The sequence below is a fragment of the Nonomuraea helvata genome, assembly GCF_039535785.1.
Taxonomy (GTDB): domain Bacteria; phylum Actinomycetota; class Actinomycetes; order Streptosporangiales; family Streptosporangiaceae; genus Nonomuraea; species Nonomuraea helvata.
Window position 1 is genome coordinate 1,984,050 of record NZ_BAAAXV010000001.1, and the last position, 57,671, is coordinate 2,041,720.

Sequence of the window (57,671 nt, forward strand, 5' to 3'; positions counted from 1 at the left end):
GGCTCGCCGTACTCGATCGTCAATCACGCCACCGGTATCTTCACCTGGCTGCCGAGTCCCGGCCAGCAGATCAAATGCGGCGCCATGATCTACCGCGTGGGCGACACCCCGGTGGTGTTGCTCTGCGGCCGGGTCCCCCCGTACCGCGACCTGGCGAACGGCGACAGCGGGCGCGACGTACGCGAGCTGAACAAGAACTTGGTGAGGCTCGGGTACGCCGACGGTAACGGGCTCAAGGCGTCGTCCGACTACTTCGGTTGGCGGACCGAGGCCGCACTGGAACGGTTGCAGGACGACCTGGGCGCCGATGAGACCGGCACGCTGGATCTGGGCGAGGCCGTGATCCTGCCTGGGCCGTTGCGCGTCGGGAAGGTGAACGCCAGGCTGGGCTCCAATGCCGGGATGGGCGCGCCCGTAGCGGAGGCGACCTCGAACGACCACCAGGTGACCGTGAACCTGAACCCCTCGCAACAATCCGAGGTCAAGGTCGGCAACGCAGCGCAAATCACCCTGCCCGGCAACCGCACCACCGTCGGCGTCGTGCGCCGCATCGGCACCGTCGCGAGCGCGGGTACGGGGCAAAGCGGAGGAGTCGGGGCGTCGAACGCGACGATCCCCGTCTACATCAGGCTCAAGCGCCCGAAGGACGCCCGGGGCCTGGACCACGCCCCGGTCCAGGTGCAGATCACCACCGCCGGGGTCAAGAACGCGCTGATCGTACCGGTCACCGCCCTCGTGGCGCGGGCGGGCGGCGAGTACGCGGTCGAGACGCGCGACGCCACCGGCGCGCGGCGGCTCGTGCCGATCAGCCTCGGGCTGTTTGACGACGCCAACGGGCTCGTGCAGGTGAAGGGCGACCTCACACCCGGTCAGCAAGTGGTGGTGCCCGCGACATGACAGCCAGACAGCAGATCCGCCCGGCAGTCGTGGGCGGCGGCAGCGCACCCGCCGTCCTCGAACTGGAGGGGGTGACCAAGACCTACGGAGAACAGCCGCCCGTGGCGGCGCTGCGAGGCGTGACCTTCACCGTCCGCCAGGGCGAACTCCTCGCGATCGTGGGACCGTCCGGGTCGGGGAAGACGACGCTCCTGCATGTGATGGGGACACTCGAACGGCCCAGTGGCGGTGTCGTGCGGATCAACGGAGTCGACGTCGCGGGCCTGGACGACCGGCGGCTCGCACGAGTGCGCGCCCGTGAGATCGGGTTCGTGTTCCAGCAGTTCTTCCTGGCCGAGCACTCGACGGCACTGGAGAACGTGGCGGACGGGCTGCTCTACGCTGGGGTGAACGTTCGTGAGCGGCGAAAGCTGGCAGCGGAGGCGCTGGCCCGGGTGGGACTCGCCGAACGGGCTGGATTCCGTCCAGGGAAGATGTCGGGCGGGCAGCGGCAGCGTGTGGCGATCGCCCGAGCGCTGGTAGGGCGTCCCGCGATCGTGCTGGCCGACGAGCCGACGGGAAACCTCGACAGCCACACGGGCGCGTCCATCATGAAACTGTTGCGCGAGCTCAATGCGGACGGGGCCACGATCATCATGATCACCCACGATGCCCAGCTGGCTGCCGGCTTGCCGCGCCGCGTGCAGGTTCTGGACGGTCAGATCGTCGCGGACAGCGACCTCATCGGGTGCGCGGCCGCCGGCCAGGGCAGCGGGACGCCGGTCAGCGGAGTATCGGCCGACGCGTTGCCCGACGGCAGGAGGTCGGGCGGCGACAACGAATCGAGAGTGGGAAGAGGGGATTCCTCATGAGCGGCCCGCGCGTTCGCAGCCGCCTCACACTGGGCGACCATACGCGGGTGGCGAGCATCGGACTGCGATCCCGCCCGCTGCGTGCCACACTCTCGGCGTTGGGCATCGCCATCGGCGTGGCCGCCATTGTCGCCGTTCTCGGACTCTCCTCCTCCTCCCAGGCGGGACTGCTGGCCGAGATCGACCGTCTGGGCACCAACCTGCTGACAGCCGAGACCGGCCGGACGCTCTCCGGCCAGGATGCCCGGCTACCCTTGGAAGCGCCGGCGAGAGTCTCCCGGATCGAATCCGTCGAGCAGGTGGCCCACACGGGTACGGTAGGGGGCGTCAAGGTATACCGCACCCCGCTGATCCCCTCGGTGAACACCAACGCACTGCAGGTCAAGGCGGCCAGCTTGAACCTGCCGCCCGTGGTCGCCACGGCCGTCGCCCAAGGCGCCTGGCTGAACTCCGCTACCGCCACCCAACCCGTCGCGGTGCTCGGCGCGCTCGCCGCACAGCGCCTGGGGATCGACCACGTCTACCCGGGACAGCGGATCTGGGCCGGCGGCCAATGGTTCTATGTCAGCGGCATCTTGAAGCCGGCCACGCTCGCGCCGGAAATCGACGCGAGCGTGCTCATCGGCTATACGGCAGCCCAGCGGTATCTGAACCACACCAGCATCGTCCACGGCAAACCGAGGGAAGGCCCTTCGACCACCATCTATGTGCGGGCAGAGACCAGCCAGGTGCGAGCCGTGCAGTCGGTTCTCGCCCGGACAGTGAACCCGGCGGCCCCGAACGAGGTCGACGTAAGCCAGCCATCGGTCGCACTCACCGTCCGGGCCGCAACCGCAGGGGCGTTCAACAACCTGTTCCTGGGGCTTGGGGCAGTCGCCCTGGTGGTCGGCGCGGTGGGCGTGGCCAACATTATGATCATTTCTGTGCTGGAGCGCCGATCCGAAATCGGACTGCGCCGGGCGCTCGGAGCCACGCGAGGGCAGATACGCAGCCAGTTCCTGGCCGAATCGATCATGCTTGCGGCCATCGGTGGCACGTTCGGCGTGGCCGCCGGCCTACTGGCGACGGTGATCTACGCCAGCAGCAGGCAATGGGCGGTGGTGGTCCCGATGGAGGCCTGGGCAGGAGGAATCGGAGCGGCGATTCTCATTGGAGCCGTCGCGGGCCTCCTGCCCGCCGTCCGCGCCGCTCGCCTGTCACCAACCGAGGCCCTGAGAACGGTGTGACTGCTCCTTTGGCGCGGGCCTGCATGACGTGACCGGCCGGCCGCCAACCAGCATTGTGTCGGCGTCACGGGTGCTAGCGTCGCGGTCTGGCCCGACCTTGGTGAGCACGATTTGCGAGCAGATGCAGTTGCACCTCTGCACCGGTTGCTCACCATCCTCCAGGTGGAGTGGCCGATGATGCCCCCGCTCGGCGGGGCCCGTCCTGGCGATCAGGCAGATGTGCTCGCGCGCCTGCTCACTGATCGCCGGTGGCCGGCCGGCTGGCACGCCTACCCCCGACGGCCGTGCCGTCGACGGCACCTGGTCGCAGGTGCGGTTCGACATCGTGCTCGCCCCCGCCGGCGCCTGATCCGCGAGGCGGCGCGGCGCCGTGCACGCGGTGAGTACCCTCGCCAACGGCGGCTCGGGGCCGGTCACGACACTGCGAGAGCGTACGGGGAGGCGGGTCGCGGGCTGCCGAAGCGGTAACCGTCGGGCTGGTGGCGGATCACGGTGACATCGCGATCGTCGTGCCGTTCCTCGCGCACCCTGACGATCTTCCACCCGCGGGGGATGCGGAGACCGGTACCGTTCAGCTTCGACCTCGCCGGAGCACGCTGGGGCCTGACCGGCGCCGAAGCGGTGTTGAAACTCCGCGCGCTGACCGCGTGATCGTTTGGGCCACTGAGCAAGAGTTACACCGATGGAGGATCACGCTCCCGCCTGCGGACAACGTCAAGCCCACTCGGTGACGCGGAAGACCGAGAGCATGTCGTTCCGACGAGGATCCGCCTGGTCGTTGTACGGGTAGAAGGAAGCCTCGACGCCGACCCAGCCACGCCACCTGGCCTCGTCATCGATGATCTGCAGCAACGGGTAGACATGGGAGTTGCCCTTGTAGCACTGGCTGCCCTTCGCCAGGCAGCTGCACCAGTGCCAGTGCGTGTCACGGCGGTCCTTGCTGGTCACCTGCTGAATGTAGTTCTGCAGGCTTTGGTCCTTGTCGTACGGCGCCGCGCACTTGCAGTTGCTCGTCGATGCGGTCTTGTAGGTCAGGCACCAGGTCGTGTCGGTGCATCGAATGTACTGGCCCATGTTCCAGGTCCTGTCGACGTACGCGATGCTCCCCTTGGTCGCGCGGTGATAGGTCATGGTCAGCGGCGCGTCATGCCCGAGCACGGCCTCCATCGGCCGCCGCATGGTCAATCCGGCGTTGCTGCCGTAGCCGTAACCGTGGGTGAATTTGCGGGCGTACTTGAACGTCAGGCGCGCGTACGTACCGTCAGGCGCGGTTTCGACCCACCATTCCTCGGTGCGCCACGCGGTCTGGTCCCAGGCGATGTTGACGTATTGACGTCCGGAAGCGTCGGCGTGCATCGTGAAGGATCCCGCCCTGACCTCTGTCGCGGGGGTGAGAAACCCGTTGGCGGTCTTGATGTCGCACGGCCTTACAGTGGTCGACGTGCCGGAGCACTTTCCCCCAGGAACGGTGCCCGTGCCGACGCGCGCGGCCGGTGCGGTCTGGCTCCAGGCCCAGGTGTCGCTACGGACCCGGCCGTTGGAGGTGAATGTGTAGGTGCCCAGGCGCACCCAGTTGCTTCCGGATGCTTCGTGAAGTGATCCGAACGAGACGACGTAGTTCGTCTTCTTTCCAGGAAGTGCGGCGGCGCTTGCCGGACTTGCTGGGCCGAACAGCGCCGCTACCAGTAACAGCACGGAGCCGATGTAGCGAATCATAAGCTTGGTTCCCTTGGTGACGATCATGAGGCGGGAACTGTATCGTCCGGCGGTATAACGAAGGTATGCCGATATCGACGGTGTGCATCGGACGGGTCCAGGGTGCGGGCGCGCCCCGCCAGCCTGAGGGAGCGGCGGCCGCGCCGCTCACGTGCTCCAGCACCGCGGCGTAGTCCTCCGGCTCGAGTTCAGGGGCTCACCCGGCGGCATATAGCTTGGCGATGCGCGCACCGAGGTCGGCGCCGTAGTTCTCGTGGTAGTCCTGGGCGGAGCAGTAGACCGCGCCGCCCTGGCGGGCCAGGGTGGGCGTCCAGACGGCGGCGTTTTCCACGCCGGGGTCGCTCATCGCCAGGCCGATGAGCGCGATGTCGTCCACGCTGACGTCGATGACGTAGTCGCTCACGCCCTTGCGCTCGTACAGGCGCCATTGCAGCGACGCGCTCGTCGCCCCGCTCAGCATGGCCGTGAGGTCGACCGTCGCCTTCACCCAGGTGTCCGCCGCGTCGGCGGCGACGTCCCGCTCCCAGACCACCTTGCCGTTGAGCAGGAGCTGCTTGATGTGGTATCCAGCCGGATGCTCCGGCCCGCGGGCGTCGCGGTGCCAGAAGCTCACCACCCGCTTGGCCGCCCCTGAGGTCAGGACGGTCTTCCGCGTCGCGCCACACGACATGCCCGCCTTGGTGGCCGCCTGCTTCTGGACGACGAAGCTCAGCCGCCCGTCGCCCGTGCGGGCCAGGTTGTCGGCCGCGGGGCGCGTCCATGCCTGGTCGCGGGAGACGAACGGGAGCTTGTACTGCAGGACCCCGGCGAGTTCGCCGCTACGGACGTGCTCGACGCCCTTCTTGGTGACCGCCTCGACGTAGGACACCGTCGGCTTCTGAGCGGCGTGGCTCAGCGGGTAGGCGTATGGCATCAGGTAGACCTCGGTGCCGGGCAGCCGCTTGGCGAGCTGCTGCACCTGGTACGACAGGCTCCACGGCCAGGAGGTGTCCCGGTACGGCTCGTCACGGAAGGGAAAGACCACGCCGTCCACCAGCGGGATCTGCTCGGCGATGAACGCGTCAGTGAACTGGACGTAGTAGACGGTCGGGACGAACTTGAGCGCGGGGCTGATCGCCTTGGCCACCGACCGCATCTGCCCGACGTAGGCGGGGGTGAACGTCATGAGGTCGTAGGCGTAGTCGTCCACCGTCCAGCCGACCAGGTTCGGGTGGCTCTTGGCGAGGGTGGCGATCTCGCGAGACCAGGCAACGTAGTCGTGCTTGAACGGCCGGGACACGCAGCAGCTTTCCTGGCTCGGCGAGTACACCAGCACCCAGACGTCGATCCCGGCGGCGGCCGCCGCGGGCAGGAACTCATCCCGCAGGTCGGTCCAGTGCACGTTGTCACCGGCCATCGGATAGACGTAGGTGTTCGCGTTGAGTGCTTTCAGCCCCGCGATGATCGCCTTGGTGTCCACGTGCCTGATCCCGTCGGCGCGCGGCTGCTCTTCACGCATGAGGTTGCCCGCCGTGCCCAGCGCGCCCGGAACCCTGGCGTGAGACACGCCGGGAATCATCGACAGCAGCACGGCGAAGACGGTCACGAGCGCGAGACGGATCACGAGAGTTCCTTCGGACATGATCAAGTACGGACCCGTCACCGTAGCGAGCTCCGGTATGTCGCCGGTATATCCCAGGTGAAGCCGATCAGGTGGGGGTAACCGTCGTTGTACAGGTCCTTGAGCCCGTCGGGCGGCAGCACCCGATAGGGTCTCAGCCGGCCGAGGTGTTGCTCGGCTCGTCGGGAAGGAACCGGCCATCTCGGACAGGGCCAGGCTGCCGATGTGTCCGGCCTCCGCGGGGGTGAGGCTCCAGTCCTTTTGACCTGCTCCCCGCCGGAACCCCGCCTCCCAGCACAGGGAAGCGGGGTTTATACATGTCAGAGGCTACTTGGCCAAGTGCCTACTGATCACCAGGCGCTGGATCTGGTTGGTGCCCTCGAAGATCTGCATGATCTTGGCCTCACGCATGTACCGCTCCACCCGGAACTCACGCGTATACCCATACCCCCCGAACACCTGCACCGCGTCCGTCGTCACCTTCATCGCCGCGTCCGTGGCGACCAGCTTCGCGATGCTGGCCTGCTTGCTGTACGGCAGCCCCGCGTCCCGACGGCGGGCCGCGTCGAGGTACGTGGCCCGGGCGCTGGCCACCCCCGCCGCCATGTCCGCCAGCAGGAACCCGAGCCCCTGGTGGTCGATGATGCGCTTGCCGAACGTCTGCCGCTCTTTCGCGTACGCCACCGCCTCGTCGAGCGCGGCCTGCGCGAGGCCGGTGGCGCAGGCGGCGATGCCGAGCCGGCCCGAGTCGAGGGCGCTGAAGGCGATCTGGAGGCCCTGCCCCTCCTCGCCGATCAGCCGGTCGTCCTCCAGGATCGCCCCGTCCCAGTGGGCGCTGGTGGTCGGCACGGCGTGCAGTCCCATCTTCTCCTCCGGCCGCCCGAACGTCAGCCCGTCGGCCGCCCCCGGCGCCAGGAAACAGGAGATGCCCCGGGAGCCCTCGCCCGTGCGGGCGAACAGCGCGTAGAAGTCGGCGATGCCGCCGTGGGTGATCCACGCCTTGCTGCCGGTGATCCGGTAGCCGGTCTCGACCCGCTCCGCCTTGCAGGCCAGCGCCCCGGCGTCGGACCCGGCCTGCGGCTCGGACAGGCTGTAGCCGCCGATCAGGCGGCCGGCCAGCATGTCGGGCAGCCACCGCTCGCGCTGCGACGGGGTGCCGTAGGCGGTGACGGGGAAGCAGGCGAGGGTGTGCACGCTGGTGGCGACCGCGACGGCCGCCCACCGCATGGCCAGCTCCTCGATCACCTGCAGGTACACCTCGTACGGCTGCCCGCCGCCGCCGAACTCCTCCGGGTACGGCAGCCCGAGCAGCCCCGCCGCGCCCAGCGTGGCGAACAGCCCCTCCGGGTAGGTCTCGGCGCGCTCGTGCTCGTCGACCCGGCGCGCGAGCTCCTTGTCGGCGATCTCGCGGGTCAGCTCGATGAGGTCCTTGGCGTCCTGATCGGGCAGCAGCCGTTCGACGGTCATGATCTCTCCTGGCTCATGGAGGACTCGTCCAGCCGTGCGAGCGCGGTCCTGACACGCTCACGGAACTCCGCTACCCGCGCGAGCTTGATGTCCTCGTACCCCCGGATCAGCTCGGGCAGGCCCGCGATCTCCGCGACGGCCTCGGCGGTCGAGGGGGTCAGGCGGGTCAGCGCGGTACGCATGAGGTCGCGGTACTCGGTGACCAGCTCGCGCTCGACGCGCCGCACCTGGGCGTGGCCGAAGACGTCGAACGCCGTGCCGCGCAGCACCTTGGCGGCCCGCAGCCCGCGGAACAGGACCCCGGCACTGCGGCGTACCTTGATCTTGCGCTTGAGGCCCATGGCCCGCAGCAGCGGCGGGTGCAGCAGCACCGACACGACCGCGTCCGCGCCGAACTCGCGCTCCCTGCGCTCCTTCTCGGCCGGGTCGAGGTGCAGGCGGGCGACCTCGTACTCGTCCTTGTAGGCCATGAGCTTGTGCAGGGCGCGGGCGTACGCGAGCCCGATCGCCGTGCCCGCCTCCTCGCCGGCCCGCTCGACCGCCTCGGCCGCCACCCGCCGCACGTCCTGCTCGTACGTACGGGCGTAGGCCGCGTTCTGGTAGCCGGTCAGGTCGGCGACCCGCGTGGCCACCGCCTCCTCCAGCCCTTCCGGTTCCTCCGCTTCCTCCACCCGGGGGTTCGCCACGGCGGCGCGGCCCCAGCGGAAGGCGGCGAGGTTCTTCTCGACGGCGGCCCCGTTGAGCGTGATGGCCCGCTCGATGGACGCGGCGGAGACCGGCAGGCAGCCGTGCTGGTAGGCGGCGCCGAGGAGGAGCAGGTTCGCCGGCATGTGGTCGCCGAACAGCGACTCCGCCAGCCCCTGGGCGTCCAGGCACTCGACGCGCTTGGCGGCGGAGGCGACGCGCGTGACCGCGTCGGCGTGCCCGGGCACGGCCACCCGGCCGGTCACCATGGCGGCGGTCGGCAGGATGGAGGTGTTCAGGATCGCGACGGTGCGTTCCGGCGCGGCGACGGCCAGGTTCATCTCGGCGGCCGCTCCCAGCAGGTCGAACCCGATGACCACGTCGGCGCTCCCCTGCGAGGCACGCACGGAGCCGTCCAGGGGACGCGCGGAGATCCGGACGTCGCTGACCACCGGCCCGCCCTTCTGCGCCAGCCCGGTCTGCTCCAGCCCGGCCGCGTGCAGCCCGTCGAGGTGGGCCGCCATCTGCAGGATCTGGGAGACGGTGACGACGCCGGTGCCGCCGATGCCGGGCATCCTGATCAGGGCCTCGCTCGGCCTGCCGGCCGGCTCGGGCGCCTCCGGGGGCGGCGGCGTCTCCCTGCGCGGCCTGGTGCCCGGCTCGACCAGGAGGAACGACGGGCAGTCGCCCTTGAGACAGCTCAGGTCGGTGTTGCACGAGGCCTGGTGGATGCGGGTCTTGCGGCCGTACTCGGTCTCGACCGGCTGCACCGACAGGCACGTCGACGCCTCGCCGCAGTCGCCGCAGCCCTCGCAGACGCGCTCGTTGATCACGACCTTCTGGGTCGGGGTGGGCAGCTTGCCGCGCTTGCGCAGCCGCCGCTCCTCCGCCGCGCACCGGTCGTCGTGGATCAGCACGGTCACGCCGTCGAGCTCGGCGAGCTCCCGTTCGACCTCGGGCAGGTCGTCGCGGTGCCGTACGGACGCGATGCCCGCCAGCCGCACGCCCCGGTACGTCTCCGGCTCCGGCGTGGTGACCACGACGCGGCGCACGCCCTCGAGCGCCAGCTCGTGCGTCAGCGCGGGCACGTCCAGCCTGCCCTCGGCGCGCTGACCGCCGGTCATGGCCACGGCGTCGTTGTAGAGCAGCTTGTACGTCATCCGCACCCCGGCCGCGACGGCGGCCCTGATCGCCAGGGAGCCGGAGTGGTGGAAGGTGCCGTCGCCGAGGTTCTGCACGAAGTGCCGGTCACCCGTGAACGGCGCCAGCCCGATCCACTGGGCCCCCTCGCCGCCCATCTGGGTGATGCCCACCTGGGTGCCGCGGCCGTGGCCGTCCAGCGCGATCATCGCGTGGCAGCCGATGCCGACGCCGACCAGCGTGCCCTCGGCGGTGCGGGTGGAGGTGTTGTGGGGGCAGCCGGAGCAGAAGTAGGGGGTGCGCGCGGCCACCAGCGGCAGCATGACGCGTCCCTTCTTACGGGGTCGCGGGGCGGGCTCCTTGCCCAGGCAGGTGGCGATGGCCTTGGCCACGTCCTCGGCGCCCAGGGTGCCGCGGGCGGTGAGCAGCTCCCGGCCCACGACGGCCGGCGCGCGGCCGCTCCCGTACAGGGCCTGCTTGAGCTGGCCCTCCAGGAACGGCACCTTGTCCTCGACCACCAGCACCTTGTCCAGGTCGGACGTCATGGCGGCGAGGTCGTCATACGCGAGCGGGAACGGCATCGCGAGCCTGATCAGCCGTACCCCGTGCTCGTCCATCGCCGCGGCGTCGAGGCCGAGGTCCGCCAGCGCGCGCAGCACCACCGCGTACGTCGTGCCGGAGGCCAGGATGCCGAGCCGGGTGTTGCCCTCCCCGGACATCACCCGGTTCAGGCCGTGCGTGCGGGCGTACTCGCGGGCCAGGTCGAGGCGGCGGGTGAGCATGTCGTGCTCGGCGTCCAGCGCGGCCGGGCCGAGCAGGATGGGTGCGGGGCCGCGCTCGCGCTTGTCGGGCACCGGGATGCCGGCGCGCAGCGGCCCGAGGTCGACGGTGGCGGACGCGTCGGCGATGTCCGCGACGATCTTCAGCCCCGCCCAGAGCCCGGTGGCGCGCGACAGGGCCACCGCGTGCAGCCCGAACTCGATGATCTCCGCCACCGAGCCGGGCGCGAGCAGCGGCATGGACAGGCTCTGGCACATGGGCTCGCACGAGCTGGGCAGCGTTGACGACTTGCAGCCGGGGTCGTCGCCGATCCAGGCCACCGCGCCGCCGAGGGGCGCCGTGCCGGCCACGTTCGCGTGCCTGAGGGCGTCGGCGGCCCGGTCGAGGCCGGGGTTCTTGCCGTACCAGAAGCCCGTCACGCCGTCGTGCCGCCGGCCCGGCACCTGGTCGAGCAGCTGGGTGCCGGCCACCGACGTGGCGGCCAGCTCCTCGTTCAGGCCGGCCTGGAACACCACGCCCGCCTGCTCAAGGAAGCGCGCCGCCCGCCCCATCTCCATGTCCACGCCCGCCAGCGGCGAGCCCTGGTAGCCGGAGACGAACACCCGCGTGTCCAGCCCGCGCTCCTCGTCCAGCCGGCGCTGCTCCAGCGTCAGGCGGACCAGGGCCTGGATGCCGGAGATCAGCACCCGACCGTCCGCCGCCGTGTACTTGTCGTCAAGCGACACGGGAGTCTCGCTCACGCTCACGCGAACCTCCTGGCTTCCTACCGCACATCGGGATTCCCCGTTGATTCCCAGCACAGCAACGCGGACATGACATGCGCAAGTATTAGATGAGAAAGTAGGTGGAAGACGCAAACTATGTGAGGGCTACGGGCTTGGTGGCTGACGTTCTTTGCGCCTGATGGAGGGGTTCTCGCATGGCTGACGTGGACGACATCGATCACCGGGTGCTGCGGCTGCTGCGTGAGGACGGGCGCAGGACGTTCTCAGAGATGGCGCAGCTGGTGGGACTGTCGGTGGCGGCGGTGAAGCGGCGGGTCGACCGGCTCAGGGAGATCGGGGTGATCACGGGGTTCAGCGTGCAGATCGACTACTCCAAGCTGGGGTGGGGCATCGAGGCGTTCACGGAGCTGCGGTACCCGGGCACGACGCCGGTGAGCGAGATCATCCGCACCGCCGCCGACGCGCCCGAGGTGCAGGCGGTGTTCACCATCGCGGGCGATCCGGACGCTCTGATCCATGTACGGGTACGCGATCTCGGGCATCTGCAGCAGGTCATCGACCGGTTGCGCCGGGCCGGTGACGTGACCGGGACCAAGACGCTGCTGGTGCTCGGCTCGTGGACCCGGGACGCGCTGGCCTCCCGCTGAGCTCAGGACACCTCGCCGGGCTGCTCCCGACGCCCCGCCGCGCGGCCGGGACGTCCGGCGACGACGCGGTCGGTGCCGTCGCGGCCGGTGCCGTCGCGGCCGGTGCTGGAGCGTCCGGTGCCGGGGCGGCGGCGGTTGGAGCCGGAGAATTGCCATACGAGCAGGCCGATGGCGACGAGCATGGGGACGCCCAGGCCCACCAGCCACACCGACACCCCGGTCAGCGGAAGGACGGCGCCGTCGTCGTCCCGCCTCTCCGCTTCTCCGGGCGACGGGCGCGGGCGGCGCTGACCGGAGCCCACCTCGGCGGCGGGCTGCTCGTCCGACCCTCGCCCCTCACCGGGACGGCGCCGGTGCGGCCCCGCGGTGGGACCGCCCTTGATGATGCCTCCGCCGTGAATGACGTGGAGCGCGCCTTCTGTCCCGCCCAGGGCGGGTGGCTGCCCGCTCCCGGGCCTCGTACCGCCGCCTCCCGCGGAGCTCCCGTACGGGTCCGGCTTGGACGGGACCGAAGGCGCGGAGCCACTGACGGGAGCGGGATCGGCGGCCCGAGTGGGCTCGGTGCCGCGGGCCGGATCGGTGTCGTGCGCGGGAGACGTGGCCGGGCCGGCGCTCGGCGGCTGGGCGGGCTCGGCACCGCCGGCCGCGCACGGGCGGCCGTTCCCACCGTTCGCGTTGGGAGCGCCCTGGTGAACGGTGGCGCATTTGCCGGAGCCCCCGGCGTCAGGGGCGGCGGGCGGACCTGCCTTGGCCCGCGCCCGCGCCCGCGCCGGGTTGATCATCCGCGTCGAGCGGCCGTCCGTCCCCGTGGCCGAGACCTCGACCTTGTTGGTGACGCGCGTGCCGTCCGGAAGTGCCGGGTCGAGCTCGACCGGGATCTCATACGTCACGCTCGACCCCGGCGGGATCGCCAGCCCCGCACCGCAGACGACGGTGGCGCCCCGGTTGACGAGGGCGCAGTCGTCGGACAGGAGGCCGGCGGTCGTGTTCGGATCGAGGTTGTTGACGATCGTCACGTTCTCGGCGTCGCCGCGTCCGGCGTTCTCGACGGTCACCATGTAGACGGACTGCGCGCCGATGACCATGGGATCCGGGGTGACGGTCCCGGTGACCCGCAACAGCGGCCCGACCGGAGCCGCAACAGTCCCGCCACCCAATGCGGCGAGCGCGACGACTCCCGCGATCCCCCGGATGACCATCTCGTCCCCTCCGCCGCACCCTGCCGCACCTGCCTGACCGGGGACGATCCTGCTCCCACCCGCCGAACCCATGGGGACGCCCCAACCGGAACCATGCGCCCCTATGGCGAAGCCTTTACCTCGGATGCGGCGTTTCCCGCTCGGGTCCGGCGGTGTTCCGCGCTCGACGAACACCGGCCGGCCCTGGATCCTTGGCGCGTAGTGTCGGGATCATGACAGGTGCTGCCCGCTACGACGACATCGCCGACTTCTACGCGGAAGGCTGGACCGACGTCCTCGACGATCCTGCCTCCGTCCGCCTGCTCGACCTGCTCGAGCCGGTCGCGGGCCTGCGAGTGCTGGACATCGCCTGCGGTCACGGCCGCATCAGCCGCGAGCTCGCCCGCCGCGGCGCCGCCGTCGTCGGCGCCGACATCTCGGAAGCGCTGATCGCCAGGGCGAGGACCGCCGAACACGACACCCCGCTGGGCATCCGCTACCTCCACGCCGACGTGTCCCAGCCCTTCGAGCCGGACCTTCCCCCGTTCGACGTGGTGGTCTGCGCCTTCGGTCTCTCCGACGTCGACGATCTCGAAGGCGCCGCCGCGACCGCCGCCGGCGCTCTCCGGCCCGGAGGCGTCTTCGCCTGCTCGATCCTGCACCCGTGCTTTCCCGGTGGCCCGGGCGTCTCCGGCTCATGGCCAGGGGACGCGCGTTACCACATGGAGGGCTGGTGGCGCGCCGACGGCGAGCTCTCCTCCCTGCGCCGCCGGGTCGGCGCCAACCACCGCACGCTCTCGACGTACGTCAACACGTTCCGCCGCCACGGCCTCCGGCTGGACAAGCTGGACGAGCCTGAACCGGCCCCTGCCTGGGCGGCCGAACGGCCGGAGGCCGCGAAGTTCCCCGTGTTCCTTGTCATGAGATGGGTCAAGCAGTGATGCCGCATCGGGCACAGCCGCCCGCGGCGGCGGCGCATGAGACCGCCAGGCTCGCGCGGATCGCGATGGGCGCCTTGACGGGAACGCTCGCGCTGCTCGCGACGCTCGTGAGCTTCATCCCGACCAATCACGACTGGGACTCCGAGATGCCGGAGTACAGCGACCCGGACTCGGTGATGCTCGCGACCACGGCATCGGCTTTCGCCGTCTTGTTCACTCTGGCGGCGACGGCCTTCCTGTGGCGGAGCAGGGCGGCCTTCACGGCTTTCTGCCTTCTCCTCGCCGTCGACCTCTACCAGTTCGTCACCTTGGTCCCGCACTACACGGGCTGAGGCCCCGGACGGGTGTGTGGTGTGGCGGCACCCGGAGCACACCACACCACACACGAACAGGGGTCAGCCCACCCGGCAGGACACCGCGGGCGTGCTGGTGCCGGACACCGCGACGGACAGGTTGAAGCGGTCGCTCCACTGCGAGCCCTGCGTGACGGTGGCCGTGCAGTTGCCGCTGCCTGGAGGGGGCGTGCTGGAGCTGATGCCGGCGCAGCGTGAGACGGCCAGGCAGGCGTTGACCACGCCGCGTGCGCCTGCGACGAGCCCGGGCTTGAGACTCATGATCCTTCCTCCGGAACGCTGGGGCGGACATCGCGGTACGGAGAGCTCACCTTGGAAGGTCAGTCTGAGGAGATCGTCGAAATGTGTCAACACACAACAGAAATGTTTCGGCCAGATGCCGGCTATCATCTGCTGCCACCTGCGATGACATAGTCAGAAATATTTCGGAATCCATGAAAATAGCGCAGGGTGGATCGATACGTAGATTTTCGGATGCTTTACCAGCCGGTTCTGCCTAATGTCGGCCGCGACAATTGCCGCCCGAGAAGGTGGGTTCATGCGTGCGCTGACCGTGCTCCTGTCCAGCCTTGTGCTGGTCACGACCGTCTCCGCCCCCGCCGGTGCGGAGATCAAGCCCGCCGCCGTCACCCCTGACGTCGTCTTCCAGCGGGCCGACTTCGCCACCGGCACGTACGAGGGCACGGGAGCCGGGAACGGCCTGGTGTTCGGCCAGGCCGTCGGCACCGTCTCCTACACCGACGCGCTCGGCACCAAGACCTGGGAGTACGCCCGCTGGACCGGCCCCGAACGGGCCATCGGCTTCCCGGCCACCGAGCTGATCGCGTCCTGGACCGCCGACGTGCCGCCGGGCAGCTGGATGCAGGTCGAGGCCCGGGCCAGGAACGCCGAAGGGCTGACCAAGTGGTACTCGCTCGGCCGCTGGGCGTACGCGGAAGGCGACATCCGCCGCACCTCCGTACCCGGACAGGGGGACGCGAACGCCAGCGTCGCGGTGGACACGCTGGTCGCGGCGACCGGCAAGCCCATCAGCGGCTACCAGCTGCGCCTCACCCTCTACCGCGCGCCCGGCTCGTCGGTGACGCCGCGCGTGCGCACGTCCGGTGTCATGGCCTCCAACGTGCCGGAACGCAAGACCGTGCCGGTCAGCCCGAGCGGCGGCGCGTGGGGGACGGAGCTGGCCGTGCCGCGCCGCTCCCAGAACGTGCACCAGGGCCACTACCCCGAATGGGACGGCGGCGGCGAGGCGTGGTGCAGCCCGACCTCGACCACCATGGTCCTCGGCTACTGGGACAAGTGGCCGAGCGCCGAGGACACCTCCTGGGTCGATCCCTCCGATCCGAACCCCGAGGTCGACTATGCCGCCCGTTACACGTACGACCACGCGTACCAGGGGGCGGGCAACTGGCCGTTCAACACCGCTTATGCGGGGCGGTACGGGATGGACGGGTTCGTCACGCGGCTGCGGTCGCTGACGGAGCTGGAACTGCTGATCAAGGCGGGCATCCCGGTCATCACGTCGCAGTCGTTCAAGAAGGGCGAGCTGCCGGGCGCCGGGTACGGCACCAACGGGCACCTCATGGCGATCGTCGGCTTCACCGCGTCAGGTGACGTGATCGCCAACGACCCCGCCTCGTCGAGCAACGACGCCGTGCGGCACGTGTATCCGCGCGCCGACTTCGAGAACGTCTGGCTGCGGAGCTCGAGCAGCGGCGGCGTCGCGTACATCATCCACCCGCAGGACCGCGCGCTGCCCGCCACGACGCCCGGGCTGCCCGCCAACTGGTGACCCGGCGGGGGCGCGGGACGCCCCGCGACCTGCGCCTCGGTGACGGCGAAGTCGGCGAATCCGGCCAGTTCGAGCGCCTGCCTGGCCCGCTCCGAGATCTGGGCGGCCGTCATGCCGAGCCGCGGGGACGGCGCGCGGAAGACGATGAGGCTGTGCCGGCGGTCCGTGGGATCGGCGAACCGCGCGGTCTCCCAGGGGCTGTTCCTCAGGTTCGGCGGCCGCTCGTCCCACCCCCGCGGGACGTGGATGGCGTAGCCGTAGTCAGGCTTGTCGAAGCGTTGCCACTGCACGATGTGCTCCTTGGCGTCGATGCGCCGAAGGTGGCGGAGGGCAGCGGTGTAGGACTCCCCGGTACGGCGGGCACGGTCGCGGACACGCCGCTTGAAGTTCTTGTTCGCTGTCATCCCGACCCTCGACGATCACGGAACTCACCCCGGCGAAGAGCCCGTGACGGGCAGATGACCAGCGATCTGAGGATCAGTCCCCTTTGCCCCCGTCGAGCAGCCCTGCCGGGAGGGGCTGATGGAGGTTGGGCGGTGGATCAACGCCTGCCACAACGATAAGCCGCCGCCCGACGAGGCCGCAACCGCGCAAAGCTCACGGGTGACGCGGGGGTGCGGTGGACTCGCGGACGATGAGGCGCGGCGGGACCAGGGAGATGGCCGGTTGCGGGTGCCCGCCCAGCTCGGCCAGCGCCGCGTGGAAGCAGGCGCGGCCCAACCCCGCGAAATCCATCCGTACGGTGGTCAGCGCCGGCGTCCAGAAGGCCGAGCCGGGGATGTCGTCGAAGCCGACGATGCTGACGTCCCCGGGAACGTCCTTCCCCGCGTCGTAGAGCGCCCGCCGAACCCCCTGCGCGATGTCGTCGTTGCCGCACAGGATCGCCGTCACGTCCGGGGACCGGGCCAACTGCTCTCCCGCCGCGTACGCCGACTCGAGGTCCCATCCGCACGCCAGCACCGAGGGGATCTCCGCGCCCGCCCGGCACAGCGCGTCGCGCCAGCCCTCGTGCCGTCCTCCGGCGCGGCCCTCGGACGGGATGGCCACGTGGTGGACGGTGCGGTGCCCGAGGTCGAGCAGGTGCTGGGTGGCGTCGGCGGCGGCCCGGCGCTCGTCCAGGGCGATCGCCACCCGTCCCAGGTCGGGGGCGACCGGCTCGGTCACCAGGATGGCCGGGATGTGCGGCGGCAGCGCCTCGGCCACCGCCGTCCCCAGCGGGTCGAACGCGATCACCACCAGCCCGCCCGCGCTCGGGTCGCTGACGTAGTCGACCGTCTGCCGCACCTCGGCGGACTCCACGACCCTGATCCCCAAGGCCACACCCTCGGTCCTGGCCGCCTCCTCGATGCCCTGGAGGGTGGCGGCGTAGCCGTACAGCATGGTGTTGGAGGTCACGACGGTGACGCCGCTGGCCCGGCCGAGACCGAGCGTGCGGGCGGCCCGGTTGGGACGGAACCCCAGCCGTTCGATCGCGGCCAGCACCGCGGCACGGGTGTCGGGCCGCACCCGGGGTGAGTCGTTCAGCACGCGCGAGACGGTCTGATGCGAGACGCCGGCCGCGGCGGCGACGTCTCGGATACTCGGGGCAGCCCCTTTACGGACATGTCGGGGGCTCGCGGTCACGATCACATCGTAGTCGGCCCTGGAGCGGAGGTCAGAAGCGGTTCCGAGAGCGTGATCAATCGCCGGTGAACATCACCGTGCTCCCCGGGCGGAGGGTGAGTGCTCCGTAGGGTGTCAGGCGTCCTGGGGGACGGTGTCGTCGATGGGCGTCGCCGCCTGGTCGCCGGTGGCGCGCCAGGTGCGGGCGATCCCCCAGCCGACGAGGGCCGCCGCGACGACTCGGCCTTCGACGGCGACGCCCCGCTGCTCGCCGCCTTCTTCATCGCCGGCTACACCGCCGTGCTGGTGGAGACCGCCCGGCGCCTGATCGCGGGGGAACCGGCTGACACCGTCGCAGACGACCACCGCGCGCGCCTGGAGCACCTGTTCGACGCCCTCAGCAGTGGAGTCGTGCCCCGGCCGTGAGGATCACCGCCGCCACTGCGCGCAGTGGCGGCGCGTTCGTCGCCGTCGACCACGGGGCGCCTTCCACCGACCCGGCCGCGGCTTACGGCGGTGGCGTCGAGATCAGCGTATTGGCTGCCTGCGGCTTCCGCCTGCTTCAGCACAGCGTCGAACGCCCCTGGGGTCCGTATGGCGATGAGGACGTTCGCATCAGCTGCAGCAAGATGAGCGATCTGGTGGGCGATCGTCCACCCCACTGCCGGCGTCGGCTTCGACCAGTCGGCATGCGCTGATATCAGCGCGTCAAGCTCATCCCCCTCAGCCGCCAGGTCGGGGAGAGCCCGATCGAGCTCCACATCGGACAGGTCAAGGCCGTAGTTCAACATCGATGTTCCCCCACACATTGACGGCAACGGGCCTGTCCCGCTTGAACGGGCGAAGTTGACCTGGCCGGGTCAGGCTACCTGAAGTTGATCTAGGCAGGTCGAACTGGTTCTGGTTCACGCGTCGCCGACACCGCCCCTAACAGGTTGAGAACCGTGGGCGGCCCCGGCCGGCGCGCTCGGCCCACTCCAACATGACCCCGTACGGGGAGATCCAGCTGCGCACCGACCGCGCCGGTCCGTGACCCGGTTTGATGGGGTCAGAGCAGGGCGGCGAGGTCTGCTGGGCGGGAGAGCATCGGCCAGTGGCCGGTGGGGAGTTCGGTGAACGTCCATTCGGGGGACGCGATCGGGGCGAACAGCGGGTTGCCGGAGTCGATCAGCTGGCGGATGACCGCGAGAGGCATCGTGGAAGTGATCATGGTCTTGGGGGTCGTGGGGATCTGTTCCGGCCGCAGGATGGACTGGATCACCGCACCCCAGGGTTCCGGGGTGGCCTTCGCCCGGATCAGCGCCACGTGCTCATCGGTCAGGCCCGCGAACTGTCCATCGCCCTGTTCGAAGTGCGGCACGTCGAGGGCGTACCCGTCGCCGACCTGGGTGCGCCAGGCCTTCTGGGTGTCCGGATCGTTGAAGTCGATCACGGCCATGCCGGACGGCAGGGGTGCGGTGTCGACGTAGACGACGCGGCGGAGCCGTTCGGGATGCCGGTCGGCGACCGCGGTCACGGGGACGTTGGCTCCGCTGTGCCCGACGAGGACGACGTCATCCAGGCCGTCCATCGCCGCGAGGATGTCGGCGATGTGGGTCTCGATGCCGACCTCGGCCGACAGCTCCCCCGCCCGCTCGGCCAGCCCGGTCAGCGTCACGGGCCGCACTTCGTGCCCGGCCTCGCGCAGCTCCTTCGCCACCCCGTCCCACACCCAGGCTCCGAGCCAGAAACCGGGGATCAGCACGTAGTTCGCCATGGTCATCGTCCTTCCGTTCGACCGATGGCGACACACTAAGCTCGATACCGGGCAGAACCCGTCCGGATAAAGAGAGAGACCTGTGTCACAGCCGACAACCCGTGTGCTGGCGATGCTCGAGCTGCTCCAGGCCCATCACCGGCTCGGCGGTCGCGACCTCGCCGACCGGCTCGGCGTGGACGAGCGGACCGTCCGGCGGTACGCGGCCCGGCTCGCCGATCTCGGGATCCCGGTCACCGCCGAACGCGGCAGGTACGGCGGCTACCGGCTGATGCCCGGCTACCGGCTCCCGCCCCTGATGCTCACCGACGACGAGGCGACGGCCGCCGCCGTCGGCTTGCGCGCCGCGCGTCGCCTGGGCCTGGTGGCCGGGGCCGCCGACGCCGCCTTGGCCAAGATCCTCCGGGTCCTGCCGGTGCGGCTGCGGGATGAGGTCGGAGCGCTGGAGGAGACGCTCGACTTCACCCTCACCGAGCGTGCCGGCGCGGCACCGGCGAGCCGGGCCGTGCTGACGCTGGCCGCCGCGATCCGCGACCGCCGCCGCGTCACCCTCCGCTACCGTTCGTGGAAGGGCGAGGAGACCCAGCGCGAGCTGGACGGCCATGGCCTGGTCTTCCACTCCGGACGCTGGTACGTCACCGGACACGACCACCGGTCCGGCGAGACCCGTACGTTCCGCGTCGACCGGATCGCTTCGGTCACCCCAGGCGCGGCGACCTACGACATCCCCGAGGACTCCGACCCGGTCAGGCATGTCATCTCATCGCTGGCCCGTGTGCCTTACACCCACACCGTCAAGGTCCTTCTGCATGTCCCGCTCGCCGAAGCCGCTCGGCGCATCCCGCCCTCCGTCGCGGAGCTCACCGCCGTACCGGACGGGACCCTGCTGAGCATGCGCGCCGAATCCCTCGACGGCGCCGCCACCATGCTCGCCGGCCTGGGCTACCCCTTCACCATCACATCCCCGGACGAACTACGCGCCAGCCTCCGCCACCTGGCCGAAACGCTCCTCGATCAATCCCGAGACCCCGCCCCAGGTCTGGGACGACCGCCTCGATGACCCGGATGGCCGGGACGTGCGGCGGCAGCGCCTCCGCCACCGCCGTCCCCGGCAGGCCGCCCGCGCTCCGGTCGCCGACGTAGCCGACCGTCTGCCGCACCTCGGTGTTCCGCCCTTCGTACACAGGGTCAGGACAGGAGGTCGAGGGTGCGCGCGACGGCCTCGCGACCCTCGCGCACCGCCGCCGCCAGATCCTTGCCCGCAGGCCCCTGCCAGGTCAGGCGGGCGACCGTGGTGCCACGCCGCACGACCACCTCGACATGCGCGACCGAGTCACGGGCTGTCGGGTGGGGCGGCAGGTCGGGCCGACGCACGGCGAGGCCGGCCAGCTCTCCGCTCCACGGACCTCGGGTGAAGGGCTCGATCTTGTACGGGACTCTGACGTACTGGACGTCGTCCTGCTTGCCGCAGGGGGTGACGAAGGTCTTCCCGTCATAGCTCTTCAGTTCGTCCTCTGGTGTGACCAGCAGGCGGCGCGTCCTCTCGGCCGTTCTCTCGTCCGGCAGTACGGCCACCTCTTCGCGCACGGTGACCCGGCCCGTGAGCGTACGTACGAGTACAGGCACGGCGCCGGGCATGCGCTTACTCTCCAGCAAGCTCCTACAGGTCAGGTCGGGATCTTCCATACCGTCCCAGACCGTCATGTCTTTCCCGTACGCCGACGGCGGCGGCAGCGCGGCGGCCAGAGCGGCCGTCCTCCCCGTCGACTCAGGGCCCCGCCCTTCCGGATCGCCGCCGACGGCGGCCAGCACGGACGCGACGGCGGCGGCGCCCTGCGACACCTCCTCTGGAGCCGGACCTTCGCCGTACTCGGTGGCCCAGTACCACGACACCTCGGCCAGAAGGGGCCCGCGGGCGGCCACGACGACACCGTCGACGGCCCAGTCACCGTTGTCGGAGCTGTGCGGCCCGGCGGTCGCCAGCAGGGTGCCGCGCCAGCCGCCACGGGCATAGTCGCCGATGCGGGCGTCGCCGGAGTCGCGCGCGCACACTTCGGCCGCGTGACGGGCGGCCTCCAGCAAGTCGTTCGCCTGCCCGGGCGAGGTGAGCCAGAACCGCACCAACAGCGGCGACGCCGGCAGCTCCACCACCTTCAAGCCCGCGCTGTAGGCGGGCACGCCTTGTGGCGACGACAGTTCCTGCTGGCACTGCGACAAAAGGGGCACCTGAAGCGACCAGGCGCGGTGCTGTCCGTCCTCCGTGAGGGCCGCATCCAGGTACCCCCTCAGCCGGTCGGCGATCTCCTCGGCCGACATGACCGCCTTGTCGGGCACGGGCAGCGGGGGCGCGTGCGGTACCAAACAGCCGTAGACAACCAGCAGCATGGCCGCTGCCATGACGATGCCCATCGCTCGCCGCCTTGTATGACCCATGAGATCTTGGACGCGGAGGGCGTAGCCGTGGTTCTGATCTCGCCTCAGGTGTCCGTGCCGACGTATCTGGTGCAGGTTGCTGGTTGTTGCCGGCCATGGCGTTGTCGTCGGTGGTGGTCACGGCTGAACTTCATCAATCCGGCGCGAGCGGTCGGATCTTGTCGCCAGTCGCTGACCGGAAGACGATACTGCTGTGACCAGCGGGAGAACCTCGCTGCAGCGGGTATCGGCTAGAGGCGTGTCGCGGTTCGGACGAGGTCGGCGACGGCTTTGGATCTGCTGTGTGGCGGCCAGGCGATGACGGTCGTGACGGCCGGTGCGTCCGGCACCGGCACGACGGCGTGGTCGTCGCGCAGCTGGTCTCGGAGCGACTCGGGTACGACGGCGCAGGCCAGTCCGAGCGCGATCAGTTGGAACAGTTGGGTATGGTCGCGGATCTGCGGGCCGGGGCCGTCCGGATGGCCGCCACCCCGTCCAGGCCAGCGCGGCAGGGGCAGGTCCGTCTGGGCATTGACCTCGGCCAACGACAGATGCGCCCGGTTGGCGAGGGGATGACCCTTGGGCAGGACCACGACCTGCTGTTCGGTGTGCAGATCCTCGGTGTCGAATCCGGCTGTCGTGTCGTAAGGCCGGTGGAGCAGAGCAACGTCGGCACGCCCGGTGCGCAGCAGACTTTCCGGCTCGCCCGGCCCGCACAGCATCACCTCGACGGCCACGGCGCCCGGTTCGGCGGCGTAGGCGTGCAGAAGCTTCGACAACAGTTCCCTGGACGCTCCGGCCTTGGTGGCCAGGACCACACCGGGCCGGTCAGCCGCGGCGCGGCGGGTGCGGCGCTCGGCGGCTTCGACCGCGTCGAGCGCGGTCCGGGCCTCCCGTAGCAGCACCGACCCGGCCTCGGTCAAGGCGACGGCGCGAGCGGTGCGGTGCAGCAGAACGACTCCGAGCCGCCGTTCCAGCTGCTGGATCGCCCGCGACAGTGGTGGTTGCGCCATCGCGAGCCGTTGTGCCGCCCGCCCGAAGTGCAACTCCTCGGCTACGGCGACGAAGTAGCGCAACTCCCGCGTCTCCACCAGCTCATCGTATCCGGCGCTGACCACGACCAATACTCGTGCGGTATCGCCGCCCACCTGACCGGTCTTGGACGCCCCACCCGAGTCCGCAACATGATCGACGGCATGAGTGAACGGACGATCGCGCTGGTGACCGGCGCGAACAAGGGAATCGGATACGAGATCGCCGCAGGCCTGGGCGCCCTTGGCTGGCGAATCGGTGTGGGCGCGAGGGATCAACGACGCCGCGACACCGCGGTCGAGAAGCTGCGCGCGGCCGGGGCCGATGCGTTCGGCGTGCCGCTCGACGTCACCGACGACGAAAGTGTCGCCGCCGCGGCCGAACTGATCGCCGGCCATGCCGGAGGGCTCGACGTCCTGGTCAACAATGCCGCGATCACCGGCGGCGTGCCACAGACACCGACCACGGTCGAGCCCGCGACCGTGCGAGCTGTCGTGGAAACCAACGTGATCGGCGTCATCCGGGTCACCAACGCGATGCTGCCGATGCTGCGCAACTCGGCATCACCGCGGATCGTCAACATGTCCAGCAGCGTCGGCTCGCTCGCCCTGCAAACCACCCCCGGCATCGACATGGGCCCGGTTCCCGCCGCCTACCTGGCCTCGAAGACCTTCCTCAACGCCCTCACCATCCAATACGTCAAGGAACTGAGCGGCACCAACATCCTGATCAACTCCGGCTGCCCCGGCTTCACCGCCACCGACCTCAACGGCTTCCAAGGCGTCCGCACACCACAACAGGGCGCGGCCATCGCGATTCACCTCGCAACCCTGCCCGACGACGGACCGACCGGCGGATTCTTCGACGACGCCGGAACGGTGCCCTGGTAATAGCCCCACCGGCACGAACCATTCCCGTTCTCGACGTCAGCCGCGCATCGCGCGCCACAGGAGAAGCAAGACCGCCGGCGTCGCTGGTGCCCGTCCGCGTCAACAACGTGCCGGCCTCATACAGCCAGTGATCCGACGCCCTCCAGATCGGCGTCGGCGAACCACGCAACGTCGGGGTTCTTGGGCCCTGATTGCGCGGGACCCGGTCCTGGCTGTCGACGAGGAGGACGCGGGCAGTGGGGCGCATGATCGGCTCAGGCACGAGCACGACCCTACGCCGGTAAGGCGCTTACCTGGCACGTAATTGGCACGCCTACCTCCACACCGGAAGACTCGTCTCATCAGCACCGCACACCTACCCGCACCACGACATTGGGAGCACTGAGATGTTCTTCGAGACGAGTGACGGCACCCGCCTGGCCTACGAGGACTACGGCCAGGGCCGGCCGATCGTGTTCGTGGCCAGCGCGATGCTCTGCGCCGACATGTGGGAGTACCAGATCCCGTACTTCGTGGAGCAGGGCTACCGTTGCATCGCCCTCGACCGCCGCGGGCACGGCCGATCCGACCGTCCCAGCACCGGTTACGACATGGACACCGCGGCCGACGACCTGGCCGTGCTGATCGAGCTTCTCGACCTGCGTGATGTGATCCTGGTGGGGCACTCGATGGGCGGCGCCGAGATCGCCCGGTACCTGACCCGGCACGGCGACGAGCGGATCGCGCGGATCGCGCTCATCTCGGCCATGCTGCCGTTCATGCGGCAGACCGACGACAACCCCGAAGGGATCCCCGGCGCCCTGCTGGACGCGTCGATCGCCGCGCTCGACGCCGACCGGCCCAAGTGGCTGGCCCGGCAGGCCCAGGCGTTCTTCGCCACCCACCTGGGCAACGACGTCTCCCCGGCGCAGGTCGACTTCATTATGCGCCAGTGCCTGGAAGTCTCGCCGTGGGCGGTGCGCCAGGCCCAGCGCAACGTGGTGAACTTCGACCACCGGGCCACCCTGCCCGAGATCAAGGTCCCCACACTGGTCGTCCACGGTGCCGCCGACTTCTCCGCGCCCATCGACGTCACCGGCCGCCGCACCGCCAAGATGATCCCCGGCGCCGCCTACCACGAGTACCCGACCGCCGGCCACGGCCTGTTCGTCAGCCACCGCGACCAGCTCAACAGCGACCTGCTCGCCTTCATCGAGGGGCGTTGACCCACCGCCGGCGCGGCTCCTCAGCGGCGCAGGCGCTCCAGGACGAAGGCGACGCGGGCGGCATGGGCTGGCAGGTCGTGGACTACAGCAAGCCGCAGGAGGAGATCGTCGGCAACCTGGTCCGCAGCGAGCGAACCCAGGCCGACTACCTGTCCACCGTCCTGGAGGTCTTCGACTCGATGAACCTGTACGGGGCGCTGGTCTACCAGTTCGCCACCCCCGACGCCCCGCACCGCCGCGAGCCGCGCCTTGACCTCGACATGGCCAGCTACAGCCTGGTCAAAACGATCAGAGACTCTCCGTCGAGATGGCATTGGGAGCCGAAACAGTCCTTCCATGCGGTCGCCCGCCAATTCGCCCGTCGGCCGCACTGAGCGTATGGAGCACGTGTCCGGGTGCCTGCGCCGCGAGCCACGGCCCACCTACCCCTGGGCCAGGCGGAGGACGCCCCAGTGGCTGGTGTCCAGGTAGCTGCGGCCCGTGCTGTCGTTCCAGGTCACCGCGCTCGTTCTGGCCGCGCCCGTCGCGTCGTTGACCTGGATGTCGAAGCCCAGCAGGGTGCCGGGCGCCAAGGTGATCGTGGGCAGGTCGACGGCCGCCTCTACGACGTAGCCGCCGGGCACCGCCCTGGTCGCCGCCTTCACGTGGTCCTTGACGCCGCCCGCGTCGAACGTCCCGCCGACCGTGACCCGGCCCGAGAAACTCACCCGGTACTGGCCGTCGTCGTCCTCGTACCCCTTGGTCTTGCCGTTGCCCGGGTCCACGAAGATCTCGACGGAGTCCTGCTCCCACGGGTTCGGGGACTCCTCGCTCAGCGCGGGGTCGGAGACCTGGGCGAGGACGTACAGCGTCGATCCGCTCCACAGCGAGCGCACCTTGGCGGTGGCGCCGGAGGTGCCCTGGATCCAGGTCCCGGTGCGGATCTCCGGCGCGGCCGACCAGGCCCGGTCCACGATGCCGTCGAGCACGGGCGCGCGGTGGGCGGCCGACGTCAGCTTGATCGCGGCCGTCGGCGTCACCTTCCCGTTCCAGACGGCCTCGCCGGAGGAGTCGTGCACGGTCACGGTCACGTCCGTGCCCATCCCGACCAGCGCCTCGACGCGGTACCCGGTCGTAGTCCGCCGCACCGCCGCCTTCGGGACTCCGTGTTGCCCGCCCGTCGCGCCGCCGGAGAGACTCCCGCTCTGCCCGTCCGTCGCCCCGCCCGAGAGACCCCCGCGCCGCCCGACCACGTACGGCGTGCCGTCCACGGTGAACGTCACCCGGTCGTCCTTGCCGGCGGTCGGATCGGTGACCTCGGCGAGCAGGTAGAGCCCCTTGGCGGACGAACGTGCCTGGAACCCGGCGGACACGTCGCCCACGCGCGCGATCGGCGAGTCCGGCAGCAGGTCCCACTCGAGGTCCCGGCCGCCGTCCACCTTGGGCGTCCCGGCCGGCGCCTCCAGCCTCCGTACCGAAGGCGCCAGCCGGGACGGGTCCACGATGCCCCAGTACGCGGGCTTGGCCTGCAGCTCGTCGTCGAAGGGCAGCGGCGCGTTCAGCCGGGGGATCGGCCAGGACCGCAGCCAGCTCACGTCGTCCGACTCGCCCCACACCGTCACCGAGCTGAGCTTCGCGGCCTGCCGGCGGAAGACGTCGAACAGCTCCTTGTACCGGTAGCCCTGCTGGACGAGTAGTTCAGGCGGGATCGTGTCGTACGAAGAGACGAAATCCGTATAAATGCTGACATCGAGTTCGGTGATCTGCTGGTCCACGCCGAGCGTGGCGAAACGCTCGATCGTCGCCTCGACGGCGGAGGCGGGCGGGTGCTCGATGTTCAGGTGGAGCTGGTGGCCCACGCCGTCGATCGGCACGCCTTCGTCCTTGAGCCGCTTGACCAGCGCGTACAGGGCCTCACGCTTGCGGGGGAACTCGGTGTTGTAGTCGTTGATGAAGAGCTTGGCGGCCGGGTCGGCCTCGTGCGCGACGCGGAAGGCCGTGCGGATGAAGTCGAGGCCGGCGATCTCGTACCACTTGGAGTGGCGCAGGCCGTCGGGCTGGTTCTCGTCCACGACCTCGTTGACCACGTCCCAGGCCGCGATCTTGCCCTTGTACCTGGTCACCAGCGTGCGCACGTGCGTCTCCAGGCGCTTGAGCAGCAGCTCCTTGTCGGCGTTCTGGAAGACCCAGTCAGGGGTCTGGCTGTGCCAGGCGAGCGTGTGACCGCGGATCGTCATGCCGTGCCGGGTGGCGAAGTCCACGAGGTAGTCGCCGTCGGCGAAGGTGAACTCGCCCTCCCTCGGCTCGGTGGCGTCCCATTTGAGCTCGTTGCCGGGCGTGACGCCGTTGAAGTGCCTGGCCAGCAGCTCGCCGTGCACGCCGAGCGTGTCGGGCCGGGTGAACGCCGAGCCCATGACGAAGGGCACCTTGTCCTTGAGCGCGGGGATGTCGGTCTGGATCGGTTTCGGCTGGACGTACGTCATGGAGAAGTCGTCCAGGTAGAAGGGGAACGTACCGCTGTCGGACTCGACGTACAGGCTGAGGAAGTCGACGTCGTACGCGAGCGTGTACGTGCCGGACAGCCGCACCCACTCCCCGGCCGGCATGTCCTTCGGCGAGACCACCCGCTCGTAGCTCGGAGTGCCGCCGCTCCTGCGCTCGATCGACAGCCCGAGCCGGCCCGACGCGGTGTCCGGCCCGAGCCGCACCCATACCGACAGGGCGTACTTGTCGCCCTTGGCCATCCGGCCGAGCACGTTCAGCGCGGGGCCGTCCCAGGAGGCCGACCGGCCGCCGACCGCCAGCGCGCGGCTGCCCGCGTGCGCGGCGGCCGTACTGGACTCGAGGGTGGCGGCGGCCCTGGGGGCCCAGTCCTGCGTGGTGCCGTCCTCGAAGTCGCTGCTGATCGGCTCGCGCGTGGGATCGCCGAGCGGGGTGATGACGATGTCGTCCAGATAGAACCGGCCGGTGGCGTCGGAGCTCTCGGCGTAGAGCTGCACGCCGGTGGACTCGGCGGTGAACTGGTAGGTGCCCGTCAGCCGCACCCATCCCCCGTCGGTCACGGTGGCCGCCGCGACCCGCTCGTACGTGGTGTCGCCGCCGGCCGGGGTCCGCTGCACGGTCAGCGCGATCGCGCTCGACGGCTGGCCGCTCACGAGCCGCGCGTACGCGGTCACGGTGTAGCCGACGCCCCTGACGAACGGCGCGTCGATCGACGCGCCGTGCCACGTCGCGGTCCTGCCGGTCGTCAGGAGGCTGCTCGTCCCGCCGTGGGCCGCCTCCGCCGTCACCGTGACGGAGACGCCGTCGCCGCGCGGGCCCCATCCCTGGGTGGTGCCGCCCTCGAAGTCGTAGCTGAAGTCTGCCTTGGAGGACGTGAGGTCTGTCGCGGCGTGCGCCGAGTCCGTCGCGGCGTGCGCGGAGACCGCGGGCACGAGGCATAACAGGGCGGCGGCCACCAGGGCTCGAAGGATGCGCACGATGCTCCCGCTGAAAGTTTCATGAAAGCGCCGATAAATAGCAGGCGGACTGTAGATGTGGCGCGCTCCAGCAGTCAAGATCGTCCACTATCTTAGAATCGATTGTTGCTGCAATAGTGCAATGTCGCTGCAGGCCATTGACGGAGTGAGCCTGCCAAGTCAGCGTTTCGTACAACCGATTGCCGCACCCCCTCGGCGAGGTTGCAGCTCACCCCCGAACAGGCCGCCGCCTTCACCCCGGAGAGGTACCTGGCGGGCGGCGACGGCTGGAACCCGGTCCGCCGGCACCGCCCGACCCCGCGCGAGCCCAGCCGCGAGACGCTGCCACGCGACGACGGCTGGGCGTCGGCCACCACCGGCACCACCGGTGGTTCGGCCGCCCGCCCGCAGGACGTCCACGTCGTCGGCACCAGGGCCGAGCTGGTGGCGGCGCCCGGGAACCCGGCCGACAACACCCCGAGGATCGTGTACGTGAAAGGCGCGATAGACGCCCGCACCGGCCCTGACGGCACGCCGCTGACCTGCGACGACTACGCGGTGAACGGCTACAGCCTGGCCGCCGCGGCGTGGGCTTCGGCTCCAATGTCTACGCCGAGAGCAACGCCTTCGACGGCATCGCCGCGGCGAAGGTGCTGTCGGTGTTCAAGGGCACCGCGATCACCGCGAAGAACAACCTGATGGACGGCGCACCGGCCGACCTGGTGGCCGCGTACAACGCCGCCAACGGGACGTCACTCGGCGCCGACGCCGGCTGGACGCCAACCCTGTTCACCCGCATCCACCCGCCCCAGGCGGTGCGCCTGCTCGTCGCGGGCGCGGGCGCCGGCCGCCTGCGCTGAGGTGGCCGGCGGCGGACTGCTTACCAAGAACCCGCAGAAAGCCATCGGCCTTCAGGCCGTGGATGAATGCGGCCCCGCCAGGGGATGGCCCGCCGAAGGCGGGGCAGACCGGAGCGCACAGCGCGGACCCGGAACCTTGCCGAAATCACTTGCAGCAGTGACGTGGCCGGGTCTACAGTCGGTGACGGTCGAACAAGCGAGCGATAACCAAGCCGCGCGGAAGATCGCTTTTATGGAACAAGGCGGCCGGGCTGGTCGTCTCAGGACGTGGAGACTTCGGGGTTGCCCGGTCTGTGAAGCGTCAAGCACCCCGTTCCATAACCTATGGCGTCCAGCGCTGTGGGTTGCCGCCGCAGGCGGCACGGGAATCCTCGTCCCTTCAGGGCGAGGTGCAGGTCAAGAAGCCCCGGTGTACGGCGCGATGGTCGTCGCGGTGAGCGCGGTCCCGAGGTAGCCGGCCAGGGAGTGAAAATTTCCCAGGCCGATGAACGCCTCGTCGTGGAGATCAACGGGGAAGCGATCGCCGAGCCGCTGGGGGACGGCGACGAGGTCTCCCGGGTCGGCCAGGTTGACCCACCTGGCCGTGCCCGGAGGCCGCGCGCCTTTCCCGCCGACCGGCCCGGGCTCGAGCACGTCGAAGACGGCTCCCGGCAGGCCGAGCGGCGAGCCGAGCGTGACCAGCAACTCCACCTCCAGGTCCGGATGAGCATGCAACGCCTCGTAGGTGACCACCGAGCCGAGCGAGTGTGCCAGGACCACCCGGGGCCGGTGCTCGCTGATCGCCTCGGCGACCTGCGCGCGAGCCTGCCGTCGCCGCTCTGGCGTGGCGAGATAGGCGTGCACCTCCCTGGCGAACGCCACCGCGATCCGGGCCAGCAGGCTCACCGGCACTCGGCGGCGCCGCGCCAGCCAGTCGAGTCCTTGCCGGACAGGCATGGTCACCGGACCCTGCGCATCCGCGGGGTCGGGCACGCCGGCCCCCCCGCAGCCACGCCCAGGCGAGCGACGCCTCCTCCGCCGACAGGGACTCCACCCGCTCGTCGTCGCCCGCCCCCTGCGCTTCCGCGGCGGCGAGCAGGTGAGCGTAGTAGGCCGCCCGTAGCTCGGGCACGGGAGAGGTGAAGCCGGCCGCCGCGAATCCCCTGGCGAGGTTGGGCTGCCACTTCCCGGCCAGCGCCGCCGCCGCCTGCACCGGGTCGAGCCCGCGCTGCCGGTTGCCGATCCCGTGCACGGCAAGGACCGGTGACGTCACGTTCATCGAATCTCACTTTCGCCGGGCAGGGAGAACAGGGCCAGCTCCGGCCCGAAGCTGACGACGAAACCGCGCGGATGCGGCAGCAGCCATCGCGCCGGGTACGGCACGATCAGCGGCGGTCCGTCGGGTTCACCGGTGGCCGCATCCCACAGGCACACCCGATGTCCGCTGGTGGTGACCAGCCGCGCGCGACCGCCGGCCTCGGTCACCACCGCCGATCCCACGGCCTCGTCGTGGGTCAGGTCCATGACCGGACGGCGATCGGACAGGTCCAGGACCCGCACCCTGTTGGCGGTGCAGATGAGCATGTGAGCACGTCCGTCGATGTCGGCGAGCTCGCCGTGCGTGATCGGCCAGCCGCTCCCGGGAAGGGTCCAGACCACGCGGCCATCGGACAACCGGATCACCCGGAAGGTGTCGCCCGACGTCATGAGGGCGTGCGCCGTGCCGTCGATGCCGGCCGCCAGCAGCTGCCTGCACCGGGACAGGTCCCGGACCCACCGGGTGGAGGCGTTCACCAGGTTCCGCGCGTGCAACCAACGGCCGCTACCGACCACGGCGTGGGGCCGCCCATTGATCTCGGCCGCCATGACGCGGTGAACGGGCCTGGCGAACGCGAGGGTGTGCAGGAGCACCGCATCAGGGAGGCTCCATACGTGCACGAGGTGCTGCGGCCCGGGACAGGTGGTGAGCGCGTGCGCACGGCCCTGGAGGTCGGACACGGTGAGCACGCTCACGCGCCGGTCATGGCGGAGCCTCTGTACCTGGACACCGTCGGCCAGATCCCACACGCGCACCTCGTTGCCGCCCGAGGCGGTCAGTCCATAGGCGCGGCCGTCCACGGTGGCCACCACCGCCGAACCGATAGGCCGGTCGCTCCTCAACGTGCGCACGAGGATCCCGTTGGCCAGGTCCCACACCCGCGCGTCCCGGTCGCCGGCCGTGGTGAGGCCGTAAGGTCTTCCGCTCACCTGGGCCGCCGCGATCGTCCCCACGGGGGTTGAGTGATGCCTGATCCCTCCGGCCACGTCCCAGACGCGGACGACGTGGTCGAGGTCGGCGGTGAGGGCCAAGGGCCGCTCGCCGTTCCAGGTGAACGCCGCCGCCTGGACGTTGCCGTGGTGGCCGGAGAAGGTGTGGTGCAGGCCGCTGCCGGTCAGATCCCACGCGTGCAGGCTCTTGCCGCTGACGGTGAGCGCATGAGGCCGCCGCAGGATCTCGGCCACATCTACCACCTCTGCCGGTCCCTTGTGGACGAGCTCGTGGTGGAGCACGCCCGTGTCGAGGTCCCAGACGGACACGACGTTCCTGCTGGTGGTGAAGGCGTGCGGGCGTCCGTCGAGCTCGAACGCCGTGATCTCGCGCACGGGGTCGAGGTGGTCGAGGGAGCGGCGGAGCGCGCCGTCGGTGAGGTCCCACACGCGTACGCCGTTCTCCGCGGTGGTGACGGCGTGGGGACGTTTGCCGATCTCCACGCCGGCCACCGCGCGCAGGCCGCGAAGATGGCGCAGGATCCGCCGCTCAGCCCCGTCGGTGAGATCCCACAGGCGCAGGCCGTCCTCGGCGTAGGTGAGCGCGTGCGGGCGCTGGTGCACGGTCAGCGGCTCCACGTGCCGCACCGGTGCCCCGTGTCCCAGTTTGCAGCGGCGTACGCCCCCGGCGAGGTCCCAGACGTGCACGGTCTTCCCGGCGGTGATCAGGGCGTGCGGGCGGCCGTCGATCTCCGTCTCCCCGATCCCCTGAACCTGGGGGCCGTAGAGGGTGGCGTGGCGTTGCGTGCCGTCCGTCAGGTCCCAGAGCCGCACCTCCGTCCCCGCGGCGATCAAGGCATGGGGACCGCCCGGCATCTCTGCCACCCGGACGGCCTGCACCTGCTGCCCGCAGGTCAGAACATGTCGCTCCGTGCCTTGCTCCAGGTCCCAGAGCCACACCTGCCTGCCCTCGGCGGTCAGGACATGGACGCTGCCGCCGATCTCCGCCGTCGTCATCGCTCTGACGTGGTGGCGACGGCTGAAGGCACGCCGCAGGGCAGGATGGATGTTCGCGTTCGTCGCCCATACCGGGCGTGCGGCGGGCGAGCCGCCCTCGGCCACGGCGTGGGCGAGCTCCGGATGGCGCCAGCGGACCGCGTCCAGCTCCAGCAGGCGGCGGCGGTCCTCGGGGGCCCGTCCGGGATGATGCTTGATCGAGGTGTCGAGGATTCGGGCGTGGAGCTTGGCCGTACGGTCGGTGGCGCGGTGCGCGTTGGCCGCCGACGTCACCGGGTCGGCGTGCACCAGGAAGCCGGGGTCGAGCAGCAGGGCGTTGACGGCCTGCGGACCGGCCGCGGCGGCGTGCTCGACGAGATGGCGGCGCACGTACGGCGAAGCGAGGTCCCACAGCCGGCTCCTGCCGTCGGGCGCAAGGGGGACCGTGTCCCGCAGCCTGGTGAAGACCGCTTCGGCGAGGCTCCGGCCGGTGATCCCTTCGCCGGGCCGGTCCTTGCGCAGGTGCTCGACGACGGCGTGGTGGAAGAAGCGGTAGAGCTGGCGTCCGTCGGGGCCGGTGCTGGTGCGCAGGTAGAAGGTCGCCGCCGCGAGCGCGCGCCGCGTGTCGGACGACGTCCGCGCCAGGACGTGTGACCCGAGATCGCTGCCGGTGGCGAAAGTGGTGGCCACCGAGTGGAGGGCCTCGAGCGGCATGCCCTCGCCGCGTGCGAAGGCCACTGCCCGCAGCACCGGACGCAGCCATGGGTCCTGCTCGATGAGCGTTTCGAGGTGCAGGTCGAGCATGCCTGGCAGGTCGATGGGGAGGCGCTCGACGCTCGCACGGGCATCCAGCGGGGCGCGCAGCCGAGTGAGGTAGTCGGCGAACAGCACGGCCAGGAGGAAACGGCCGTGATGGCGGGCGCGGGTGAGCCGATCGGCGACCTGCCGTGCGACCTCGGCGACCGCGCCGGCCGGGCCGTGAGTCGCGAGCGGCCACAGCGCGTCCTCCAGGTAGCCGGCGAGGTCCACGGCGAGTTGCGGGGCGGGCACACGATCCAGGTCGATCAGCTCGCCGTCGCTTCTGAGGCGTTCCCGTAACGCGGGGAAGCCGCGCCAGGGGCGGGTGCCGATGAGCACCCGGCACAGCGGCCGCCCGTCGCGGGTCGCGGTGACGAGGGGCAGCACGACCTCGGTGACGATTTCCTCGGCGCGCAGGGCCTCGTCGAGGGCGTCGAGCACGACGACAGCGCGCTGGGATCTGTCCCGCAGCCGCTCCAGCACCGCCTGAGTGGTCCATGGGCCGCCGGCAGGAGGATCGCCCAGGCGGAGTTGGCGGGCGAGGGAGGAGAGGATCTCGGCCTGGCCGCGCTCGCGGGTGTGGACCGCGGCCAGGAAGGGATGCACGTTCGGCCGCTCAGCGGGGAGGATGCGGCCTCGGATGGAGTCCGCGATGTCGTGGAGGTCCTGGTGCGCCAGGCAGAGCGTGACGCCCAGCAGAGCGGACTTGCCGGCGCCGGGCCCGCCCGTCACCACCAGGAGCGACGGTTCGGCGCCTGCCGGGTCGTCCAGCCAGGCGTTGATCCGCAGGCGCTGTTCGCGACGGCCCGTGAAGCGGCACTGCGTCGCCGCCTGCGACGACGTGCCGGAGGCGCGGGAGAGGAAGTGCAGCGGGTCCAGACCCGGGGCCGCGTCGGCGGCGAACTGCCACAGCGCGCTGTCGCGCCGCCGCTGGAACTGGTCGGACAGGTTGTCGGCGTAGGCGGGATTGGGGAAGAACGGCGGCGGCTCGGCGGACGCCTCCAGCCGCGGCGTACGTACCACCGTCTGCCCGAAGCGCTGCTCGTCCTGCTCGGCGAGGCGGGCCAGCTCGCGGTCGATCTCCTCGGCGAGGGTCTCGACCGGGATGTACGCGAGCGCGGGCGAGACGTCCAGCAGGCCGTCGCGCAGGCGTTCCAGAACGGTCGTGGTCGCCTGGGTGAAATGCGCCTTGTACGCCTTCTCGTCCTCCGTGCACGCGGCAATGACCCAGGACCTCCTGTCGCGGGCCCGGATCCCTTGCACGAGCTGGTACACCGCCGCCCGCCCCGCCCCGCACACGTCCAGCAGGAACAGGGTGGGAGCGCCGTCCCGCGTGTTCTCCACCTCGTCCAGCCACGCGTTCACGTAGACGGCGGTGCGAGGCAGAGAGCCTGGGTCGCTGTCGCGCGCCGCCAGATACAGGCTCGTGTCCGAGCTGCCGAGCACGCCGTGCCCGCTGAAGTGCACGATCAGCGCCTCGCCGGCTGCGCGCCCGCGCAGTTCCTGCCACGCCTCGTCCACTTCGGCCAGCGAAGGGTGCAGCAGCGGCGCGTCGCCGTGCACGCGCAGCCCCTGGAGGCGGGCCATTGCTCGCGCCAGGTCCGTCACAGCGGGGGCCACGCAGGCCAGCGACTCGAACCCCGTCTCCGCCGATCCCATGGGATCCCACTCGCCCTGCTCCACCACCCGGAACGAACCGGCCCCCACCACGAGCGCCCGTGTCACCGTGCCCCGTCCTCCTCATAGGTCTGGCCAGATAATCAAGCCTAGGAGAAGAACGCCGCGGTGTCCCATCAGAGACCCGAAGGGGCGGGTCCGCGCGACCCGCCCCTTCGCATGTGTCACGTCGCGTAGGCCTTGACCTCCAGCAGGCCCACGGAGTTGCTGCCGTTACCGGTGAGCAGCACCCGCAGGCGGGTGGTGTTCGTGGCGGTGAAGGTGACGCTGTTGTAGGCGTTCTTGTTCAGCGTGTACGCCGACGCGCCCGGCACGTCCACGTACGCGCTGCCGTTCCAGTACTGCAGCTTCCACGACGCCGGCATGTCGATCCCCTCGTCGTCGTCGAAGAAGTACACCTCGGCCCGCTTCACGGACTGCGCCGAGGACCAGGTGAGGTCCACCCACTGCTGCCCGGTCTCCGGCCAGCAGCCCCAGCGCGGGTTGACGGTGTCGTTGGACGACGGCGGGTCGATCCCGTCGTTGACCGCGGCCACGCTCTCCCACGACGAGGTGTACGACGCCGACGGCGTGGCCGACAGCGCCAGGTTGGGGTTCTGGGGCGGTTGCACGCCGCCCCGGTTGTAGACCTTGACCTCGGTGAGGCCGGTCCTGGCGCCGGAGGCCGCCGTGGCCAGCACCCGCATCCGCTGCGCGATGATCGCCGAGAACTGGACGACGTTGTAGTTGGCCCGCGGCGCGGCCGGCGTCTTGGCCTGGCCGGGCACGTCCACCCAGGAGCTGCCGTTGTAGTACTGGATGGTGTAGGACGCCGGCGCCCGGTAGGTCGCGCTGGCCGGCCGGCTGTCCTTGAAGTAGAGCCGGACCTCGTTGAACGTGCGGGACGCGCCGAAGTCCAGCTCGTACCAGTCCTGCCCCGCCGTGGTGCCGCCCCAGAACGGCTCGTTGATCGGGAACCCGTCCTTCGCCCCCGCCGTGGAGCTGCCCGAGGCGGTGGTGGAAGCGCTGGCGGTGGCGTCGGCGGCGAGGTTGGTGAGGTTGTCGGTCAGGTCGACGCCCGCCTTGGCCAGCATGTCGACCATGCGGGCGCTGGACTGGACGACCTGGGAGGGCGCCTGGAGCCCGGGCACGGCCACGTGGTACGTGACGGTCCCGTTGGTGGTGACGTTGCCGGTGGCCGGATCCCACGTGAACGGCACCAGCGACGACACCGTGGCCGCCCGGCTGCCGTTGATGAAGATCGAGTAGCCCTCGGGCACGCCCGGGTAGCGCACGACGCCGTCGGACGGGTCGTCCCAGACGATGGCCAGATCGGCGTTGCGGTAGCGCAGGTTGTTGACGGTGAAGTTGGGCCAGCCGATGTTGATCGGCGAGAGCTCCACCTTGGCGTCGTTGCGCGGCCGCAGCCCGGCGACGTCCTCGATCACGGTCCAGTTGCTGCTGCCCAGGATGTTGTGGTGGATCCAGGAGCGGTACGTGATCGACGAGCCGTTCCAGTCGGCCCAGAACTCGTTGGCGTCCGGGTACTGGGTGTTGCCGTTGATGTACTGCGCCCAGGCGTTCCAGTAGAGCAGCTTCTTGTACCAGTTCGTGTCGATCCACTGGTTGGGGTAGTTCCGCAGCACCGAGGAGAGCAGGCGGAACTGCACGGTCGAGTTGATCGTGGAGAAGTTGTTGCTGCCGGTGCCCGAGGCCGCCTTGTCGGCCTGGTTGGCGGTGTAGAAGGGGAAGATCGGATACTGCGCCGGGTCGTTGAACAGGCGCAGGGCCTGCTTGTAGGTGTCCGTGTTCGGGATCGCGCCGACCGCGAACGGGTAGTAGTTGTTGATCTCCTTCCACGGCACCCATTCGTTGGTGGACTTCAGCCGGTGCTCGAACAGCTGCCGGTTCGGGTTCCACAGCACGTTGACGATGGCGTTCTGGATCTGCGTGGCCAGCGTGCGCATCTCGGTGGCCTTGGCCGTGTTGCCGATCGCCTCGTACGCCTGCGCCGCGGCCAGCGCCCCGCTGTACTGGTAGGCGGCCTCGGCGCGGTCCATGTTGCCGCTCTTCCAGTGGAACGACACGGCGTCGGCGTCGTTGCCGGTCAGGGCGCCCCAGTCGTACTCGACGAGCTTGTTGTTGTCGTGGTCGTAGTAGGCGAGCTGGCCCTTGACGTCCTGCTCGGCGTAGCGGGCCAGGTTCGCGGCGATGGCGGGCTGGCCGCCGTGGATCTGGTAGCTCTTCCAGGCCGCCTCGGCGATGTACTGGGTGTAGCTGTTCGACCAGTTCTCCGGGTCGCCCGGGTTGTCCACGAAGCGACCGTTCTTGGAGACCTGGCCGACGCTCAGCCAGTCGCCGTAGGAGTAGATCGGGTTACGCAGGTACTTGAGGTCGTCGATGTGCATGGGCTGGGTCAGCACGATCGCGTTGTTGTAGCCCAGCGCGCCCTCGACGGACGTGGGGAACTGGAACGTCTGCCCGGGGATGTCCGCGTCGAGGTGGTTGAAGCGCATCAGCCACCAGCGGTAGTAGATGTTCTTCTTGATGGCCGGCTCGGGCACGTCGATGTAGGGGACGTTGTCGGCCCACCACTTGTTGTACGCGCGCACGTGCGTGGCGAACGCGGTGGCGGGCGTGTAGCCCGCGTAGGCGTCGTAGTCGGTGCGGGAGGCGGGGATCTCGTTCGTCACGAAGCCCATGACGACCTTGACGGTGACCGTCGCGCCCGCCGCGACCGTGACGGACCTGTTGAGCCCGCCGCTGGAGACCGTGAACCCGTCACCGGTGAGCCTGGGGTAGATCGTGGTGAGGTTGTTGTAGGCGTTCACCTGGCCGGTCAGCTCGCTGCCGCTGCCGGAGGTGGCGTACGGCGAGGTGGCCCGCAGCTGCAGCGTCGTCGAGCCGGAGCCGCCGTTGGTGATGGCCAGGTTGGCCACCGCCACGTTGTTCTCGGTGATGAACTTCGTCTGGCCGATCGTGATGGAGCCGCTGGTGTGCCGGCTCTTCCAGTAGCTGGGCGCCTGCCAGCGCGAGTTCACCTGCTCGGTGAAGGTGCCGGGGGTGACCGCGACGGTGAAGGCGTCGTTGTTGCTGATGCTCTCCCAGTACGCCACCTGACCGGCGAAGCCGAGCGTGCCGGGCGTATGGGTCTTCATGAACAGCGCACGGCCGCGCGACATGAGCCACGTGCCGGCGGGGTCGTTGCCCGAGCGGGCCAGCAGCCGGTCCATCCAGAAGTCGGTGCCGGAGCTCTCGGCGTCGTAGATGGCCTGCATCATGTTGCCGGTCGTGTACGACGCCGGCGGCGCGGGGATGGCCGGGCCGTTGAACGTCGGGAAGCCGATGGTCTGGTCTGCCTGCGCCGGCGAACCGGCGATGACCAAGCCCGCCACGAGCAGCAGGGCGAGCAGGATACGCCTCATGAGAAGGCCCTCCATTCGAGCACACCGGTCGAGTAGCCGGACTTGGAGGTGATGTTCAGCCGCAGCCGGGTCGTGTTGACCGAGGTGAACGTCGTGGTGTTGAAGGTGTTGCCCGCCACGCCGCAGGACGACTGGCCGGGCACGTTGACGTAGGCGCTGCCGTTCCAGTACTGCACCTGGCACGAGGCCGGCAGGTCTATGCCGAGGTCGTCGTCGAACCAGTAGGTCTGGATCTTGGAGATGTTCTGGGCGCTGGACCAGCGGTACTCGATCCACTCGGTGCCCTGGTGGTCCCAGTTGCCGTAGGCGCCGTGACTGTGGTCGGCCGAGTTGGCCGGGGTGTAGCCGTCGTTGACCGCGGCGAGCGTCTCCCACGGCGAGACGTACGAGGTGGACGGGGTGGCGCTGGTCGCCAGGTTGCCCGGAGTGGTCGGGCCGCCGCTCGTCTTGACGACCTTCTGCATGGTGCCGTCAGCGTTGAAGTAGAGCTTGTCGATGGTCACCGAGCGACGGAAGTCGCCACCGCCCGGGGCGCTCGCGTTGTGGTAGACCATGTACCACTGGCCCTTGTACTCGATGATCGCCGGGTGGTTCGTGGTCGAGCTGACCTGGTCGAGCACGACGCCCCGGTGCGTCCACGGGCCCAGCGGGTTGCTCGCGGTGGCATAGCGGATGCAGGCGTAGCCCGGCGCCGAGCAGGCCGAGTCGTTGGCCGAGTAGGCGAGGTAGTAGACGCCGTTGCGCTTGAACATCCAGGGGGCCTCCCAGAAGTTCGACACGCCGCTCGGCGTGATCACCGAGCCCTGGGTGGAGGTCATGTTGGCGTTGAGCTTGACCGCGCGCAGGCCGTAGTAGGAGCCCCAGTACATGTAGACCTGGCCGTCGTCGTCGGTGAAGACGGTCGGGTCGATGTTGAGCGGCGAGGAGTTGGGGGTGCTGTCGCTGATCAGCGGGCCGCCCTTGGCGTCGCGGAACGGGCCCAGCGGGCTGTCGCCGACGGCCACGCCGATGTCCATCCAGCCTGCGCCGTTGCCGTTGACCGGGACGTACCAGTAGTACTTGCCGTCCGCGCCGCGCTCCACCTCGCCGGCCCAGGCGTCGGCGCCCGCCCAGGAGAAGTTCGAGATCGAGAGCTTGGCGCCCTGGTCGGTGAAGGTGGCGGCGTCGGTGGAGGTGAAGACGCGCCAGTCGCGCATGACGAAGTTGGTGCCGCCCTGCGGGGCCTCGTCGTGGCCGGTGTACAGGTAGAGGGTGTCGCCGACGACCAGCGCGGCCGGGTCGGCCGTGTAGATCGCGGTGGTGATCGGCGCGCCCGCGAACGCGGGCGTCGCATTGCCGAGGATGAGCACGAGTGCCGCGGTGAGGGCCGCTGCCCAGCGTCGTCTCATGAGTTCGCCCCTTACAATCCAGCGGTTGCCGGTGTTAGCGCTAACAGGGATCGAAGCCGTCCGCCTAAAAGGTTTTCGGGAACGTAGAACGGCTGGACGGGGCTGTCAATCGACCCTTGCGGCCATCCGTATGTACCGTGAACTGCGGATGTCCAGGATTGCCTTCGCTGATCAGCCAGGGGGCAGCTCGGTTACAGTTTCATATCGCCGAAAAGGCTTTCGATGAACTCATGAAACGTTCATCCAGCGCAAAGAGGACGTCCAGGGACCGCCTCGTACCGTGAGGTTCCGGAACATCCCACACCCCCAGAAGGACGCCGCAGTGGGACACGATCCCGAAGGCCAGCGGGTCAGCCGTCGGCGGCTGTTCGCGGGCATCAGCTCGCTCGGGCTCGGCAGCCTGCTGGCGGCCTGCTCCGGAACCGAGAACGCCGGGGGCACCGGGGGCACCGGGGGCACCGGGGGCACCGGGGGCACCGGGGGCACCGGGGGCACCGGGGGCACGGCGACCGTCACCACGTCCACGGGCGCGAGCGTGACGCCTACGGCGACCACGGCCAAAGACCTCACCGCGCTGTTCACCGCGCCGTCCACTGCGCCGTCCACTGGGGCCGGCACCTGCAGGCTGACCAGCACCACGACGCAGGGCCCCTACTACTTCGACGCCGACAAGATCCGCAGCGACATCCGCGAGGACCGGCAGGGCGTGCGGCTGCGGGTCGCCGTCAAGGTCCAGGACAGCGAGACGTGCAAGCCGCTCGGCAACGCGGTGGTGGAGATCTGGCACTGCGACGCGGCCGGGCTCTATTCGGGTGCCGAGGCGCAGTCGACGGGCGGGGGCGGCAACCCGCCCGGCGGCGGTCCCCCGAGCGGCGCCCCCACAGGCGCGCCGCCGAGCGGCGGCCCGGGCAACGGCGGCGGCGGCGGCGACATGGCGGATCTCACGCCCACCGACGACAAGCGCTACCTGCGCGGCGCCCAGGTCACCAAGGAGGACGACGGCTATCTCGGCGTCATCGTCCTCGCCGCCGACTCCGACCAGGACAGCGCCTAAACCCTGCGCACCACGTGCAGGAGGTACTCCTTCCTGTTGAGCGGGTTGTGGTCGGTGCGCGGCCGCTCCGGCACCTGGCCGCGTACGGGCTGATAGCGGTCGAAGTCGCACTCCAGCACGCCCTCGCCGCGGGTGAGCCCCGGGAGCAGCTTCTCCAGCTCGTGCACTTTCGCCGCCGGGATCTCGCCCTCGACCAGACCCGGCGCCCGGCTCAACGGGACGGCGCCCAGGCGGGCCAGCGCGGGCAGCACCGGGCCGAGCGTGTCGGCGGGCAGCTCGAGCCGGAAGCGGTGCATCGGCTCGAGCACCCTGGTCCCGGCCCGCTTCAGCGCGCTCATCAGCACCAGCGGGGTGAGGTTGCGGAAGTCGCCGGCGGTGCTGGACATGCTCTTGTCGAACACGCCGCCCGAGTGGCTCTGCCTGGCCCAGTAGCCGGAGCGGGTCAGGGTGACCACGCAGTCCTGGACCTCCCAGCCGTGCAGCCCCTGCCGGAGCGTCTCGCGTACCGTCTCCTCGATCGTCCTCATGAACGAGTACGGCAGCGAGCCCAGCTCCACCTCCAGCCGGAACTCCACTCCGCTGCCCGCCACCCCCGGCTCGACGCGCAGGCCGACGGTCGCGAGGAACGGGTTGGGGTCCTTGCCGATCAGCTCGAACGCCTCGCCACTGCCGATCGGGCGTTCCACGCAGATCGTGGTCGTCTCGCGGAAGTCGACGTCCAGGCCGAAGTCGTTCATGAGCGTGGCCTGGATGACCTCTTTCTGCACCTCGCCGTAGAGGGAGACGGAGACCTCCTGCCGCAGGTCGTCCTGGCGCAGGCCGATCAGCGGGTCCTGCTCGGCGAGCTGGGCGAGCGCGAGGTGGAGCGCGCCCTTGCCGGCGGGGTCGCGCGGGACCACGACCGTCTCCAGGGTCGGCGGCGCGAAGTGGCCCTGGGCCTCGCCCTTCCTCGGCAGGCCGATCGCGTCGCCGATCCGGACGTCGGCCAGGCCCCAGAGCCGGGCGATCCGGCCTGCGGCGGCCTCCGGCCCGCGTACCGCCGTGCCCCCGTCGAACACGCTGATCGCCGTGACCTTCCCCTCGCGTCCGCCCTCGAAGCTCAGGCGGTCGCGGGCGCGTACCGTGCCCGAGAACATCCGCACGTACGCGATCTTCTCCCCCGCGTCGCCGCGCTCGATCTTGAAGACGGTGCCGGAGGCCGGGCCGCCGGAATCGCCCTGGGCGGCGGGGAGCAGCTCTTCTATCCCGGCCATGAGCGCGTCAACGCCCGCGCCCGTGATCGCCGAGCCGAAGAACACCGGGTGCGCCAGCGCCTGGCCCGTCTGCGCCACCAGCTCGGCGCGGAGTCCGGCGTACGGAATCGGCTCGTCACCGTCCACGTACGCGGCCAGCAGCGTGTCATTCTGCTCGGCCAGCACCTCCAGGAGATTCGCCGCCCCGTTGAACGGCGTGAAGGAGGCGGCCCGCGTGCCCAGCCCGGTGGTGGCCCCCATGGCGACGGCGGCCACCGGGAGCTTCTCTGAAATTTCGCGCAATATCCCGTCATAGCGGGCACCACGGCGGTCGATCTTGTTCACGAAGACGAGCGTGGGGATGCCGAGCCGGCGCAGCGTACGCATCAGCACGCGGGTCTGGGCCTGCACGCCCTCCACGGCCGAGACGACCAGCACGGCGCCGTCGAGCACGCTCAGCACCCGCTCCACCTCGGCGATGAAGTCGGGGTGGCCGGGCGTGTCGATCAGGTTGACCGTGGTGCCGCCGACGGCGAACGAGACGACCGCCGACTTGATCGTGATGCCGCGCCGGCGCTCCAGGGCCAGCGAGTCGGTCTGGGTGCTGCCGTCGTCGACGCTGCCGATCTCGTCGATGACTCCGGCGGCGTACAGGAGCCGCTCGGTCAGGCTGGTCTTACCGGCGTCTACATGCGCCAAGATCCCCAAATTGAGCATACGCAACGAACGTCATGTCCTTGTGATAGACGGCTCTTCCTTTCTTGGGGGGACATGAGCGTTGTCAGCATTTCCTGCTCCTCGCTGTCGTCGCTGATTCGAGCTCAGCACACCAGAGGGCTTTCGGCTCGGGCAACCGGTTTACCGGCGCGCCGTCCTGGAGCCCCGGACAAAAGGGCTGGTTAGCACCCATATGGCCGAAATCGCCGCTCCAGCCGCGTGCTCCTGCGCAGGACCCCCTAGGGTGGTGTCCATTCTCGACAAGAGAGGAAGATCCGGTGAGCGGTACCGGTGGGCTTACGGTCCCGGCGGTCGTGGAGACCCCGTCCCGTCCAGCGCCTCCGTCCAGCGCCCTGGCACGCTGGCTGCTGCAGCTGCGCGTGCAGCCGACGGGCCCCGAGGCGAGCGAGGGGCACGCCGAGCCGCAGGCCTGGTGGAAGGTCATGTGCCTGACCGGCGTCGACTACTTCTCGACGCTGGCCTACCTGCCCGCGATCGCCGCGCTGGCCGCCGGGGCTCTGTCGCCGCTGGCCACGCTGCTCATCGTGGGGCTGACGCTGCTCGGCATGCTGCCGATGTACCGCAGGGTCGCGCGGGAGAGCCCGCACGGGCAGGGCTCCGTGGCGATGCTGGAGCGGCTGCTGCCGTTCTGGCGCGGCAAGCTGTTCGTGCTGGTGCTGCTGGGGTTCGTGGCCACGTCGTGGATCATCACGATCACGCTGTCGGCGGCGGACGCGTCCGTGCACGTCGTGGAGAACCCGTTCTTCCCGAGCTTCCTGCACGGGCACGAGGTCATCCTGACCGTGGTGCTGCTGCTGATCCTGGGCGGGGTGTTCCTGCTCGGCTTCAGCGAGGCGGTCGGCGTGGCGATCCCGCTCGTCGCGATCTTCCTGGTCCTGAACGCCGTCGTCGTCGCCGCCGGGCTGACGGCCGTCGTCTCGTCCCCTGACGCGCTCTCCCGGTGGACGGACGCGCTGACCAGCGGGACGGGCGGCTTCGGCGGCGTCATCGGGCCGGCCGTGCTCGCGTTCCCGCTGCTGGTGCTGGGGCTGTCGGGGTTCGAGACGGGCGTCAGCATGATGCCGCTGGTGGCCGCCAAGGGCGAGACCGCCGAGCAGCAGCTGGACTCCCGCATCGGCAACACCCGCAAGCTGCTGACCGTGGCCGCGCTCATCATGAGCGTCTACCTGATCGCGACCAGCTTCGTCACCACGGTGCTCATCCCGGCCGAAGAATTCAAGCCGGGCGGCGAGGCCAACGGCAGGGCGCTCGCCTACCTCGCGCACGAGCGGCTCGGCGAGATGTTCGGCACGGCGTACGACATCAGCACGATCCTCATCCTGTGGTTCGCCGGGGCGTCCGCGATGGCCGGCCTGATCAACATCGTGCCGCGCTACCTGCCCTCCTACGGCATGGCGCCCGACTGGGGCCGCGCGGTGCGGCCGGTGGTGCTCGTCTACACGGGCATCTGCGTGGTGCTCACCATCGCGTTCGACGCCGACGTGGACGCCCAGGCCGGCGCGTACGCCACGGGCATCCTGGCCATGATGGTCTCCGGCGCGGTCGCGGTGACGATCTCGGCCATCCGCAAGCGCCAGCGGCCGGCCGGCGTGGGCTTCTCCGTGCTCACCCTCGTGCTGCTCTACGCGCTGGTGGAGAACATCAGGGAGAAGCCGGACGGCATCGCCATCTCGGCGCTGTTCATCCTGGGCATCATCGCCATCTCGCTGATCTCGCGCGTCTCCCGCACGACCGAGCTGCGGGCCGACCGGATCGAGTTCGACGAGGCGGCCCGGCGGTTCGTCGCCGACTCGATCGAGTTCGACGGCGCACTCAACATCATCGCCAACCGCCGCCAGACCGGCGACAAGGCCGAGTACGCGGAGAAGGAGGCCGAGCAGCGCGGCATGAACCCGGTCCCCGGACGGGCCGACATCCTCTTCCTGGAGGTCGACGTCATCGACCCGTCCGACTTCAGCGACGCGCTGCAGGTGCGCGGCGTGGAGGTGGGCGGGCACCGCGTGCTGCGCGCCGAGAGTCCCGCCGCGCCCAACGCCATCGCCGCCGTCCTGCTGGCCCTGCGCGACGCCACGGGCGTCCGGCCGCACTGCTACTTCGAGTGGGCGGAGGGCTCGCCGCTGATGCACCTGTTCCGCTACCTCATCATCGGGCGCGGCGACACGGCGCCGGTCGTACGCGAGATCATCCGCAAGGTCGAGCCCGACCCCGCGAAGCGGCCGGGCATCCACGTCGGCGGCTAGCGCAAAGCCTCACGCGGCGGCGTGCGGGCGAAACTCCACCGAAGCCGACACGTCACCGTGCACTACCACGTCGATCTCCAGCGCAGCCGCCAACCGCACCGTCAGGGGGATCGTCGGCATGTGGGCCCCGCCTTCCAGCCGCGACACTTGCGGCTGGGTCATGCCCGCCCGCTCAGCCAGCTCGGACTGTGAGAGACCCAGCTCAAGCCGGCGACGATAGACGGCCACGCCGAGCACGCCGTCCGAGAAGCCGCCACCGCGCTCCTCGAAGCCCAGCACGGCGCTCAGACGGCGTTGCACCTCCGCGACGAGGGCCGGCGGCAGCTCGGCGAAGTCACGCCGCCGGGTCGGCCTCATCCTCCACATCCATCTCGCCGTCGCCGTAATCCAGCGCCAGCTTGGCGATCCTGAACCGGGCGCAGCGCGCCTCGAGCTCGCGTTCGTCCTCTGGGGTCCACCACTCGATCATGGGCATCAAGGTCACCGCAGGCCACCGGTTGAAGCGATCGACTTGGCGGAGTCTTTTCATCCCAGCAACTCGACCGTGCCCCGCTCGCCGTCCACCCTGATCCGGTCGCCGTCGTGCAGGCGCATGGTGGCGTTGCCGGTGCCGACCACGGCGGGGATGCCGAGCTCGCGAGCCACGATCGAGGCGTGCGAGAGCGGTGCGCCCATGTCGGTCACGACGGCGGCGGCGCGCGGGAACATCGGGGTCCAGCCCACGTTGGTCAGCGTGGTGACGAGGATCTCGCCCGGCTTGAGCCGGTCGCCTTCCTCAGGTCCGGAGATCACGCGGGCGATGCCCTCCACGATGCCGGGAGCGCCGGGGAAGCCCTTCACGGTGTCGCTCACGGGCACGCCGGTGCCGCGCGCGTCGTAAACGTCGGCCCGCCGGTCGGGGTCGGCGGCCCAGCGTACGGGGTCGAAGTGGCCGACGATCAGCGCGGGGTAGATCGGCAGGGCGGCGTACCGCTCGTGGGTGGCCCGCCGTACCGGCACCTTCTCCAGCGCGGACGGGTCGCCCCGCAGCAGGGCCAGCAGCTCGTCCAGGTAGAGGAAGAACACGTCGTCGCCCTGGCCCGTCAGCTCCCCCGCCCGTACGGCGAACGCCCGCAGCACCCAGAACGCCCGCATGTTCTCCGAGCGCGTGTCCTCGCGGTCGCGCACGACCGCGTTCCAGCGCTGGACCCTGGCGCGCATCCTGGCCAGCTGGCGCGGATAGCGCTCGGCGAAGCGCGCCCACGCCGCGTCGCGCGCCTGCTGCTGCCGGGCGAGCAGCGCCTCGGTGTCGGCCCGCAGGTCGCGCAGGCCCGCGAGCTGGGCGTCGATCCATTCGGGGTCCTCGCCGGGCCGCGGGATCGACACCTCGAACTCGTGGGGGCCGCGATGCCCGTACGTGCGGGCGAACTCCTCCCTGGTGATCTCCCCGCGGGCCAGCTTGGACAGACCCATCACCGGGCCCAGGCTGGCCAGCTCGCCGCCGGAGTTCACGCCGGTCAGCATGGCCTCGGCGTCGACCTCGCCCATCATCTTGCGCAGCCTGTCGCGGGTCCAGACGAGGGTGGCGCCGCCCTGGCGGCCGGCGGCCTCGAGCATGCGGCAGGAGGTGACCAGGTGCGGCCTGATCTCGCGTTCCCACAGGTCGGCCAGTTCGGGGCCGGAACCGGTGGCGGCGATCGTGGCGCGCAGCTCCTCGCACCGCCGCTGCGAGGTGGCCAGGAACGCGCGCATGCCCTTGAGGTTGCGGCGCACGCGGCGCTGGATGTCTATCGCCAGGGGAATGACCCGTTTGATGATCTCCCAGCGCGGCAACGGCACCTGCGGCACGTCCAGCCCCGGCGGCAGCTTGCCGAAGACCTGCTCGACCGCGCTCAGCCTGCCGCGCATGCCCAGGGCGGCGGCGATGGAGTGGACGACGCTCAGGTTCATGTAGAAGCGGCCGCCGATGTTGCCGACCAGGTCGAAGCCGGGCAGGGCCGAGGCCGACATCGCCTCCCTGATGAACAGGCGCACGAGCGACCACGTCAGCGGCGTCATCACGTCGGGGATGGCCTCGCCCAGATTGCCGCCGGTCCACAGGTAGTCGCCCTTGAGGCTGTCGTTCCACTCCTCGACCTGCGGCTTGAGACCGGTGATCGGGCGCGCCTGCACGATCGCGAACGCGCCGCCGCTCCGGGCCCACTCGACGTCCATCGGAGTCCCGTACAGCTCCTGGATCCGCGCACCGATCGCGGCCAGCTCCACCGCCTGCCGCTTGTCCAGCACGGGCCTGCCGCGCAGCTCCTCCGGCACAGGCTCCTCGCGGGTGCCGTCAGAAGTGCGGACGGTCATCACCGTCTTGTCGCCGACCTGCGACTGAATGACCGCGCCGCCCGACACCACGACCGTGTCCGGGGTGACCTGACCGCCGACGACCGCCTCACCGAGCCCCCAGGAAGCGTTGATCACGCTCTCGTCACGGGCACCGGTGACCGGGTTCGCGGTGAACAGGACACCGGCCGCCTCCGCGTCCACCAGCTCCTGGACCACCACCGCCAGCGCCACCTCATCATGGGGGACGCCGTTCTGCTCGCGGTAGGCGATGGCGCGCGGGTTCCACAGCGAGGCCCAGCAGCGCTTGACCGCATCCAGCAGCCCCTCGCCCCTGATGTTGAGATAGGTGTCCTGCTGACCGGCGAACGACATGTCCGGCAGGTCCTCGGCGGTGGCCGACGAACGCACGGCCACCGGCACGTCATCGCCGAGCGCCCCGTACGCCCGGCGGATCTCCGCGGCGATCTCGGCAGGCATCTCATGCTCGGCGAACAGCCTCCGCGCGTCCTGCGCGTGCGCGATCTCGTCACCGAACGCCGACACGAACGCCCGGTAGGCCTCCGTCGTGATGTGGAACCCCCCGGGAACGGGCAGCCCCGCCCTGGTCAGCCTGGCCAGCGAGGCGCCCTTGCCCCCCACGGTCGCAAGATCGGCCGCCGCGTCGTCGAGGGGGAGTACGGCCTTCACGTCACACGCTCCTTGAACCTGTGGAACCGCCCATGGAGGCCGCCAGCTTCCGCTGGGCGACCTCCTCCGCGGCGTCGAGGAAGTCGAGGGTGGCCCGGGCGACGGCGCTCGCGTCGTCGCCGGACAGGGGGCGGCCCGTGCTCATGGTCCGCTCGATGGTGTCCGCGATCATGTCCGCGATCCGGTCGTCGGACGGCCTGGGCTCGTCGGGCCGCCCGTCCGGCACGAACAGGAACCCGTACAGGACGGCGTTGGCCACCAGGATGTGGTCCCCCACCTCCGCGCGCACCGCGCCCCGCTTGACCAGCTCCGCCACGTACGCGTCCAGGGGGCCGCCCATCTCCGGCGGCCTGCCGGCCTGCTGCTTCTGGCGGGCGAACTTGCCGAGCACCTCGGAGTCGCCCCGCATGAACGCGCTGAGCAGCGGCCGGCCGAGCAGGGCGCGGGCGAACTCGCCGTACAGCTCGCTCAGCGTGGCAGGGGCGCGGCCGCGGACGTCGGCCAGCATGCGCACCCGCTCGCGGCGGAGCAACGCGGCGAACAGGTCGTCGCGCGTCTTCCAGTGCAGGTAGATGGTGCCCTTGGCGACACCTGCCCGCTTGGACACGTCGTCGATCGTGGTCCTGTCGTAGCCCTGGCGCAGGACCAGTTCGGCGGCGGCGTCGAGGATGCGGTGCGCCCGCTCCAGCTGTCGCGCCGGATCCTGTGGCGGCCGTCCTCTGGCCATCCCGTCTCCCCTCATTTGTTTGACTAGATGATGTTAGTTGGTCATTTAATTAAGGACAAGTTCACGAAAGAAAGGGGTGCCGCGCCCCTGCATGGAGCGCGGCACCCCTTCAGGGGCCGTACGGGCTCAGCCGAGCTTGGCCAGCAGCGACTCCGCCGATGTCGCGAACGACGGGTCGCCCGTGGAGACGGCGGTCGTCAGCAGCTGCCGGGCCAGCTCCAGATCGCCCCGCTCGTACCGGATCTCGCCCAGCCGGCAGGCGGCCTCGGCCACCAGGTCGGCCTGCTCGGTCAGCCCCAGCGTCAGCTCGTAGTACCGCAGGGCCCCGTCGCGGTCGCCGAGCCAGTAGCACAGCTCGCCGAGGTGCGCCGCGGCCAGCCCCGACTCCTCGTCCCCCGCGTCGATGACCCGCTGGTACCAGGTGAGCGCCTCAGGGAAGTCGCGGTTCCGCTTGGCCAGCGCGCCCAGGTACATCGCGGCGAGCGCGCTGATGTGCCCCTCGCCCTCCTGGACGCCCTTCAGGTACCACTCCCGGGCCGTCTCCTCGTCCGACTCGTGGTACGTCTGCCCGAGCGCGATCATGGCCCGGGCGGCGAGGTCGGCGTCGCCCGCGTCGAGCACCCGCAGGTACGCCTCCCGCCCCTCGTCCACCATCCCGACCTTGACCAGCGTCTGCGCCAGCGTGGACAGCGCGATGGGCTCACCGTCGGCGGCCGCCTCCCGGAGCGTGTCGAGGGACGCCTCCGTGTCGCCGCGGTTGTCCTGCAGCATGCCGAGCAGGCTCCCGAACACCCCCCGGACGGGGCTGTCGGCGTCGGCCGCCGCCCGCTGCGCCACATCGAAGAACGCGTCATCGTCCCCCTCGTCGTCGAGCAGCTCCAGCAGCCTGCCGCCGGCCACGAACCGTACGTCCGGCTCGTCGTGCCCGCTGAGCCGCTCGTAGATCGCCCGCGCCTCGGCCGTCTCGCCCAGTGCGGCCAGCCGGTCGGCGATGTCCACCTCGGTGAACGGCCCCCGCCCCGTCAGCTCGTGGTACGCCCGCACAGCCGCCGGGTCCTCGCACCGCCCGGCCAGCTCGCGTGCCACGCCGCCGGCCTCGTCGCCCATCAGCTGGAGCACCTGCACGGCCAGGGCGTGCTCGCCCCGGCCGGCGGCCTGGTGGGCGAGCACGCGGAGGTTGTCCGTCGCGACCTCGGATCCGGCGCCCGCGGCGGCGGCGAACGCCCGCGCCGCGCCGAGCTGGTCGCCCTCCTCGTGCAGCCAGATGCCGAGCTGGATTCCGGCCCTCTCCACGGCGTCCGGCACGCCGGAGTCGATGGCCAGCCGCACCTCGCGCTCGGCCCCGGCCGCGTCGCCCAGCTCGCGCATGACCTTGGCCAGGTCCACCCGGATGCCCGGCTCGGTCTCGGGGAAGCCGGTGTCCACGCCCCGCCCGAACATGAGGGCGGCGTTCTCCAGGTCGCCCCGGGCCTTGTACGCGTCACCCCACGCCCAGTAGCCCATGGACACGGTCTCGGGGTCGCCGCTCCCGACGGCCCGCTCGGCCGCCTCCGCCACGGCGTCGTGGTCCTGCTCGACGAGCAGGCGGGCGAGCAGGTGGCGCAGGCTCTCGAGGTCGCCGGCCGTCGCCCCGGCAGTCAAGGCCTCGCGTACGCCCGCGCTGTCGCCCTGCGTGTCGAGCAGGTCCGCCAGCACGACGGCGGTGGCGGGCATCGCGGCACGCGCCGCCTCGATCGCCCCGTCGGGGTCGCCGCGGCGGTGGCGGACGATGGCGATGTTGCGCCAGGCGCTCGCGGCCGTCTCCGGGTGTCCGGTGGCGGGGAGGGTGGCCAGCTCGGCCTGGCAGTGGTCGTCGCGCTGCGCGTGGATCACGCCGAGGTCCAGCGCCGCCTCCGCGGCCAGGCCGGGCTCGCCCAGCTCGATGACCACCCGGCAGAGCGCCGCGGCCGCGCGGTGGTCGTCCAGCCCGCGGGCCCGCTCAAGGGTCTCGGCGAGGGGCTCCCGCCGGGCCTCCGGGTCCACGGCGGCCACAAGGCGGCGTACGGCGCGGGCGTCGTCGTCGTTGAGCGCGAGCAGCACCTGCGCCATCAGCTCCGACCCGGCGAACTCGGTCAGCGCCGCGACCGCGCCCTCCCGGTCCCCGTCGTCGGCCAGCACCCATCCGCGCTCCTTGGCCGAGGCCGTCCCGAGCCGGACCCGGGCGACGGCCGTGAGCCACTCGTCGTCGTCCAGGGCGACGACCCGCTCGTGAGCGGAGCGGGCGTACTCGTCGTCCCCCGCCTCCGCCAGCAGCCTGGCCGCCGTGACCAGCGTGCCGGACGCGGACGCCGGGTCGGCGGCCACGGCCCGTTCGAACGCCTCGCGCGCCCCCGCCACGTCGCCGGTCCTGGCGAGCAGCTCGCCGAGCAGCTGCGCCTCCCACGCGTCCTCGGATCCCCGAGTCAGGAGGGAGAGCGCGCCCGTCAGGTCGCCGTGGTCACGCAGCACGCAGACGAGCTGGAGCCGCCCTGCCTCGCCGAACTCCCCGGCCAGCAGCTCCCCCGCCTCCTCGGCCGCCCCGCGCGCCACGAGCACCTCGGCGAGCCGCACGGTCGCGTCCTCCCTGCGCCTGCCGTCGAGCTGTTCGAGCGCCGCCCGGTAGGCCGCGGCCGCCTCGTCCAGCCGGCCGAGCTGCTGCCGCACCCGCCCGATGTCCCACTGCGTCATGGCGGCCAGGCGCTCGTTGTCGCCGTCCGCGACCTGTTCCCACGCCTCCAGCGCCCCGTGCTTGTCGCCCGCCTCGTTACGCAGCGCCCCGAGGTAGCACCCCGCCTCCTGCCGGTACCCGGGGTGCCCGGCGGCGAGCACCAGCGAGAGCGCCCCGTCCGCGGCGGCGATCTCGCCCCGCCGCTGCCAGGCGTGCCCGCTCTCCATGGCGAGCATGCTCGCCAGGAAGGCACTGCCCTCGTCGCCGATCTCCTCGAACGCCGCCGCCGCGTCCTCGAAGTCGCGGTCGAGCAGGGAACGGGCGAAGCGCCCCATCGCCTCGGGCTCCCCCGCGGCCCGCTCGAAGGCCGCCCGCGCGGCGGCGAGGTCGTCGAGCCTGACCCGGTTCAGCCCGAGCAGCCAGGCGCTGCGCGCGCGGTCGTTCTCGGAGGTCTCCTCCTCGACGCGCCTCTCATGCATCCGGCAGACGGCCAGCAGGTCGCCCTGCCGCTCGTACACCGTCAGCAGCGCGCCGGCCGCCTCGTTCCGCAGCCCGCGGTTGCCGCTCTCCAAGGCCGTCGTGTACGCGGCCCGCGCCTCGGCCAGGTCGTGCTCCTCGACGAGCCCGCCCAGCGCGTACCCCACCCACGGTGCCAGCACCGGATGGCCCTCCGCCCTGGCCCGGCGCAGCAGCGCGACCGCCTCGTCCTCGTCGGACAGCACCTCTTTGCAGATCACGGCCGTGTACGACAGCGCCAGCGGGTCCCCGGCGTCGGCCGCCGTGTGGAACAGCTTGGCCGCCTCCGACAGGTCGTACCCGATCGAGGCCAGCACCTGCGCGAACACGGCGGTGCCGATCGCGGCGACGGCCGGGTCCGGGTGCTCCGTGGTCGCGTGATAGCGGGACAGCCCCTCCTCCCGGCCCAGCCGCTGGTGGTCGAGGATCGCCTGCAGCACGGGATGCGGCCGCTCGCCTGACTCGCGCAACAGGTGCAGCAGCAAGGCCGTGCTGAAGCCCTGGAGCGTGTCGTCCTCTTCGGCCACGTACGCCAGCAGTTCGTCGGCCTGCTCCCGGTCGCCCGCGCCGATCTCCAGCTGGGCCAGCGTCACCATGGCCCTGAGCGAATGCGTCGGCGCGCCGGAGTCGGCGGCCTTGCGCAGCAGCCGCCTGGCCTCGGCCAGCTCGCCGGCCTGCAGGCGGGCCAGCCCCTCGTCGGTGTCCTGGAGCGCCTGCTCCTCGACGGGGTCGGCCAGCGGCTGCTGCCTGGCGGCGTGCTCCAGCAGGAGCCCCGCCTTGAAGGCGGTGTCGGGATCATCGTGCCCGAACGCGAACCGCGCCAGCTCCATGGCCTCCTCGTAGGCCTCCGGATGCTGGTCCAGCAGCATTCCGAGCAGCGTGACGCAGATCGGGCCCCACTCGCTCTCCCCCGCCTCCAGCACGGCACGCAACGCGGCCAGCGCCTCGGGCGGCTCTCCCGCCTCGGTGTGCATCTGGGCCAGGCACGCCTGGGCCTGCACGACGTACTCGCGGTGACCGCTGGCGATCACCCGGCGGAAGATGGCCTTCGTCTCCTCCTCGTCGCCGAGCGACGCGGTCACCTTGGCCAGCTCGATCAGCGACGGCAGCCGGATGTCCGGCCTGGGGTCCTCGGCGGCCACGCGGTAGGCGGCCGCGGACTCGGCGTACTCGCCGAGGTCCACCAGCACCGCGGCGAGCAGCTTGTGCGCCATGGCCAGGTGGTCGGAGTGCCCGACGGCGATGGCGTGCTCGCACACCTGCCTGGCCTGCTCGAAATCCTCCTCCTCCGCGTAGATCTGGTACAGCCGGAACGCCGACAGCGACACCACGTCCGGGTCGCCGCACGTCAGCAGCGCCCGGTAGTCGTCCTCGTCCTCCGCCTCCTCGTAGAGGTCGCGGGCCGAGGCCGGATCCTGGTGGAACTCGGGCAGCTCCAGCCGGTCGGCCAGCTCGGCCACGGCGGCGCTGTCGCACCTGCGCGCCCGCTCCAGCGCCGCCTGCGCGCCCTCCACGTCGCCCAGCTGCGTGAGCACCAGCACCAGCGCCGTGTCCGCGAGCGCGGCCACCTCGAAGTCGGCGCCGTCCGACGCGATCGTCAGCACCCGGTGCGCCGCGGCCCACTCCTTGGCCACGACCAGCATCATCCCCATGGCGATGGCCGAGCGCTGCCCGAACACCGGGTCGCCCGACTGGATCACCGATCTGTGCGCCGCCTCGGCGCCGTCCAGGTCCCCCTGCTCCTGCAGCAGCCCGGCCAGCAGGTGAGACGCTTCCGGATCCCCCGTGGCCGCGATCTGCCTGAACAGCGCGGCGGCCGCATCGAGATCTCCCGTTTTCCAGTAGCTCATGGCCGCGTCGAGCTGTTCTGACGCCATCGCTCACTCCAAAGTCAGCCAACAATGTGAAAAAGCTACACATCAGCCACTTCCGTTACAGGCACATTGGGGGATCTCGGGGCTACGGCCTGCCCTGCATGGAGGCGGGGGAGGCCGTAGCGTAGTCCCCATGGGCAGAGCGTTCTGGATCGATCAAGAGTTCGACAGAGACCGTGACGGGCGCTATGCCGTACACGTCCGTAAGAACCTCGAAGAGTTCGAGTGGGGCGACATCGCGCCCGTCAGGTTCGCGTGCGCGGCGTGGCGGCTGGCCACGCCGCCGTCGCTGACCCCCGGCTACGTGCGGTGGGACCGCCGCGTGCTGGACGCGACCTGCCACCGCAACACCTGGGACGGCTCGCTCTACGCGCGCGTCAGGGTGGTCTCGCCCCTGCCGGAGGAGCTGACCCGGTCGCGGGCCTGGTGGCGCGACCGCGGGTGGCTGGGCTGGCAGGAGACCTTCGGCCAGTACGTCGACCCGACCCAGCAGGACCTGGCCAGGCACCCGTTCCTGCGGGCCACCCTGCTGCTGGAGGTGCCCGTGCCCCTGGACGACCTGCCGCCCGAGCCCGAAGGGCCGCACGACGAGGTCGAGCAGCGCGCACACCGGGCGGTGGTGGTGCTGGTCCGCGAGCTCAACGCGCTGGTGTCACCGGTGCTCGACCAGCTCGGCGCCTAGCATGCGGGGGTGATCCGCGGGTAGCAGGGGTCCATGAGGACCCTGTTCATCGTGGTTCCGGTGATCGCGCTGGCGGCCACCGCCTGCGCCCCGGACTCGGCCGCCCCGGCGCAGGCGGCCGAGCGCTTCCACGCGGCCGTCTCCGCGCACCGTGAGGACGCCGCGTGCGCGATGCTCACCCGCAAGACCGCCGAGAGTCTCCCCAACCCCGGCCAGACCTGCGCCGATGCGCTGCTCGAGGCGAAGCTCGGCCCGGGCGGCCCGGTCACCTCCGTCAGCGTGTGGGGCGAGGACGCGCAGGTACGGCTGGCCGGTGACACGCTGTTCCTGCACGAGTTCTCCGACGGCTGGCGGGTCAAGGCCGCCGGGTGCGAGCCCGTACGCGACCTTCCCTACAAGTGCGAGGTGGAGGACTGACTGATGCGCGTGATGTTCACGCTGACCGTGTTGATCATCGTGGTCGGCCTGGCGTACTTCTTCGTGGTGGGGTGGTCGCGGCTGTGAGATGGCTGAAGGAGAACTCTCTGACCCTCGCCTTCATGATCATGTTCTTCCTGGCGCTGGGCGGTCAGGCGCTGTCCGGGATGCTGGAATACAACGACCGACAGCTGGCTGAGGGCGCCGAGGCGGTCTCGTTCCTGCAGTACGTGACGTCGTCCTCGTTCGCGGTGGACGTGTCGGAGAACTGGCAGTCGGAGTATCTGCAGTTCTTCCTGTTCATCATGCTGACCGTCTGGCTCGTGCAGAAGGGGTCGCCCGAGTCCAAGGAGCCGGACGAGGCGGGGGCGGAGTCCGACGAGCAGCAGCGGGTCGGGCCGTACGCCGGCCCCGATTCCCCTCTGTGGGCCAAGGTCGGCGGGCTGAGGCTCTGGCTGTTCAGCAACTCGCTCGGGCTGGTGATGGGGGCCGTCTTCGTGCTGTCGTGGCTGGCCCAGTCGGTGGCGGGGCAGGCGGCGTACAACTCGGAGCGGCTCGGCGACCTGCGCGATCCGGTGTCCTGGTGGTCGTACGTGACCTCGCCCGAGTTCTGGAACCGGACCCTGCAGAACTGGCAGTCGGAGCTGCTGGCCGTGCTGTCTATGGTGGCACTGGCGATCTATCTGCGGCAGCGGGGGTCACCCGAGTCGAAGCCGGTCGGGGCGCCTCACTCGGCCACGGGGGTGGAGGGCTGACCGGTGACCACGGCGACGACGCGGGCGCCTTCAGGGAAGGCGCCCTGCCGTGCGAGGTCCAGGATCCCGTAGAGCATCTTGGCCACATAGACCCCTTCCACACGATATTTCGCGATAAAGCCGTCCAAAGCGGGCGTCGACTTGGCGTAGCCGCCGAAGTGGTAGTCCAGGCTGAGCTCCCAGTTCGACCACGTGCGCCCGTACGCCTCGTGCTGGAGCCTGGCCACCTCACCGGCCAGGAACCCCGCCCCCTTCAGCACCGCGAACCCGATCGCCCGCTTGCCCTCCGGCAGCCCGGCCGAGATCCCGGCCAGCGTCCCGCCGGTGCCGACCGGGCAGCAGATGACGTCGTACTCCTCGCTGATCTCCCCCGGCAGCTCGGCGCACCCGCGCACGGCCGCCGCGTTGCTCCCGCCCTCGGGCAGGATCGCCACGTCGTCCCCCCACCGCGCCCGCAGCCCGGCCAGCACGGGCTCGGTGTGCTTGAGCCGGTAGGTGGCCCTGTCCATATAGGTCAGGGTCATCCCGCACGTCCTCGCGTGGGCGAGCGCCGGGTTGAGCGGCAGGTGCTCCTCACCCCGGATGACCCCGATGGTCTCGATCCCGTGCCGCCGCCCCGCCTCGGCCACGGCCCTGATGTGGTTGGAGTACGCGCCACCGAAGGTCAGCAGCCGGGAATGGCCCAGGTTGTACTTGAGCTTGCGCGGCTTGTTGTCGTCGCGCACCAGAAACACCCGGACCTGCCCGAGCCCTGGATCCAGGAGCTCCTCCATAGCGCTAGTCTACGGTCGGGCCTTTGTTGAGGAGTGTGCGATTATGCGCGTTGTTGAAGCTTTTTCTACCGCTTACGGTACGTCCCCCCAGACCGTCTGGCATGCGCCCGGACGGGTCAACCTGATCGGTGAGCACACCGACTACAACGACGGCTTCGTCCTGCCCTTCGCCGTGCCGTGGGGCGTCACGGCCGCGATCACCCCGCGCTCGGACGGCACCATCCGGCTCCTGTCGCTCCAGTCCCCCGGCGAGCCCGTCACGCTGGCGAGCCACGACGCCTCGGAGGGCTGGACCCGCTACGTCGTCGGCGTCTTCGCCATGCTGGGCGACCGCGTGGCAGGCGCGGACATCGTCATCGACGGCGACATCCCGGCGGGCGCCGGCCTGAGCTCCAGCGCCGCTCTCGAGGTGTCCATCGCCTCCGCCCTCAACGACCTGCACGACCTGGGCATGACGCCGATGGAGATCGCCCTGCTCAGCCAGAAGGCCGAGAACGACTTCGTCGGCATGCCCTGCGGCATCATGGACCAGGCCGCCTCGGCGCTCTGCCAGGAGGGCCACGCGCTGTTCCTCGACTGCCGCTCGCTCGGCTCCAGGAACATCCCGCTCGACCTGGCCTCCCACGGGCTGAGCATGCTCATCATCGACACGCAGGCGCACCACGAGCACGCGAGCGGTGAGTACGCCAAGCGCCGCGCGGAGTGCGAGTCGGCGGCCCGCAAGCTCGGCGTCCCGGCCCTGCGCGACGTCACGGACCTGGCGGCGGCCCTCGATCAGCTCCAGGGGGACGAGCGCAAGCGCACGATGCACGTGGTCACGGAGAACCACCGCGTGGAGGCCCTCATCGGCCTCCTGCGCGCCGGCGCCGTCGCCGAGATCGGCGCCATCCTGAACGCCTCGCACCTGTCGCTGCGGGACCAGTACGAGGTGTCGTCGCCGGAGCTGGACGTGGCGGTGGAGGCCGCCATCCGGGGCGGGGCGCGCGGCGCCCGGATGACGGGCGGCGGCTTCGGCGGCTCCGCCATCGCCCTGGTGCCGCTGGAGCGCCTGTCGAGTGTCGAGGAGGCGGTGTCCAACGCGTTCGCCGAGCACGGCTTCCAGGCCCCCCGCTTCCTCCCGGCCACCCTCGCCCAGGGCGCGCACCGCGTGGCGTGAGACGCTCCCCCGCCGCGTCGGCGGGACGAGGCGGCAGTGCGCGTGCATTTCATCGTTTGGCGGGACAAAGGAGCCTCGCCGAGTAAAGATGAAGCTACCGGTCATCAGTGGCCGGTAGCCGCGGACAAGTCGTGACGGTGGCGA

At 70.6% G+C, this 57,671-nt stretch carries 43 protein-coding genes and 1 pseudogene (1 of these 44 only partly in view); 21 read left to right on the forward strand and 23 right to left on the reverse strand.

Annotated elements, in window-relative coordinates; genetic code table 11:
- From ABD830_RS09105 to ABD830_RS09120, 4 genes are all read left to right on the forward strand, one after another.
- Positions 1-897: the 3' portion of a peptidoglycan-binding protein gene (locus ABD830_RS09105; protein WP_344986061.1), read on the forward strand. Its footprint begins 177 nt before the window's first position; 897 of the gene's 1,074 nt are visible here — the last part of the coding sequence; the start codon falls outside the window, past its left edge; its stop codon occupies positions 895-897.
- Positions 894-1,748, forward strand: a complete 855-nt coding sequence (locus ABD830_RS09110) for an ABC transporter ATP-binding protein (protein ID WP_344986062.1) — start codon at positions 894-896, stop codon at positions 1,746-1,748. Before ABD830_RS09105 ends, ABD830_RS09110 begins: the two co-directional genes overlap by 4 nt.
- 98 nt (positions 1,749-1,846) lie before the next feature.
- The gene (locus tag ABD830_RS09115; RefSeq protein WP_344986064.1) at positions 1,847-2,974 is read left to right on the forward strand and encodes an ABC transporter permease; all 1,128 of its coding nucleotides are present in this window, start codon (positions 1,847-1,849) and stop codon (positions 2,972-2,974) included.
- A gap of 217 nt (positions 2,975-3,191) precedes the next feature.
- Positions 3,192-3,323: a hypothetical protein gene (locus ABD830_RS09120; RefSeq protein ID WP_344986065.1), complete on the forward strand. Its 132-nt coding sequence runs from the start codon at positions 3,192-3,194 to the stop codon at positions 3,321-3,323.
- A gap of 365 nt (positions 3,324-3,688) precedes the next feature.
- Here ABD830_RS09120 and ABD830_RS09125 read toward each other — a convergent pair whose 3' ends face one another.
- The 4 genes from ABD830_RS09125 to ABD830_RS09140 form a co-directional block, all read right to left on the reverse strand.
- Positions 3,689-4,717, reverse strand: coding sequence for a hypothetical protein (locus ABD830_RS09125; protein WP_344986066.1), 1,029 nt, complete (start codon positions 4,715-4,717; stop codon positions 3,689-3,691).
- Positions 4,718-4,886: 169 nt separating this feature from the next.
- Positions 4,887-6,293, reverse strand: a complete 1,407-nt coding sequence (locus ABD830_RS09130) for a hypothetical protein (RefSeq protein ID WP_344986067.1) — start codon at positions 6,291-6,293, stop codon at positions 4,887-4,889.
- A 324-nt stretch (positions 6,294-6,617) separates the two neighbouring features.
- Positions 6,618-7,757, reverse strand: coding sequence for an acyl-CoA dehydrogenase family protein (locus ABD830_RS09135; protein ID WP_344986068.1), 1,140 nt, complete (start codon positions 7,755-7,757; stop codon positions 6,618-6,620).
- On the reverse strand, positions 7,754-11,107 hold the full coding sequence (locus ABD830_RS09140; RefSeq protein ID WP_344986069.1) for an indolepyruvate ferredoxin oxidoreductase family protein: 3,354 nt from the start codon (positions 11,105-11,107) through the stop codon (positions 7,754-7,756). The genes ABD830_RS09135 and ABD830_RS09140 overlap by 4 nt, the downstream gene beginning before the upstream one ends.
- Before the next feature lie 173 nt (positions 11,108-11,280).
- Here ABD830_RS09140 and ABD830_RS09145 point away from each other — a divergent pair, with 173 nt between their 5' ends.
- Positions 11,281-11,733 (forward strand): Lrp/AsnC family transcriptional regulator, encoded by a 453-nt coding sequence (locus ABD830_RS09145; RefSeq protein WP_344986070.1) that lies wholly within the window; start codon positions 11,281-11,283, stop codon positions 11,731-11,733.
- A gap of 2 nt (positions 11,734-11,735) precedes the next feature.
- Here ABD830_RS09145 and ABD830_RS09150 read toward each other — a convergent pair whose 3' ends face one another.
- Positions 11,736-12,932 carry a hypothetical protein gene (locus ABD830_RS09150; RefSeq protein WP_344986071.1) on the reverse strand — a complete coding sequence of 399 codons (1,197 nt, stop codon included), beginning with the start codon at positions 12,930-12,932 and terminating at the stop codon, positions 11,736-11,738.
- A gap of 212 nt (positions 12,933-13,144) precedes the next feature.
- On the opposite strand from ABD830_RS09150, the gene ABD830_RS09155 reads away from it, so the two are divergent.
- Positions 13,145-13,852, forward strand: a complete 708-nt coding sequence (locus tag ABD830_RS09155; RefSeq protein ID WP_344986072.1) for a class I SAM-dependent methyltransferase — start codon at positions 13,145-13,147, stop codon at positions 13,850-13,852.
- Complete coding sequence (locus tag ABD830_RS09160) at positions 13,852-14,184, forward strand: hypothetical protein (protein ID WP_344986073.1); 333 nt, start codon at positions 13,852-13,854, stop codon at positions 14,182-14,184. Before ABD830_RS09155 ends, ABD830_RS09160 begins: the two co-directional genes overlap by 1 nt.
- Positions 14,185-14,247: 63 nt before the next feature.
- Here the strand turns inward: ABD830_RS09160 and ABD830_RS09165 are convergent, their stop codons facing one another.
- Positions 14,248-14,466 carry a hypothetical protein gene (locus ABD830_RS09165; RefSeq protein WP_344986074.1) on the reverse strand — a complete coding sequence of 73 codons (219 nt, stop codon included), beginning with the start codon at positions 14,464-14,466 and terminating at the stop codon, positions 14,248-14,250.
- Positions 14,467-14,743: 277 nt separating this feature from the next.
- Between ABD830_RS09165 and ABD830_RS09170 the strand changes: the two genes are divergently transcribed.
- Entirely contained in the window at positions 14,744-15,994 is a 1,251-nt protein-coding gene (locus ABD830_RS09170; RefSeq protein ID WP_344986075.1) for a C39 family peptidase, read from the forward strand.
- 39 nt (positions 15,995-16,033) lie between these two features.
- A complete protein-coding gene (locus ABD830_RS09175; protein WP_344986076.1) occupies positions 16,034-16,249 on the forward strand; it encodes a hypothetical protein in 216 nt (71 codons plus the stop codon).
- Between the two features lie 342 nt (positions 16,250-16,591).
- Here the strand turns inward: ABD830_RS09175 and ABD830_RS09180 are convergent, their stop codons facing one another.
- Positions 16,592-17,623: a LacI family DNA-binding transcriptional regulator gene (locus ABD830_RS09180; protein WP_344986077.1), complete on the reverse strand. Its 1,032-nt coding sequence runs from the start codon at positions 17,621-17,623 to the stop codon at positions 16,592-16,594.
- 93 nt (positions 17,624-17,716) lie between these two features.
- On the opposite strand from ABD830_RS09180, the gene ABD830_RS09185 reads away from it, so the two are divergent.
- Positions 17,717-18,022 carry a hypothetical protein gene (locus tag ABD830_RS09185; RefSeq protein ID WP_344987686.1) on the forward strand — a complete coding sequence of 102 codons (306 nt, stop codon included), beginning with the start codon at positions 17,717-17,719 and terminating at the stop codon, positions 18,020-18,022.
- A gap of 128 nt (positions 18,023-18,150) precedes the next feature.
- Here the strand turns inward: ABD830_RS09185 and ABD830_RS09190 are convergent.
- Positions 18,151-18,405 (reverse strand): annotated as a pseudogene (locus ABD830_RS09190) (maleylpyruvate isomerase N-terminal domain-containing protein); the annotation flags it as partial.
- A gap of 239 nt (positions 18,406-18,644) precedes the next feature.
- Positions 18,645-19,352 (reverse strand): alpha/beta fold hydrolase, encoded by a 708-nt coding sequence (locus ABD830_RS09195; protein ID WP_344986078.1) that lies wholly within the window; start codon positions 19,350-19,352, stop codon positions 18,645-18,647.
- Between the two features lie 82 nt (positions 19,353-19,434).
- On the opposite strand from ABD830_RS09195, the gene ABD830_RS09200 reads away from it, so the two are divergent.
- Complete coding sequence (locus ABD830_RS09200; protein ID WP_344986079.1) at positions 19,435-20,412, forward strand: helix-turn-helix transcriptional regulator; 978 nt, start codon at positions 19,435-19,437, stop codon at positions 20,410-20,412.
- A gap of 128 nt (positions 20,413-20,540) precedes the next feature.
- On the opposite strand, the gene ABD830_RS09205 is transcribed toward ABD830_RS09200, so the two are convergent.
- Positions 20,541-21,761 (reverse strand): hypothetical protein, encoded by a 1,221-nt coding sequence (locus tag ABD830_RS09205; RefSeq protein WP_344986080.1) that lies wholly within the window; start codon positions 21,759-21,761, stop codon positions 20,541-20,543.
- A 254-nt stretch (positions 21,762-22,015) separates the two neighbouring features.
- Complete coding sequence (locus tag ABD830_RS09210; protein WP_344986081.1) at positions 22,016-22,855, reverse strand: LysR family transcriptional regulator; 840 nt, start codon at positions 22,853-22,855, stop codon at positions 22,016-22,018.
- Between the two features lie 93 nt (positions 22,856-22,948).
- On the opposite strand from ABD830_RS09210, the gene ABD830_RS09215 reads away from it, so the two are divergent.
- The 3 genes from ABD830_RS09215 to ABD830_RS09225 all read left to right on the forward strand — a co-directional run bounded on the left by ABD830_RS09215 (position 22,949) and on the right by ABD830_RS09225 (position 25,265).
- Positions 22,949-23,686, forward strand: a complete 738-nt coding sequence (locus ABD830_RS09215; RefSeq protein ID WP_344986082.1) for an SDR family NAD(P)-dependent oxidoreductase — start codon at positions 22,949-22,951, stop codon at positions 23,684-23,686.
- 386 nt (positions 23,687-24,072) lie between these two features.
- On the forward strand, positions 24,073-24,891 hold the full coding sequence (locus tag ABD830_RS09220) for an alpha/beta fold hydrolase (protein WP_344986083.1): 819 nt from the start codon (positions 24,073-24,075) through the stop codon (positions 24,889-24,891).
- Complete coding sequence (locus tag ABD830_RS09225; RefSeq protein WP_344986084.1) at positions 24,888-25,265, forward strand: hypothetical protein; 378 nt, start codon at positions 24,888-24,890, stop codon at positions 25,263-25,265. Before ABD830_RS09220 ends, ABD830_RS09225 begins: the two co-directional genes overlap by 4 nt.
- Positions 25,266-25,313: 48 nt before the next feature.
- Here the strand turns inward: ABD830_RS09225 and ABD830_RS09230 are convergent, their stop codons facing one another.
- Positions 25,314-28,349: an endo-1,4-beta-xylanase gene (locus ABD830_RS09230; RefSeq protein ID WP_344986085.1), complete on the reverse strand. Its 3,036-nt coding sequence runs from the start codon at positions 28,347-28,349 to the stop codon at positions 25,314-25,316.
- A 566-nt stretch (positions 28,350-28,915) separates the two neighbouring features.
- Here ABD830_RS09230 and ABD830_RS09235 point away from each other — a divergent pair.
- Positions 28,916-29,188 carry a hypothetical protein gene (locus ABD830_RS09235; protein WP_344986086.1) on the forward strand — a complete coding sequence of 91 codons (273 nt, stop codon included), beginning with the start codon at positions 28,916-28,918 and terminating at the stop codon, positions 29,186-29,188.
- 396 nt (positions 29,189-29,584) lie between these two features.
- Here ABD830_RS09235 and ABD830_RS09240 read toward each other — a convergent pair whose 3' ends face one another.
- From ABD830_RS09240 to ABD830_RS09255, 4 genes are all read right to left on the reverse strand, one after another.
- Positions 29,585-30,124, reverse strand: coding sequence for a hypothetical protein (locus tag ABD830_RS09240; RefSeq protein ID WP_344986087.1), 540 nt, complete (start codon positions 30,122-30,124; stop codon positions 29,585-29,587).
- A gap of 318 nt (positions 30,125-30,442) precedes the next feature.
- Positions 30,443-34,933 (reverse strand): AAA family ATPase, encoded by a 4,491-nt coding sequence (locus tag ABD830_RS09245; RefSeq protein ID WP_344986088.1) that lies wholly within the window; start codon positions 34,931-34,933, stop codon positions 30,443-30,445.
- A 116-nt stretch (positions 34,934-35,049) separates the two neighbouring features.
- On the reverse strand, positions 35,050-38,289 hold the full coding sequence (locus ABD830_RS09250) for an MGH1-like glycoside hydrolase domain-containing protein (RefSeq protein WP_344986089.1): 3,240 nt from the start codon (positions 38,287-38,289) through the stop codon (positions 35,050-35,052).
- Positions 38,286-39,677, reverse strand: a complete 1,392-nt coding sequence (locus tag ABD830_RS09255) for a glycoside hydrolase family 43 protein (protein WP_344986090.1) — start codon at positions 39,675-39,677, stop codon at positions 38,286-38,288. Before ABD830_RS09255 ends, ABD830_RS09250 begins: the two co-directional genes overlap by 4 nt.
- A 322-nt stretch (positions 39,678-39,999) precedes the next feature.
- Between ABD830_RS09255 and ABD830_RS09260 the strand changes: the two genes are divergently transcribed.
- Entirely contained in the window at positions 40,000-40,731 is a 732-nt protein-coding gene (locus ABD830_RS09260; RefSeq protein WP_344986091.1) for a dioxygenase family protein, read from the forward strand.
- Here the strand turns inward: ABD830_RS09260 and ABD830_RS09265 are convergent.
- The gene (locus tag ABD830_RS09265) at positions 40,728-42,680 is read right to left on the reverse strand and encodes a GTP-binding protein (RefSeq protein WP_344986092.1); all 1,953 of its coding nucleotides are present in this window, start codon (positions 42,678-42,680) and stop codon (positions 40,728-40,730) included. The two genes, ABD830_RS09260 and ABD830_RS09265, sit on opposite strands and share 4 nt — an antisense overlap.
- 278 nt (positions 42,681-42,958) lie before the next feature.
- Between ABD830_RS09265 and ABD830_RS09270 the strand changes: the two genes are divergently transcribed.
- The gene (locus ABD830_RS09270; RefSeq protein ID WP_344986093.1) at positions 42,959-44,941 is read left to right on the forward strand and encodes an APC family permease; all 1,983 of its coding nucleotides are present in this window, start codon (positions 42,959-42,961) and stop codon (positions 44,939-44,941) included.
- A 9-nt stretch (positions 44,942-44,950) separates the two neighbouring features.
- On the opposite strand, the gene ABD830_RS09275 is transcribed toward ABD830_RS09270, so the two are convergent.
- From ABD830_RS09275 to ABD830_RS09295, 5 genes are all read right to left on the reverse strand, one after another.
- Entirely contained in the window at positions 44,951-45,298 is a 348-nt protein-coding gene (locus ABD830_RS09275) for a helix-turn-helix domain-containing protein (protein WP_344986094.1), read from the reverse strand.
- Positions 45,276-45,410, reverse strand: coding sequence for a hypothetical protein (locus ABD830_RS09280; RefSeq protein ID WP_344986095.1), 135 nt, complete (start codon positions 45,408-45,410; stop codon positions 45,276-45,278). Before ABD830_RS09280 ends, ABD830_RS09275 begins: the two co-directional genes overlap by 23 nt.
- Before the next feature lie 56 nt (positions 45,411-45,466).
- Complete coding sequence (locus ABD830_RS09285; protein ID WP_344986096.1) at positions 45,467-47,941, reverse strand: PEP/pyruvate-binding domain-containing protein; 2,475 nt, start codon at positions 47,939-47,941, stop codon at positions 45,467-45,469.
- A 1-nt stretch (position 47,942) separates the two neighbouring features.
- Positions 47,943-48,668: a TetR/AcrR family transcriptional regulator gene (locus ABD830_RS09290; RefSeq protein ID WP_344986097.1), complete on the reverse strand. Its 726-nt coding sequence runs from the start codon at positions 48,666-48,668 to the stop codon at positions 47,943-47,945.
- Between the two features lie 126 nt (positions 48,669-48,794).
- Positions 48,795-53,747: a tetratricopeptide repeat protein gene (locus tag ABD830_RS09295; protein ID WP_344986098.1), complete on the reverse strand. Its 4,953-nt coding sequence runs from the start codon at positions 53,745-53,747 to the stop codon at positions 48,795-48,797.
- 130 nt (positions 53,748-53,877) lie between these two features.
- On the opposite strand from ABD830_RS09295, the gene ABD830_RS09300 reads away from it, so the two are divergent.
- The 3 genes from ABD830_RS09300 (at position 53,878) to ABD830_RS09310 (ending at position 55,598) form a co-directional block, all read left to right on the forward strand.
- The gene (locus ABD830_RS09300) at positions 53,878-54,426 is read left to right on the forward strand and encodes a hypothetical protein (protein WP_344986099.1); all 549 of its coding nucleotides are present in this window, start codon (positions 53,878-53,880) and stop codon (positions 54,424-54,426) included.
- Between the two features lie 33 nt (positions 54,427-54,459).
- The gene (locus tag ABD830_RS09305) at positions 54,460-54,843 is read left to right on the forward strand and encodes a hypothetical protein (protein WP_344986100.1); all 384 of its coding nucleotides are present in this window, start codon (positions 54,460-54,462) and stop codon (positions 54,841-54,843) included.
- Positions 54,844-54,926: 83 nt separating this feature from the next.
- The gene (locus ABD830_RS09310; RefSeq protein ID WP_344986101.1) at positions 54,927-55,598 is read left to right on the forward strand and encodes a DUF6766 family protein; all 672 of its coding nucleotides are present in this window, start codon (positions 54,927-54,929) and stop codon (positions 55,596-55,598) included.
- Here ABD830_RS09310 and ABD830_RS09315 read toward each other — a convergent pair.
- Positions 55,571-56,371: a 1-aminocyclopropane-1-carboxylate deaminase/D-cysteine desulfhydrase gene (locus ABD830_RS09315; protein WP_344986102.1), complete on the reverse strand. Its 801-nt coding sequence runs from the start codon at positions 56,369-56,371 to the stop codon at positions 55,571-55,573. The genes ABD830_RS09310 and ABD830_RS09315 overlap by 28 nt on opposite strands.
- Before the next feature lie 43 nt (positions 56,372-56,414).
- Here ABD830_RS09315 and galK point away from each other — a divergent pair, with 43 nt between their 5' ends.
- Entirely contained in the window at positions 56,415-57,527 is a 1,113-nt protein-coding gene (gene galK, locus ABD830_RS09320; RefSeq protein ID WP_344986103.1) for a galactokinase, read from the forward strand.
- Positions 57,528-57,671: the final 144 nt, after the last annotated feature.

Bases quoted from the DNA above. Each gene is read 5' to 3' on its own strand.
- ABD830_RS09205 (WP_344986080.1), bottom strand. From the start codon at position 21,761: ATGGGCATCGTCATGGCAGCGGCCATGCTGCTGGTTGTCTACGGCTGT.
- ABD830_RS09290 (WP_344986097.1), bottom strand. From the start codon at position 48,668: ATGGCCAGAGGACGGCCGCCACAGGATCCGGCGCGACAGCTGGAGCGG.
- ABD830_RS09240 (WP_344986087.1), bottom strand. From the start codon at position 30,124: ATGCCTGTCCGGCAAGGACTCGACTGGCTGGCGCGGCGCCGCCGAGTG.
- ABD830_RS09255 (WP_344986090.1), bottom strand. From the start codon at position 39,677: ATGAGACGACGCTGGGCAGCGGCCCTCACCGCGGCACTCGTGCTCATC.
- ABD830_RS09160 (WP_344986073.1), top strand. From the start codon at position 13,852: ATGCCGCATCGGGCACAGCCGCCCGCGGCGGCGGCGCATGAGACCGCC.
- ABD830_RS09150 (WP_344986071.1), bottom strand. From the start codon at position 12,932: ATGGTCATCCGGGGGATCGCGGGAGTCGTCGCGCTCGCCGCATTGGGT.
- ABD830_RS09170 (WP_344986075.1), top strand. From the start codon at position 14,744: ATGCGTGCGCTGACCGTGCTCCTGTCCAGCCTTGTGCTGGTCACGACC.
- ABD830_RS09215 (WP_344986082.1), top strand. From the start codon at position 22,949: ATGATCGACGGCATGAGTGAACGGACGATCGCGCTGGTGACCGGCGCG.
- ABD830_RS09300 (WP_344986099.1), top strand. From the start codon at position 53,878: ATGGGCAGAGCGTTCTGGATCGATCAAGAGTTCGACAGAGACCGTGAC.
- ABD830_RS09220 (WP_344986083.1), top strand. From the start codon at position 24,073: ATGTTCTTCGAGACGAGTGACGGCACCCGCCTGGCCTACGAGGACTAC.
- ABD830_RS09315 (WP_344986102.1), bottom strand. From the start codon at position 56,371: ATGGAGGAGCTCCTGGATCCAGGGCTCGGGCAGGTCCGGGTGTTTCTG.
- ABD830_RS09295 (WP_344986098.1), bottom strand. From the start codon at position 53,747: ATGGCGTCAGAACAGCTCGACGCGGCCATGAGCTACTGGAAAACGGGA.
- ABD830_RS09250 (WP_344986089.1), bottom strand. From the start codon at position 38,289: ATGAGGCGTATCCTGCTCGCCCTGCTGCTCGTGGCGGGCTTGGTCATC.
- ABD830_RS09155 (WP_344986072.1), top strand. From the start codon at position 13,145: ATGACAGGTGCTGCCCGCTACGACGACATCGCCGACTTCTACGCGGAA.
- ABD830_RS09275 (WP_344986094.1), bottom strand. From the start codon at position 45,298: ATGAGGCCGACCCGGCGGCGTGACTTCGCCGAGCTGCCGCCGGCCCTC.
- ABD830_RS09195 (WP_344986078.1), bottom strand. From the start codon at position 19,352: ATGGCGAACTACGTGCTGATCCCCGGTTTCTGGCTCGGAGCCTGGGTG.
- galK (WP_344986103.1), top strand. From the start codon at position 56,415: ATGCGCGTTGTTGAAGCTTTTTCTACCGCTTACGGTACGTCCCCCCAG.
- ABD830_RS09125 (WP_344986066.1), bottom strand. From the start codon at position 4,717: ATGATCGTCACCAAGGGAACCAAGCTTATGATTCGCTACATCGGCTCC.
- ABD830_RS09145 (WP_344986070.1), top strand. From the start codon at position 11,281: ATGGCTGACGTGGACGACATCGATCACCGGGTGCTGCGGCTGCTGCGT.
- ABD830_RS09305 (WP_344986100.1), top strand. From the start codon at position 54,460: ATGAGGACCCTGTTCATCGTGGTTCCGGTGATCGCGCTGGCGGCCACC.
- ABD830_RS09165 (WP_344986074.1), bottom strand. From the start codon at position 14,466: ATGAGTCTCAAGCCCGGGCTCGTCGCAGGCGCACGCGGCGTGGTCAAC.
- ABD830_RS09120 (WP_344986065.1), top strand. From the start codon at position 3,192: ATGTGCTCGCGCGCCTGCTCACTGATCGCCGGTGGCCGGCCGGCTGGC.
- ABD830_RS09280 (WP_344986095.1), bottom strand. From the start codon at position 45,410: ATGATCGAGTGGTGGACCCCAGAGGACGAACGCGAGCTCGAGGCGCGC.
- ABD830_RS09110 (WP_344986062.1), top strand. From the start codon at position 894: ATGACAGCCAGACAGCAGATCCGCCCGGCAGTCGTGGGCGGCGGCAGC.
- ABD830_RS09135 (WP_344986068.1), bottom strand. From the start codon at position 7,757: ATGACCGTCGAACGGCTGCTGCCCGATCAGGACGCCAAGGACCTCATC.
- ABD830_RS09265 (WP_344986092.1), bottom strand. From the start codon at position 42,680: ATGCTCAATTTGGGGATCTTGGCGCATGTAGACGCCGGTAAGACCAGC.